The organism is Solibacillus cecembensis (assembly GCF_050272495.1).
Taxonomy (GTDB): Bacteria; Bacillota; Bacilli; order Bacillales_A; family Planococcaceae; genus Solibacillus; species Solibacillus cecembensis.
The window spans coordinates 1-56,674 of sequence record NZ_JBNNMF010000020.1 but is presented as its reverse complement, the minus strand read 5'-3'; the positions used below and the strand labels follow the sequence as shown (position 1 = coordinate 56,674).

The window sequence follows — 56,674 nt, the reverse complement described above, 5'->3', positions numbered from 1 at the left end:
GCCTTTCTCGTTTGGAGAATGAAACCAGCGAAAGGAACGAAAGCCATTTCTACGAGCGAACTCAAAACGATGTTAAATGACAAAGATAAATTTTTCCTTGATGTGCGTACACCAGCTGAATTTAAAGCGCGTAACATTAAGCAATTTAAAAATATGCCAATAGGTTCAGATTTTTCAAAGGTGCCAAAAGATAAGGAAATCGTTGTAATCTGTCAAAGCGGCATGCGCTCAAGTCAAGCATGTAAACAGTTAAAAAAATTAGGCTATGAAAAAGTAACAAATGTCCGTGGTGGCATGAGCTCTTTTTAAGGAGGAAACTAGGATGAAATCAATTACAACAACAGAACTACAGCAACGTTTAGAAGCTGGTGAACAAATTAATTTAATCGACGTTCGTGAAGTGGGAGAAGTTCAAGAAGGGCATATCCCTGGTATCGTAAATATTCCACTTGGTTTGTTAGAATTCCGCATGCACGAGCTGGATAAAAGTAAAGCGTATGTAATGGTTTGTCGTTCTGGTGGGCGTAGCGGTCAAGCAACAGCATTTTTAGATGCGCAAGGCTATGATGTAACAAATATGACAGGTGGCATGCTTGATTGGGCTGGAGAAGTGAAGTAATTATCTAGCTAAATATCTCCAGATGTATCGTAAATCTGGAGAAAATTTTAAATAATTTTATACCCCGTGTGGTACTTAGGAGGAACTAGAATGCCAATTAAAGCAGATGTGCAATTAGATGCAAAGGGCTTAGCATGTCCAATGCCAATCGTTCGAACGAAAAAGGCGATGAATGAATTAACAGAAGGTCAGGTTTTAGAAGTATTGGCAACAGATAAAGGCTCAAAAGCAGATTTAGCAGCATGGTCGAAAACGGTTGGTCACCAATATATCGGGACAACTGCAGATGGTAATGTGCTAACTCACTACATTCGTAAAGGCAATCCTGAAACGACTGAAGTAGCAGAAAAAACATTCGCACAAACGATTTCAAATGAAGATATCGTTGGGAAAAGCGGCATCGTCCTAGATGTTCGTGAAGCAGCTGAATATGCATTTGGTCATGTACCAGGTGCTATTTCAATGCCAATGGGTGAACTAGAAGCACGCATGAAGGAACTCGATATAGATCAAGAAATTTATGTCATTTGCCGTACAGGTACACGTTCGGACATGGCCGCACAAACATTATCAAATGCAGGCTATACAAAGGTATATAACGTATTACCAGGCATGACTGGCTGGACAGGTGAATTAGAAACATCGATTTAAAAAAACATTGTTATTGGAGGCATTGATTATGTCAAACAAAGTAGCAATTATCGCATCAAACGGTGGATTATTCGATGCATATAAAGTATTCAATATTGCAACAGCAGCGGCTGCAACAGATAAGGAAGTACAAATTTTCTTTACATTTGAAGGGTTAAATTTAATTCATAAACAAGCAATGCATGCACTTGAAATGCCAGCTGGTAAAGAACATTTTGCACAAGGTTTTGCGGATGCGAATGTACCAACAATCCCACAGTTGGTTGAAATGGCACAAGAGTTAGGTGTGAAATTTATCGCATGCCAAATGACAATGGATGTGATGGGCTTAACGACAGCTGATTTCGTTGAGGATATTGAAGTGGGCGGCGCAGTTACATTCCTTGAATTTGCTAAAGATGCAACACCAACATTAACATTTTAAAAACATGCAGTGAGATGCTCATTTCTCACTGCAAAAAAATCTAAAAAATAATACCTATGGGGGTAATTGATTATGACAGTAAATAAATGGACAGCTGCTGATGTAGCGCGTAAAGTAATCGACAATAAAGAGTTATTCATTTTAGACGTGCGTAATGCAGATGCATTTGAAGACTGGAAAATCGATGGACATCAATTTGACTATTTAAATGTACCTTACTTCGATTTATTGGACGGTGTAGAAGAAATTTTGCCTAAAATTCCTACAAACAAAGATGTTTTAGTTGTCTGTGCGAAGGAAGGTTCTTCTATTATGATTGCTGAAATGCTATCCGATGCTGGACGTGAAGTGGCGTATTTAGCAGGTGGTATGAAATCTTGGTCGATGTACCTAGAGCCGATTAAAGTAGGGGATCTCCACAACGGAGGGGAACTATACCAATTCGTACGCTTAGGGAAAGGCTGTCTTTCTTACATGGTTATTTCTAAAGGGGAAGCGGCAATAATCGACGCAGTACGTTTCACAGAATTATTTACGAAATTTGCGGAAGAGAAAAATGTGAAAATTACTCATGTATTTGATACACATTTACACGCTGATCATATTTCTGGTGGTCGTCACATTGCAGCGGCAACGGGTGCAACGTATTATTTACCTGAAAAAGACGCAGAAGAAGTGGTATTTGACTATACAAAATTAGAAGACGGTTTAATTGTACAGATCGGTGCTTCAAAAATTGATGTAGGTGCACTTTATTCACCAGGTCATACAATTGGTTCGACATCATTTGTTGTCGATCACAAGTATTTATTAACAGGTGATATTTTATTTATCGATTCAATCGGTCGTCCAGACTTAGCGGGCTTGGCAGAGGACTGGGTTGGTGATTTACGTGAAACATTATACACACGTTACCGTACATTGGCAGAAGATTTAATTGTATTGCCTGCGCACTTTATGATTATTGAAGAGTTAAATGAAGACGGAACCGTATCGAAACGTTTAGGCGATTTATTTGCAGAAAATCATGGTTTAAATGTGGAGGACGAGGCGAATTTCCGTTCAATGGTTACGGATAATTTACCGCCACAACCAAATGCGTATCAAGAAATTCGTCATGTCAATATGGGTAAAATTACTCCATCTGATGAAGAGCAAACAGAGATGGAAATTGGACCTAATCGTTGCGCAGTGCGTTAACGACTTGATCCAATCATAAATTGAAATGTTACACCTATGCATGTCTTACGCTCAAGAGACACGCGACCGTCATACACGGAATTTTAGAAAAACGCTTACAAAAACAAACAAAACGAAAAGAGGAATTTACTATGAATATTACACAAACTTTAGACGCAAAAGGATTTGCTTGTCCAATGCCAATCGTACGTACAAAAAAGGCAATCGATACATTGAACTCAGGTGAAATTTTAGAGGTTTTAGTAACGGATAAAGGGGCAATTAATGACTTTGCTGCTTGGTCAAAAGCAGGTAACCACACGATTTTAGAACAAAAAGAAGAAGATGGAGTCATTTACTTCTACATTCAAAAAGCATAGAAAAGAATAGCGGGTAGCTCAATCTACTCGCTATTTTTAATAGAAAGAAGGAAAGTGTATGGATTTCTCCATTACGTATTTATTAGTTATTTTCGCCATCGGTTTTGTTGGTTCATTTGTATCAGGGATGTTAGGTGTTGGGGGTTCCATTATTAAATACCCGATGCTGTTATACATTCCACCGTTATTCGGGCTTGCGACATTTACTGCCCATGAAGTATCAGGAATTAGCGCGGTGCAAGTGCTTTTCGCATCGATGGCAGGCGTATGGGCTTACCGTAAAGGCGGCTTATTAAATAAACAGTTAATCATTTATATGGGTGGTGCCATTTTAGTTGGTAGTTTCATTGGTAGTTATGGTTCAGGGTTTTTATCGGAAGAAGCAGTAAATATCGTCTATGGTACGCTTGCTTTAATCGCGGCTGTCATGATGTTTATACCAAAAAAACAATTGGATGATCAACCGTTACATGAAGTGAGGTTTAATAAACCACTCGCAGCAATTTTAGCGCTCATTGTAGGTATGGGTTCCGGAATTGTCGGAGCAGCGGGCGGATTTTTACTTGTACCCATTATGCTCACTGTATTAAAAATTCCAACGCGTATGACAATTGCCACAAGTTTAGCTGTCACATTTATTTCATCCATTGGTAGTAGTGTAGGGAAGTTGATGACAGGGCAAGTCGAGTATTGGCCAGCATTTATTATGATTATTGCCAGTGTTTTAGCCGCTCCACTCGGTGCAAAAATGGGGAAAACGATGAATACAAAAGTGCTGCAAATCTTTTTAGCGCTCCTAATAGCCGCAACAGCGATTAAAATTTGGGTAGATATTCTTCTATAAAAAATGAGTTGTCCTAGCTCATTTTACTTAGGTATCAAGTCACTTTCCTAGTAATTCCATATTTGATATGATAGCCCTAGAATAGATAGGGGGCAACGAGTTTGAAACAATATATGGAACGCGCGGTGCAATTAGCCATCGCAAATGTGCAAGAAGGCGGTCAACCGTTTGGCGCAGTGCTTGTAAAGGATGATCAAATTATTGCGGAAGGTGTAAATGAGCTTCATGTTGTCCATGATGTAAGTGGACATGCTGAATTATTAGCGATACGCCGCGCCCAACAGCAATTACAAACAAACGATTTATCTGGATTTACGATGTATGCGAGTGGTGAACCGTGTGCGATGTGCTTAAGCGCGATGTATTTTGCAAATATAAAGGATATTTATTATGCCGAATCTGTAGAGCAAGCCGAAAAAGTCGGACTCGATAAATCCAAATTTATTTACAATGAATTAAAAAAGGACCGAGCTGAACGCACCGTTTCAATTCAACAAATGCCATTAAATAACGAACAACAAAGCCCAATGAAAGTATGGGAAATTAAATAATCCTAAGAAAAAGTACTATTAATTCAAGTAATTAATAGTATTTTTGTTTTTCGTAAACTTTTTCCTACCACTCAACCGTCTTATAAGTGTCGACAAATAAAAGAGAGGAATTTTGACATGGATGTGAAATTAGAACAATTGTTCATCGATTTCGTGCGGGACAACAAAAAACAACTTTACTTATTCGCTTATAGCTATGTGAAAAATGAACAGGATGCACTTGATATTATCCAAGATAGTATTCAAAAAGCGTGGCAATCCCTTCATAAAATAGAAAAAATAGCGCAATTGAAAAGTTGGTTTTATCAAATTGTTGCACGGACGTCGATTGATTTTTTACGTAAAATGAAACGCATACAAGTGATGGATGAAGAAGAAATTAGCTATGTATCGCCACAACAACAGGATACATATGAAGATGTGGATTTAGAAAATGCAATGGATCAGCTGCCATACCCTTTAAAAGAAGTGATTATTTTAAGATTTTTTGAGGATCAGAAATTAGAGGATGTTGCCATTATTTTAAATATCCCATTAAGTACGGCAAAATCCAGACTTTATAAGGCATTAAAATTATTAAAAATAGAGTTAAGTGAGGAAGGGTGCAAGTAAAATGGACGACAAATTAAAAAACATGAAAAAGAAATACGAGGATGTGCCAATTCCAAAAGAGTTGGATGAGGTCATTGAAAATAGTTTAAAACGCAAACCGAAAAAACGTAATAAAGTGAGCTGGTGGCTTGGTTCTGCGGCTGCAGCGAGCGTGATTTTTGTAGGCGGTATTAATGCAAGTCCAGCAATGGCAAAAAGTTTAGCTCAAATTCCAGTGCTTGCTGCTGTAGTTGAAGTGTTAACATTTACAGAATACGAAGTGAAAGACGGCAATTATGAAGCCAATATTAAAGTGCCGCAAATTACGGGTGATTCTGACGAAATCCATGCTTTAAATGCGCAATTTGAGGCGGAAGGAAAAGCATTATACGAGGATTTTACAAAGGAAACAAGCTACATGGACGGGGGACATTTAGGGGTTGATAGTGGCTACATCGTCGAAACAGATACTGATCAATTGCTGTCAATGGGGCGCTATGTTGTCAATACGGTCGCTTCGTCATCAACGGTTATGCAGTACACGACGATTGATAAAGAGAAGCAAATCGCCTTGACATTGCCAGGCTTATTTAAAGATGCAAGCTATGTGCCGGTCATTAGCGAATATGTTAAGCAACAAATGCGCGATGAAATGGTTGCATCAAATGGGGAATCTACGTATTGGGTAGGTGGAACGGATATGGTTGAAGAGGACTTGTTCGACCTATTTGAAACCATTTCAAGCGAGCAAAATTTCTACATTACGGAGCAGGGGAAATTAGTTATTGCCTTTGATAAATATGAAGTAGCACCTGGTTATATGGGGCTTGTGAAATTTGAAATACCGACAGAATTGATTCAAGATCAGCTTGTGAGTAACGTTTATATACGTTAAAGAAAAGGGAAAAGGGATGTGGAGTTGTAAAAACCACATCCCTTTTGTTATTTTTGTATAATTTGAATCAGGTTGCCACATGTATCATCAAGGACAGCTATTGTGAAATCGCCCATTTTTGTCGGCTCCATCGTAAACTTGACGCCGCTTTCACATAGGCGTTTATACTCATTGTGAATATCTTCAACGCCAAACATTGTTGCGGGGATTCCTTGTGCCATTAAACTCGTTTGATAGTTTTTAGCAGTCGGATTTTCATTAGGTTCAAGAACTAGCTCTGTGCCGCCTTGATTATCAGGAGAAACGAGCGCAATCCATCGATATTTGCCACTTGGCACGTCATGCTTTTTTACAAATCCGAGCGTTTCTGTATAAAATTTTAGTGCCTTTTCTTGATCGTCCACGAATAAACTCGTAACAATTATTTTCATACTTACGTACCTCTCTCATTTTTGTCATGAAATAATTTTGTCCAACTTAAAGGCAAAGCAAACTTATTGCGTTAACTTCAGCCCAACAACGGCAATCAATATAAACGAAATAAATAAAATTCGCTTCCAGTTTTTCGATTCTTTATAAAAGAGCATGCCAACTAATGTGCCACCAACTGTCCCAATACCAGTCCATACAGCGTAAGACAGCCCCATTGGTAATGTTTTCATAGCCAGCGCAAGCAATGTAAAGCTACATGCAAAGGAGCCAAATAATAAAGCAAAAGCACCGATAGAACGCTTTTGAACGACTTTATTCATGCCAATGACACCGCTCACTTCAAACAATCCTGCAAAAATTAAATATACCCAAGCCATTATGCATCCCTCGTTTCTTTCGGTTCATCAGATACAAGCTTAAGTCCGATTACCCCAACAAGTAGCAGGGAGATAAATCCGATTTTTGCTAGACTGAATGGTTCGTTGAAAAGGACTGTTTCTACAATGACCGTTCCAGCGGTTCCAATTCCGGTAAAGACGGCATAAACCGTCGCAACAGGAAGTTTGTCATTCGCAATAATTAAAATGTAAAACGATAGGACAATGAGTACGACAACTCCGCCCCACATCCAAAGGGTTGATGCGTATTTCAACCCCATAGCCCAAATAATTTCAATAAGACCAGCTAATAATACAAGTAGCCAATATTTCGTCATGATGTTTCACCTCGATATGTTAGTCCTCGATAAAATACAGTCCAACTCGCCTGCAATCTCTTTTCAAAGCGCGCATGCCCCCCGTAAAGCATTTCAACAAATAAGCTATCGAGCAAGGCTAAATAACTAATGGCAGCCTCTTGTGGCGAAACGGCAATCGATTGCAGCTTAAAATAATGGGTAAACTGTTGTTCAAGGCTATCTAAATAATAATAAACATGTTCCATTAGTTGTTTTTCTAAATGCGGTGGAGGAAAAAAAGCAGAACGTAAAAAGAATTTCGTCAAAACTTGCTCAGCAAAGCGTTTTTCACAAGCATGTAAAAGTTGAAATAATATTTTTTCCATCTTTCCTTTTTTATTGTCTTCAAAAAACTGTTCAATAAAGGCAAGTTCAAATTCCATTGCTTCTTTTGAAAGGGTCGTATATAGCACATCTTTACTTTTAAAATACGTATAAATCGATTGCTTTTTAATGCCGACTTCTTCTGCAATTTGCGCTAAAGAACCACCATTATAACCGTTTTCAGCAAAGTTTTTGAAAGCCGCTACTTTAATTTTTTGAATGGTCATTTAATCACCTTCCTAACGTTCGTCAGTTAAAAATAACATACTGCCATTGTTATTGCAAGGTCAATGCTTTACATTTGAATGAGAGATTATTATTTCGAATCAAATAAAAACGAGGTGTAACAATGGAGAGATGTGCATGGTTAAAACTAGATGATCCAATTTATGTTGCGTATCATGATGAAGAGTGGGGTGTGCCTGTTTATGAGGACCGCCATCTTTTTGAAATGATTTGCTTAGAAGGTGCACAAGCTGGATTAAGCTGGTTGACGATTTTAAAAAAGAGAGAAGGATATCGCCAAGCATTTAATCAATTTGATGCAGAAAAAATCATTCATTATGATGCGGAGAAATTAGCCGAATTAAAAGAAAATCCAGCCATCATACGCAATCGCTTGAAAATTCAAAGCGTCGTAACGAATGCCAATGCCTTTTTAGCGATGCAACAAAAGCACGGCTCTTTTTCTAACTATATATGGTCCTTTGTAGACGGAAAACCAATAATCAATCAGTGGCAAACGATTGCGGAAGTGCCGATCACGACCGAAATTAGTGACCGCATGAGCAAGCAATTAAAAAAAGACGGCTTCAAATTTGTTGGCAGTACAATTTGCTATTCCTTTATGCAAGCAGTTGGCATGGTGAACGATCATACGATGGATTGCCTTTGTCGGAAATAGGGTATATCCGTAAAAAGACAGGGATTAGTACAACTACTTACTATTCTCGGAAATTATGATTCAGTATGGTGTAGATGTAATATATCCCCCAAACATCCTACACTACATTGAAAATAGCAAGAAATATGGGCAGTCAAATTGAGTGCTAATACCTAATTTTGAATATTTTGTCTGTGTCACTTGACTCAATTTTCATTTTTTTCATAATTTTCACCTTCACCAAAATGGGATACGGCTTATAATCGAATTAATGAAGTAGTAGAGGGAGTATGGCATATGACTGAAGAAAACACTATTGAAACACTCGTAAAAGAAAATCCACCACCATTGCAACAATTGATTGAACGTCTAAAGCCATTACATGTAATTTTATCGCAAAACTCTTACGTGAAAGATACAACACATCGACTAAAACGAATTATTGATGATTCAGAAAGTCAGCCAATGTTGCTTATTTTAGGGAAAGAACGCGTAGGCAAAACAACATTAATTAACAGTTTATTAGGACGTGCATTATTTACAGGGGGTACAGATCAGCCTACGAGCATCAATACATTTATTCGTTTTGGTGAGCAGGAATGCATTAAAGCCCACTTCTTAGATGGTGTCATTGCTACATTTGATATTTCAAAATTACATTTAATTACGGTTTCCGATACGTTTAGTGCCCAAATCATTCGAGAACATTTAGATTATATTGAAGTGTATATTAAACATGATTTATTAAAGTCAGTAACGATTGTCGATTCTGTTGCACTTGAAGTCGGACCAAATAACACAGCCTATTTTTCACAAACATTGTTACAACGTGTGGATGAAGTATTTTGGGTACTTCGAAGTGGTTCGCCTGCAACGGATGATGAAATCAATTTATTGAAGAAGATGGAAACATTTGCAATTACACCTCATTTTATTGTGAATGCAATTGACCAAGAAGACGGGGATATCACCTCATTTATCGAGTCGGAAAAATCCCGCTACGGACATGCGATTGGTGACATTGTTCCAGTGTCGGCACTGCAAGCATTAGAAGCACGCAAGACGCATGATATGCAGCTATTGATCGATTCGCGTATTACGGAACTGACGCAATTAATTCATCGTATCGTAAGTAATAAACAAAAGAAAACGCGCCATGTGACGGAGCAGCTTATTCATTGGTTGGAGCGACTTCGAAAAGAGGTTGAAATGATTCCGACGCGCGAGCCATATATTTCAGCATTTGAAAGTGTGGAGCGCCATAATTCCGAGGCTGAGTTTGAATTTACTCGCCAACAGCGTGACCGGGCCTTAATTTCTTCTTATGAAGAAGAGTATCAAAATGTGAGTGTCATATTTAATAATGTACAAACGCTGTATCAGCTTCTGCAAACATTAGCGAGTGAGTTGTATTTACGAGATGCAGAAATTGAAAAATATGAAGAAAATGCGGCGCTCTATCAACAATTCGTGCGAGATTATCGAAAATTGCACGGGGAATATTCGATGGAATACACGCGTTTTGAAAAGCAATATAAAAAATTGTCTGGAAAATCCTTGGAATTCCCTATCGTCGACCCTGAAAATGAAGAATTTCTAAAAGGGCGCATCGCAACACTAAATAAAATGCAGCAACAATGCATTGAAAAATTAGAAGCGATTCAAAGGTATGAAGGTTACGTTTGTGAAAATTTATATGCGGTCCAAAATCGATTAAATGATCTTGCTGCGAAGCGATTAAAATCGATTGTTTCACAGTTGAGTGATTTAAATATTCAACGAAAAAATGAACGGATTTTCCTAAAGTCTTACGTGGATAAGCTATCTGAATTTAATTGCATTGTGGAATCACAGGGCTTTTTACGTGATGCGGTGTTGCCTTATATGGCGGGGGAGCAATTGCCTCTTTCTGAGCAGGAAAAACAGCATGTTTACAATACGATTGATTGTATTTGCGCGGTCGACTTAACGCACCAAGCATTGTATAAGCGCTCCACAATTCCAGAGCCAGATGATTTAATGGCACAGTTTGAATTTGAATCGAAATACAAATTAAACGGCCTAAGCTTAACGGAATCGGATGTCAAGTCCGACCTACCAGAAGCGCCGAAAGAAATCAATTACGCCTTGGCGTAATTGCGTCCAGATTTTTTTCGAGCTTGCTCGAAAAATTCCTCTAAAAATCTGTGACATCCGCCGGGAGCATAACTTTATTCAGCAGGGTTTAAAACCCAACTGATTAAAGGTGATATTTGGTATAACCGCCTGAATAGTGGAAATAGAGGACTTCTGCTGAAGCAAGTTAAAGATGTAAAACGAAAGCCGCTAGTATAGGATAATTTCCATACTTGGCGGCTTTTTTTGTTCTTTTATTTAGCGGAACCACTAATAAAGGCTTCCCCTTCATAATACATATTTTTTACTAATACATTAGGTCCTAAGCACTTTACAGCTGGACAGTGGCAGTTTAAGCTTTTCGCAAGGTCAGTAGCAAGCCATTTATCAAACACGGCGGGCAAAGAATCGGTTTGAATATTGCCTAGTGCGGGTGTATCGCCAAAATCAGTGACGATAACATCGCCTGTAAAAATATTAATATTTAAACGTGAGCGCCCATCAGGATCATTGCGTAATGTAACGTTTTTCGCCTCACGTAGACGGGTTAACAGCTTTTGGTCTTCTTGGTTTGAACTACATGGATAAAAAGGGAGTGTCCCAAATAACATCCACGTATTTTCATCGCGATTATCCAATATTTGATGGATGGCTTCACGTGTTTCTTCTAGAGATAATGAACTAAGTGCGGAAGCGAAGTCTGAAGGATACATAGGGTGAATTTCGTGCCTAGCACACTTCATATCTTCCACGATTTGACGGTGGATATGGTCTAAATAAGGTAAAGTTTTTTTATTAAGCATTGTTTCAGCAGATACCATCACGCCATTTTCAGCGAGCATTTTTGAATTGTCAATCATGCGTTGGAACAGTGCCGCTCTTTGCTCAACAGTTGGTTTCCGGTCCATCATCGCAAAGCCTGTTTCCACAAATTCCTCAATCGTTCCCCAGTTATGAGAAATATGTAGCACATCTAAATACGGTGCAATTTCTAAATACCGCGCGCCCTCCATCGTTAAATTGGAGTTCATCTGTGTTCGGACGCCTCGTTCATGGGCATATTTTAACAATGGTAACACATAATTTTGAATCGACTTTTTACTCATCATTGGTTCGCCACCCGTAATACTGAGCGTTTGTAAATGGGGAATTTCGTCTAAGCGCTGTAAAATGAGTTCGATTGGTAAAGCGTCTGGGTCTTTCGTTTGAAGGGTATAACCGACCGCACAATGTGCACAGCGCATATTACAAAGGTTCGTCGTTGTAAATTCGATATTCGACAAGGTCATTTGCCCATGCTTTTCGATATCTAAATAAGCCTCCCATGGATCATAGCTTGGGCTAATTTCTATTAACGTGTTCATGATATGTAAAACTTCCTTTCTAGCATTCTATTTTCTCATATAATGAGCACTTTGCAAATGAAAGGCTATTAATATTCGTTACTTTTTAGTACAAATTGATAGAATAATGAAGTGATGAATAAACTAATGAAAAATGAATCGATTATGCGAACGACAACGATTCCGTAACTTAAAATTGAAATATAGTCGATTATATACCAGGAAACGACGATGGCTAGCGTTAAAAGTATAAGAGAGAACCAAAAAATGAGCTTTTGTTTCATTTGAATGTCCGTCTTTTTTTGTTTTTGAGCGTACGTCCTGAAATACATATATCCAATGATTAACATGAGCCCGACTAATGTACTCCCATGTTGTAAAAATTTATACAACGGAATGTCAAAATGGAAGATTGTAAAAGTGTGCGCTAAAGTGGTTGGGAATTTCTGAACCATATAGCCATTTTGATGTGTAAAAGAATCCCATGTGATATGTGTCAACATCCCAAGCAATGCCGAGTAAACAAAGATGATGACTCTCATTGCATAATTCGCATGTAAACGGCTCTTAGTAGAATCTTGTAGGAACGCAGGCATTTGGTTAAATAGTGTTTGATAAATAAAGAAATGAAAAATCAAGTAAAAAAATGCAACGAGCGGTAGATTGTAAGTCAAAAATCCCGAAAAGGTATGCCCAATGTCACCGATTGGTTGCCCTCTTAAAAAATATTCAAAGTCAGGAGCCATACTACCTAAAACGAGTGCAGGGAAATGGATGTATTTGCTTTTTCTAGAGAAGGGTAATACGGCTGCGGGATGTGCAAATGTTAATGGCATGATGATAAACTCCTTTATATATCGTTCGCTTTGTTTAGCCTAAGCGAATTCATAGTGCTTGTTGGAACGAGTTCTTTCGTACAAAAAAATTAGTTCACTTACACGAAAAGTTTGCACCAATATAGCATTATAACATTATTGTAAAATAGATTGCATGTTTTCTTTAATTAGTAACAATGAGATAGAAAAATGCAGCGTACACTTGGGTGATGGAAAGAGGAAAGGGGGTATCGTACTAGTTAGTACATATTTAATCAGGGAATGAGTAATTTCCAAAACAAATAAAAACGCTCAAGAAATCCGAGCGTTTTTAAGGTAATAAGCGAGTGAGCTCAAGTATTCAATCACTCACCTCATCAAATGTATGGGAAATCAGGCTATTGTTTTCGCTATAAAATTTTTCGCCAAATGAATTTTCAACGGATGTCCGAACGAGTTCAATTTTGGAATGATTGATCGCTTGCACATTATAGTTAAAACGCTCATTTTGAATGATACAATCCGTCGCATGAAGGGACGAGCGATTTTGTACATAAAAATCGGATTCATGCCCTTCTGTAATTTGAGTCGCAGAAAGCTCGACGGTGGAATCTGCGTCCATCCAAATTTGCGAGAGTTTATGGTTGGAAATAAACGAATCTTGAATGAACGCTTCCGCATTATTTTCGATAATGAGCCCATTACGCTCGCCTTGCAACAACTCGCTATTTTTAAAAATGAGCGAGCTATCATTAATGACAATCTGTGGCATTTGATGTGAGGAAATTTGGCTTTCAAAAATTTCGAGTGACGCATCCTTCATCACTTTAATGGCATTTCCTGTACCCCCGCTAATAGTGGAACGATGAATCGTTGCTTTAGTTCGGCTAGCGAGTTCAATTTGTGTTCCTAAAGCGTTTTGGAATGTGGAATCTTGTACAGCCAACTGACAGTCTTCCAACATAAAAATACTTTTTCCCCCCGTAAATTCACTGTTCGAAATGGCCACGTTTGCTTGTTCTTTGCCAGCAATATGTGGCATGTAATTGTCTTGAAATTGACAGTTGTCAATCGTCATAGTAGCTTGATTGGCAGCGAGAATCCCGTTTCCTTTATTATGCATTAATTCACATTCCATCATCACTAACTCCGCCCCAATGACCGTAGCACCTGAATTATCGTTTTTAGTTAAGATGCTTGTAACAACGGATACTGAAGCTTCTTTTTCAACGAAGATTCCAACTTGCTTGCCGTCTTTAATCGTTGAGTCTTTTAACGAACAAATCGATTTTTCCGTGACAAATAACTGCGATAAAACATTCGCTTCAAAGGTTGTTTGACTAAAATTGAGGATCGATTTTTCCCGAACTTGTACGCCAACCCCTTGGCAGTTCACAATTTGGCAATTCGTCATGTGAAGCAAGGATTCCATCGTCAGCTGAATATTCGCGATTTTGTGGGAGGAAAAAAGCGTATTCGAAATGGTTCCTTCAGCGAACTCCCTTAGCATTAATCCAGATTCTTGTCCGTGTTGAATGAAGCAATGGTCGAGTTGGAATTTACTCTTTTGAATCCACAACTGCGGTAAATGATGGTGTTGCAATGTCGTTTCGGTAAGCGTGACCGATGTATGCTCCGTTGCATAAATCCCATTGCCATCCCCATTTTCAATTGTACTTCCACAATCGGTTAAAGTAGACTCGTTTTGAATAATGATTTGAGTGCCAGAATGGTGATGAATTTTGACATTTTCTGTTGAAATATGTGCATGCGATTTTGCCCAAATCGCATGACGTGCATTTGAAAATTCACTATGTTTAATTTCAACGGTCGAATTTTCTACTAATAGGTGCGCTTTTTCATTATTATCAAATGCACAGTGTGCAAATGAAGCATGACTTTGGTTGACAAAGGCAATTGCGACGTCTTTAGCATTGGAGAAGGTGCAGTCTTCAAACGTTGCCTTTCCACTGTTGAATGAGAGGATGGCATTGGATAATAAGCCGTTGAAGGTACAGTTTTTGACGGTAAGTTCGCCTTCTACTAAGATTTGCATTGATGGATAAATCGCCATATTTTCAAGTGTGGCATGGCCTGATTTCGCAATGATAATGACCCCTTCAACTAATACTGGATTCGTCATATGACCGCTTATCGTAACATGCTCATGGATTGTGATGGATTCCTTATATTTTCCACCAGCAAGATAAATTTGATCGCCTCGCTGTGCTTTTTCCAATGCACGTTTCACCGTTTTTATTTTGGAAAAAATAGAAGTAGATACTTTAATGATTGTCATAAAAAACCTCCTACTCGTCATGCTCTACCATTTATATTCACTCAATTTGCTGAAATTAATCATGGCGATGAAAATTTATATGACATCCGCCGGGGCTTAACTTTATTTAGCGGGGTATGAACGCTGAATAAAGTTAAGTCGCAATGATTACGAATCAACTACAGTGTTACTTTTATATGTGTGAGCGGGTCCATTTATTAAAAAATAGGGAGAGAAATGAGGAGATTCCATAATGAATGGACATAAATAATCATATACATGTTTAAAAAGTGCTAGAGAAGTGAAAATTTATTAAAACAGTCCAGTTATTCACATTGACATGCAGTTTTGAAGGAAAGGGGCGTTTCGTATGTTAAATAAACAATTACTTGTGATCCAACAACATTTAAATGAGAAATTTTTTGATCGTGAAGTTGAAATAGAGGCGTTATTGACTGCTCTTCTTTCAAAACAACATATTTTGTTTATTGGTCCTGCGGGGACAGGGAAAAGTGCGTTGTCCGCGATGCTCGGTGAAATGGTGGAAGGGAGCCATTATTTCCAACATTTATTGACGCCATTTAGTACACCAGAAGAACTTTTCGGAGTGTTGTCATTGAAAGATTTAGAGCAAGGCATTTACAAGCGGAATGTAAGTGAGATGTTACCAGAAGCCCATTTTGCTTTTATTGATGAAATATTTAAAGCAAATTCGGCCATTTTAAATTCTTTATTAACTTTAATAAATGAGCGTGTTTACTATAATAACGGCATTCCGATTACCTCTCCATTAATGACATTAGTCGGCTCCTCGAATGAATATATCGAGGATGGGGAAGGGTTAGAGGCGCTTTTTGACCGGTTTTTATTGCGCTATGAGGTGAATTATATTCGTGAAGACACGGCTTTTGTTGCGATGTTAAAAGATGAGCAGCCCATTCGAATTCCGAAAATGACACTACAGGAGCTATCAAATCATCAAGCGCATGTTTCGCGTATTTACATTCCAGATACGATTTACAAAACGATTGCGAAAATACGTAAAGGTCTTTATGACGAAGGGATACGCCCGTCAGATCGCCGTTTTAAACAATCATTAGCCATCTTAAAAGCAAAGGCTTACATGGCAAGTCGAATGGAAGTACATCAGGAAGATCTACTCGTTTTGGCACATGTATTATGGGAGACGATTGATCAAAAAGTAAGGACCGAAGAAATTATTCATGACTTGGCATTTGATACAGTCGAAACGTTTATTCACCGTGCACAATATGAATTTGAAGGGATTTTAATGAACGCGCAAAGTACGATGCTGAGCAAGCCACCATTCGCGCGTACAGCATTAAGTGAACTGCTTATGCAAGGGAAAACTCTATTTTTAGAAGTTCAAAATATGAATCGCCAAGTACCAAATCGCCCGGAATTGCAAACATTAAAAAATGATATGCATAAACGACTACTCCAAATGACAACAGAAGTTATTGGTTTTTAAGTAGATAAGGGGGGAGCGCGGTGCTGTATAGTCAGTCGATTTTTGATATTTCAACGGAACAGCAAATGCGATTTAATGATTTGCTAAAAAAGGCGACAATGCTACGGGAATGCTGCTTGGAAGGGGAAAAAATCATTCGTGGCTTTACAAATTTAGTAGGGGATTGTTGGATTGCCTTTTTTGCGCTAAAACCTCAAGTAAAAGCTGTTGCTACGGGAAGTAATGCCTTACAGCATGAGTTCATCCTCAATTTATTGGAAAATGAAGAGTACAAGCGTTGGCACACTTTAACAAAAGGCGATGAATTACTTAGTGTGTTAACAGCTGTTGGCGTGGCAGAGCAAATGAAAGCGACCTTCCAACATTCACAAGTCATGCAACAGCAAAGGGCAGCTGAGCATAGAAAAGAATTGCTCCAAAATCAACTCCATCAGATACGGAACAACCAATCGACTACGACGTTTTCAGACCAAGCGAAATACGAGCAGCAAACCCTTCAAAATAAAATCGAGCAAGAAAACAAAACAATTAGGCAGGCCCACCAGGAGCTACGACAGCAAATCAATCAGCTCGATGACGCCTCCATCAGCACGCTCATTACAAGTAATAAAAGCAAAATTCGGCATACGAAAAATGCCATTGTCGCTGTTGGAACGATGGACGGCAAAAAAAACGAACAATTGCCTTTAACGGAGCAATTTGAATTAGTTGAGAGAATACGTGAGCACAAAAGCTTACTCAACATCGCGGAAATGGTCGGACGTTTTAAAAAAATCGCACAAAAAAAGCAAAAGTTGAAGGATAAACAAACGATGGCACGGCAAAATATTTCAATTGGTCAGGAAGTTTCGAGATTGTTACCATCAGAGCTTGCAAACTTTGTTTTACCACCAAGTAAGCTCGATTTTCTACGCCGCTACGGGGAAAAACAAACGTTTATCTTTGATACGAAAGGGAAAGATAGAAAAGGAAAAGGGCCCATCATTATTTGCATGGATGAAAGCAGCTCCATGACCTCCATAAAAGAGCAAAGTAAGGCCTTTTGTATCGCATTACTCATGATTGCACGGCAACAAAAAAGAGATTTCGCCATTATTCCATTTGCAAGTGTCGTTGGGGAAGTGCATCTATTTAAAAAAGGGCAAGCTACAACGAAACAAATAATGGATTATAGTGCGCAATTTTTAGGTGGTGGCACAAACTATGAACGGCCTTTACGAGAATCATTGAACATTTTATTGACAAGTGCATTTAATAAGGCAGATATTTTATTCGTCACAGATGGCTCAAGTTTTTTACCAAGGCGCTTTATTGATGAATTTAATGATATAAAAAAGAAAAAACAATTTGAATGCTCGGCTATTGTGTTAACGAATTTATTCAATGCTGTAGATGTAACGGTAGTCGGAAGCTTTTCAGATCGGATAATCGAGGTGAATGAGCTATTTGAAGCGGGTGATGCGTTTGTTTTTTAACTTTACGCTTTCAATCTAGTCAAATAATCAAATGTCTCTTACAATAAGCATGAGCAATTGTTTGAGGAGGAATTTTTTTGTTTACAGATTATTCGACATTATTAGAGGCTTTACCTGAACAGCGGGCACAGTTCGTAAAAGAACAGGAGGCGATTTTTGATACGATTTTGATAAATGTAGGTCATATGGAATCAGCTATTCGGGACCAGCAAAATTACCAACTGTTTATTCAATTATTATCTGAAAATACAATTCCAGCACCAATCTTACATCATTATGTCGATTATTTGAGTGCAGACAAAGGGTTACTGTTTGAAATGACTACCGCTGATCCATCGGCAGTCATCCAGCGCTCCTATTCCGCATTATTTTTAACTGCGATTGTTCATGCGGATCGTCAGCTTGGCATTTTAACGGCAGAAGAAGTGGAACAATTAACAACGGCTGCGATTACGCTGTTTTCGAAAGAACAGGATTTTCGAAGTTATATAGATGAAACGACGGGTTGGGCGCATAGTATCGCGCACACGGCTGATCTTATTTGTGCGATTATCCAACATCCACATTTTTCTATTCGTTTTACATCACATATTTTACAAGCCATTCGTACAAACTTGTGGAAGGGCTATGTATTTCAAGATGATGAAGAGGAGCGATTTACGAAAATTGTTATGGCACTTATGGCAAAAGGGATTGAAGATGCACTCTTTAATGAATGGACCACGCAGCTATTTGACCGTTTAGAAATGGTTGCCTATGAGCGCGGTTATGATGCGACTTGGTTCAAAGCGAGGACAAACCTGTTAAATATGATGAAAACACTATACTTCTATTTGAAGTTTTCGAAGCAATCGGACAAGCTACGAGAAACGGTATCAAACTTTATACAACAATGGCTAAGACTCTCATAAAAATCAATGAAAATAATAAAGAATCGTAAAATGAAATCAGTCAATTGATAATAAATGATGTTATTGTAGAATAATATCGTTTTTACGATAGGTCATAATTAAAACTTATCGCAAAAGATAATAATAATGCAATTTACTTATGTCGAAGAATGCGCTATCATAGGCTTTGGAGAAAAGAACTTATTAACCTTTTCGATTATGAAACTTTAGGGGGAACATCAACATGGCACAAAACTTACACAACAGCCGCGCTTCATTTGAAGTAAACGGTAAGACTTATAACTACTTCCGTTTAGCTGCACTTCAAGAAGCAGGTATCGCAAACGTATCACGCCTTCCTTACTCAATTAAAGTATTATTAGAATCAGTATTACGTCAATATGACAACTATGTAATTAAAGAAGAGCACGTAAACGAATTAGCAAAATTCGGTGCAGGCGCTAACGCAGAAGCTGAAGTACCATTCAAACCTTCACGCGTAGTTTTACAAGATTTCACGGGTGTACCAGTAGTAGTTGACTTAGCTTCATTACGTTCAGCAATGAAAGAAATGGGTGGAGACCCAGCTAAAATCAACCCAGCTATCCCAGTTGACCTTGTAATTGACCACTCAGTACAAGTTGACAAATATGGTAACGCAGCTGCATTAAATGCAAACATGGACCTTGAGTTTGAGCGTAATGCTGAGCGTTATAACTTCTTAAAATGGGCTCAAACTTCTTATGATAACTTCCGCGCTGTACCACCAGCAACTGGTATCGTACACCAAGTTAACTTAGAGTACTTAGCACCAATCGTACACGTTCAAGAAAATACAGACGGTACATTCGAAACATTCCCAGACTCAGTAGTAGGTACTGACTCACATACAACAATGATCAACGGTATCGGCGTTCTTGGATGGGGTGTTGGTGGTATTGAAGCTGAAGCAGGTATGCTTGGCCAACCATCTTACTTCCCAATTCCAGACGTTATCGGTGTTAAATTAGTAGGCGAATTACCAAACGGTACGACAGCTACTGACTTAGCTTTAAAAGTAACACAAGTACTACGTGCTAAAGGTGTAGTAGGTAAATTCGTTGAGTTCTTCGGACCAGGCGTACCTGCATTACCATTAGCTGACCGTGCTACAATCTCAAACATGGCTCCAGAATACGGTGCTACATGTGGTTTCTTCGCAGTTGATGAAGAATCATTAAAATACATGCACTTAACAGGCCGTGATGAAGAGCATATTGCTGTTGTTGAAGCTTACTTAAAAGCCAATGACATGTTCTTTGATGCTGCATTAGAGCCAGTTTACACTGACGTATTAGAAATCAACCTTGCTGATATCGAAGCAAACCTTTCTGGTCCTAAACGTCCACAAGATTTAATTCCTCTTTCTGATATGAAAACTCGTTTCCATGAAGCAGTAGTTGCGCCTCAAGGTACACAAGGTTTCGGTTTAGGTGAAGATGAATTCGCTAAAACATCTGCTGCTAAATTTGCAGAAGGTGACTTAGAAATCCCAACAGGTGCAATCGCAATCGCTGCTATTACATCTTGTACAAATACATCAAACCCATACGTTTTAATCGCTGCTGGTTTAGTTGCAAAAAAAGCGGTTGAAAAAGGTATTACACCTCCGAAATGGGTTAAAACTTCTTTAGCACCAGGTTCAAAAGTTGTAACTGGTTACTTAGAAGATGCAGATTTACAACAATACTTTGATGCAATCGGATTCAACACAGTTGGTTACGGTTGTACAACATGTATCGGTAACTCAGGTCCATTACTTCCTGAAATCGAAGAAGCGATTAAAGACAAAGACTTATTCGTAACGTCTGTACTTTCTGGTAACCGTAACTTCGAAGGTCGTATTAGCCCATTAGTGAAAGCCAACTACTTAGCATCTCCACCGCTTGTTGTTGCTTACGCTTTAGCGGGTACTGTAGATATCGACTTACAAAATGATGCAATTTCAGTAGACAAAGATGGTAACGATGTATTCTTCGCTGACATCTGGCCTTCAACTGAAGAAGTTAATGCAGTATTAAACAAAGTAGTTACTCGTGAACTATTCCAAAAAGAATATAAAACAGTATTTACTGCTAACGAAAAATGGAATGCAATCGAGACTTCAACTGAATCTCTTTACACATTCGATGACAAATCAACTTATATCCAAAACCCACCATTCTTCACGGGTCTTTCTAAAGAGCCTGAAGCAATCAAAACTTTAGCTGGCATGCGTGTAATGGCTAAATTCGGTGATTCTATTACAACTGACCATATTTCTCCTGCAGGTGCAATCGGTAAAGATACACCAGCTGGTAAATATTTAATCGAAAATGGCGTTGCAATTCGCGACTTCAACTCATACGGTTCACGTCGTGGTAACCACGAAGTAATGATGCGCGGTACATTCGCGAACATTCGTATCCGTAACCAAGTTGCACCAGGTACAGAGGGTGGATTCACTACTTACTGGCCAACAGGTGAAGTTGAGTACATTTATGACGCTTGCATGAAGTACCAAGAAGCAGGCACTGGCTTAGTAGTATTAGCTGGTAACGATTACGGTATGGGTTCATCTCGTGACTGGGCTGCTAAAGGTACATTCTTACTAGGCGTTAAAACTGTAATCGCACAATCTTATGAGCGTATTCACCGTTCAAACCTTGTAATGATGGGTGTTTTACCACTTCAATACATGGCTGGCGACAATGCTGATTCATTAGGCTTAAAAGGTGACGAAACATTCGCTGTTAACTTAACAGACGATGTGAAACCACGTGATATCCTAACTGTAACGGCTACTTCACCAGAAGGTAAAGTTACTGAATTCAAAGCGTTAGCTCGTTTTGACTCTGAAGTAGAAGTAGATTACTACCGTCACGGCGGTATCCTACAAATGGTATTACGTGCTAAAGCTGCACAAAAATAAGCCATTTTATTAATGAAAGAAAAGGTAAAGTCTTAATTGACTTTACCTTTTTTCATGGAATGGAACAGCTAAAAATAGAATAATGTAAAATATTTATTAAATTCTCACAATACATATGGAATAGTTGGTTCAATTTATATAAAATGGTAGAGTAGTATTATAATAGATTGAAAAGGGGTATTTACATGACGAAGAAACGTAAGCAATATACTGCCGCAGCACTTGCGACAATGACAGCAGTAGTGGTAGGGGCTACAGGCGTAGTAGCTGAACAATCGATGTACTCAGATGTCAGCGATTCGCACAAATACTCTGAAGCAATTCAAGTACTAACAGCAGCAGGAATTGTAACAGGCTATGGTGATGGAACTTTCAAACCAGATGCTACGGTTACACGCGGACAAGCTGCAAAAATGATTGCAGGCGCACTAAAATTAGATACAACGAAAGTAATAGATCCTAAATTTAGCGATATCGCACAATCGAATCACTATTACGGTGCAATTTCTGCATTAGTGGCGACAGGCTTTATCACAGGCTATGAGGATAACACATTCCGCAGCTCGGAAGAAATTACACACGGTCAATTTGCTGCGATTTTAACAAATGTTTCAGCTATTTATCCAATTGATACGCAAATGGTTCTAAAAGCGGCAAATGTATCATTCAATCTAACAAGTGAATTAACACGTGGTGAATTAGCGAGCGTTTTAGCAACGGTTTTAGCAGGGGCTACAACACCTGAATTGCCAGAAACACCTGAAGCATCAGAGAATTTCAAGCTTTCTGTTATGCATGTGAACGATACACATGCTCGTGTTGAAAACTTCCCTAAATTAATGACGGCTGTTAATGATTTCCGTGCGACATCATCGGAATCACTTTTACTCCATTCAGGCGATTCGTTTACAGGAACACTGTATTTCTCTGAATTTAAAGGACAAGCAGATATTCAATTTTTCAATGAACTTGGCTTTGATGCAATGACACTCGGAAACCATGATTTCGATTTAGGGTCTTCACCTGAAGGACATCAGGCATTGGTTGATTTTGTGCAAGCAGCAAACTTCCCAGTCGTAACAGCAAATACTGATTTTTCAAAAGATGCAATTTTTGATGGATTATTCACGGATTTAATTTCTAGTGAACCTGAAAATGGTCAAATTTATGCAGGTATGGTAAAAGAAATCAACGGTGAAAAAGTTGGGATTTTCGGTTTAACGACTGAAGAAACAAAAGTGACTTCATCACCTAATAAAGTGACGTTTGAAAATTATATTAAAAAGGCAGAAAAAGCGGTAAAAGCATTTGAAGGTATGGGCATTAATAAAATTATTGCGCTAACACATATCGGATTTGACGACTCAGCTGATTATGATAATGATCAAATTTTAGCGAAAGCAGTACCGGGTATTGATGTTATCGTAGGTGCACACTCACATACAAAAATAGAAGAACCATATATCGTTGACACTAACACGGTCGGTGAAAAGAAAGATGCGACAATTATTGTTCAAGCAGGAGAGCAGGCGAACTACTTAGGCACTTTAGATGTTGAATTTGACGAGCAAGGGGTTGTTGTCGCTCACGAAGGTCAATTAATTGATGTTGCAAAATTAGCAGCAAATCCAAAAGGTACTAAAATGCTCGCACAATATAAAGAAAAAGTCGATGTATTTGCAAGCAATGAAATCGGTGTCACATTAACTGAGCCGCTTACAAACCCTCGTAAAAATACGACTGCCGATACAGTTAGTGTTCGTAGTGACGAGACGGCTTTAGGTAATATTATTACAGATGGTATGTTAGCAAAAGCCAAATCATTTACGGGTAAAAATGTTGTGATGGCATTACAAAACGGTGGAGGGATTCGTTCTGATATTCCAGCAGGTAACGTGACATTAGGACAAGCGATTACAGTATTACCATTCACAAATACGCTTGCAGTAATGGATATTTCGGGCGCTGATTTACTTGAAGCATTCGAATTTTCTGTTCGTCAAGCACCAGAAGAAAATGGCGGTTTCTTGCACATTGCGGGTGCACAGCTCGTTTATGATTCATCAAAAGAAGCGGGTTCACGTATCGTGTCGTTAAAATACTATGACGAAAAAACAAAAGCATATGTTGATATTAAAGCAGATCAAACATATACAGTCGCTACAAATGCATTCACAGCAGGTGGTGGCGATGGTTATAAAATGCTAAGAAAAGTATATGATGCAGGAAAAGTTCAAGATTTAGGCTTATCAGACTGGGAAAACTTTGTAGAGCATTTATCTTCATTAAAAGAAGTGAAAACGACAACAGAAGGTCGTATTACGGACGTAGCTGCACCAGTTAAAGAAGCAAAAGAAGAAACAAAATAATTTGGAAATCACCGAATGAGGGCGACCTTTTCGGTGGTTTTTTCTTTTTTTGGAAAATTTCTAAAGTAGATTTAGAATAAAGATTAATCATTTATAATAAAATACTAAATTTGTAAAAGATTTAATCTAATTACATTGACAAGATGAATTATGGCAATTCAACAAAAAGGCCATTTTACTGAACAAGAATTAGAAAATTCAAGGGAAAATGAGTTAGCATGGGTGAATATTTATATAGCGTGTTTTGATAATTATGGAAATTATGGTTATAATGTTTTAAACTAGGTGTGGAAGTAGCTTGTCTTAGGAGAGGGGAAAAAAGATGATTGAATTACGAAAAATAGACGGAGATAACATAGATGAAGTAATAGCGCTTGATGTTGAAGAAAACCAGAAAGATTTTATACTAACTACTAACCTCAGAAGCATTGCAGACGCTTATGTGTTGAACGAAAACGGCGAACCAACTATCCCCTTCGCCATTTATGCTGATGGAGTTGTGGTAGGGTTTTTGATGTATTCTTATGATATTTTGGATCATGAATCATTTGAAAATGAAGATTTTTACAAGAAGATGGGCTATTTTGTTCATCATATTATGATTGACAAGCGTTATCAGGGGAAACGGTATGGCAAGCTTGCCTTTGAAAAAATGTTGATGGATATTGAAGCTATGCCTTTTGGCGAAGCAGAATATGTAGCACTCTTTTATCACACAAGTAATCTCACAGCTAAAACATTATACGCATCATTTGGTTTTTCAGAAACAGGCATCGTTCAGGACAATTCGATGCTGGCGATTAGAAATCTAGCTGGGAAAACAACAGAAGCGGTAGTAGAATAGGAACTTTCAGAAAGAAATGTAAGCTATCATGGCTTGACTCATAATAAACACAAATACAATACGCAACCAACTTTATAAATAGAAAAAGGGCGATTCCAAATGAATGGACTCGCCCTTTGTTTGCTTAAAATTCGATATATGCGACCATGCCTTCTTCATCGTGAATGTCCAGCGTAATGCGTGCTGACATCGAGTCACGACCAAGCTGCTCATCAATATAAAGACGGATAGCTGTAATAAAATTAACTGAGTTGTACACATCTAATTGGCCATTGTAAAATGCTTCAGCAGAGTAGCCTGCCAAATCGTCATACATTAACTCAACTTCGATATCTTGTGGTGCCACGTTTTTAAACTTTGCGTGAAAGTGGCAAACTGAATTAATTAAATCTTGTTCTAATAGAGTTAGTTTTTCCAAGATTGTGCAACCTCTTTTTCTTTTTTACGCTTAATTAATTGATAAATTTTCACTAGGAAGAATACAACTGCTCCGATAGCAAGCATATTGATCATGAACCCTAAAATCGAGCCAAGCATACCCATACCGCCAAATAGACTACCGAATAATAAACCAGCTAAACCACCAAGCATTAAGCCTTTCATTAAGCCGCCTGAAGATTTTTTCGCTGTATCTTGTTTCGTTGTTGTACCATTATTTTGTTTTGCTGTTGTTGGACTTGTTGCGTCATCCTTTTTTTGGATGTTAGAATTGTTATTTGAGTTATTAAAACCCTTTTTCCCTGATTTGTACGATTTAGCTTCTACTGTTTGTGCGTCGTTAGCAAATAATAATGTTGATCCGACACTTGAAAAGACAAGTGCAAATGCTAACATAACTGCTGATAATTTCTTCATGTTGTTCCCCCAATTTGTCGATTCTTATACTTTTTTAGTATACCAAAAAGCGACAAGGATAGAAAATAATAAGCCTGAATAGGATTCATTTAGGGAAAAAAATTCATAAAAACCCCAAAAATTGATTGTGTATATTCGTCTGAAAATGTATGATAAATAATGAATTTAAACGCTATTCTGAAATTAAAACGAAAGTTTATTAGAATAGTGTGCTTAAAATAGGAGGGACAAAAATGGCTAAAATTCGTATTGGTATTGTAGGCTATGGTAATTTAGGGCGAGGTGTGGAAGCGGCTATTCGTCAAAATGAAGACATGGAATTGGTTGCTGTATTTTCACGACGCGACCCATCAACAGTGAAAATTAAAACAGAAAATGTCCCTGTTTACTTAGTAGAAGACGCAAAAAATTATAAAGATCAAATTGATGTCATGATTTTATGTGGTGGTTCAGCAACAGACTTACCAGAACAAGTGCCACATTTTGCACAATGGTTCAATACAATCGATAGTTTTGACACACATGCTAAAATTCCAGAATTCTTTGATAGTGTAGATACGGTTGCTGAGCAAAATGGCACAGTATCCATTATTTCAGTTGGCTGGGATCCAGGTTTATTTTCATTAAATCGTTTACTAGGTGAAGTGGTTTTACCAGTAGGCACGACATATACTTTCTGGGGAGATGGCTTGAGTCAAGGTCATTCCGATGCAGTCCGTCGAATCGAAGGAGTAAAAGGCGGGGTACAATATACATTGCCGATTAAAGAAGCAGTTGATCGCGTGCGTAGCGGGGAAAACCCAGAATTATCGACACGTGAAAAGCATGCTCGGGAGTGTTTTGTTGTTGTAGAAGAAGGCGCAGATAAAGCAAAAATTGAAAAAGAAATTATTGAAATGCCAAACTATTTTTCAGACTATGATACAACAGTCAACTTTATTTCTGAGGAAGAGTTGCAACAAAATCATGCGGGAATGCCACACGGCGGTTTTGTCATTCGTTCAGGAGAATCTGGCGAAGGGGATAAACAAATTATGGAGTTCTCATTAAAATTACAATCGAATCCAATGTTTACTTCAAGCGTACTTGTTGCTTATGCGCGCGCTGCACATAAATTACGTGCCAAAGGGGATAAGGGAGCGAAGACGGTGTTTGATATTCCGTACGGGCTACTTTCACCAAAAACACCAGCTGAATTACGTAAAGAATTACTATAATCATTTTAAATAGAACGACATCGTGTCATGCGATGTCGTTTTTTAATCGTTTATCTTATATTAAAGTCTTTTCAACTTTCGAATTCAAAAGTATGATAGAGAAGTGTATATAAGAATTAAGAAAGGATGATCCATATGCAAGATAAGCGTTTTAAAGTAGCCCACAAGGAAGCGCTGATCGGTGTTGGCCTTGTTGTCATAAATTTTGCGGTTTGGTTTGGGTTTGCCTATGGACTCGGCTCTGGGGACCCACTTGAATATCGCTATGTGTTCGGTTTCCCTGCATGGTTTTTTTATAGCTGTATGGCAGGCACCGTTTTCATGATTGTATGTATTTGGCTAGCGATGAAACTGTTCTTCCAAGACATTTCACTTGAAGAGGAGGATGAACAGAAATGATCCATTGGCAAGTGATTATTCCACTCTTACTTTTTTTGGTAGTCATATTCGGTATTGGCATATGGGCGAATAAGCAAGTGCGTACGTCAAACTCCTTTATGCAAGAGTACTTTTTAGGTGGCCGCGAAATGGGTGGCTTCATACTTGCCATGACGATGATGGCGACGTATGGGAGTGCTTCAAGTTTTATCGGGGGACCAGGAGTTGCCTATAATACAGGGCTTGGCTGGGTGCTACTCGCAATGGCACAGCTTCCAGCGGGGTATTTTGCCTTAATGGTGCTTGGGAAAAAATTCGCGATTGTGTCACGTCGTATTGAAGCGATTACCTTAATTGATTTTTTAAAGAAGCGCTATGACAGCAATATTATTATCCTCTTATCCGCATTTAGTATTATTGTGTTTTTATTTGCCTCGATGACCGCGCAATGGATTGGGGGTGCACGATTAATTGAAGCATTAACGGGACTAAATTATACGAGCGCGTTATTAATTTTCGCTGCTTCCGTACTTGTGTATGTTATTATCGGAGGCTTCCGTGCTGTTGCGTTAACGGATGCAGTCCAAGGTACCATTATGATCATCGGTACAGTCATTTTACTCATCGGTACAGTTATTGCCGGTGGTGGTGTTGAAAATATTATGCAAAACCTTGTGGCAGAAAATCCAAATTTAGTTTCTCCATTTGGCGCAGACGGAAATTTAACTCCTTTATATGTTTCGACATTTTGGATTTTAATTGGACTTGGTGTCATAGGTTTACCGCAAATTGCTGTTCGTGCCATGAGTTATAAAGATGCGAAAAGCCTACACCGTGCGATTTTAATTGGCACAATCGGCATAGGTACAATTATGTTTGGTATGCATTTAATTGGTGTATTTGCTCGTTCGGTAGTACCAGGTATTGTTATTGGTGATAAAGTAATGCCAATCGTGACGCTTGAAGTGTTGCCACCATTATTAGCAGGCATCGTTTTAGCAGCTCCGATGGCAGCCATTATGTCGACGGTCAACGCATTACTTATTTTAGTGAGTTCGACGGTTGTGAAGGATATTTATTTAAACTTTATGAATCCAAAGGCGACAGAACAGCAGATTAAGAAAAGAAGCTACTGGGTAACGTCGATTATTGGACTGGCTGTAGTCATTTTTGCACTGAATCCACCTGAATTGTTAATTTGGTTGAATTTATTTGCATTTGGTGGATTAGAATCGGCATTTTTATGGAGTGTTGTGTTCGGTCTTTATTGGAAAAAGGCGAATAAATATGGGGCCATTAGTTCAATGCTCGTCGGCTTAACGCTGTACATAGCCATTGATCGATTAGCACCGCATATATTCGGCATGCACACCGTGACACTTCCGATTGTTGTGTCATTCTTTACATTTATAATCGTAAGCTTAACGACTCATAAAGTAAAAAAACTAGAAGAATTCCACTTTTAGAAATAGGTATGGTATTGTAAGAAAAATGAATAAATTATACAGCGGGGGATAAGTATGACAAATCAATATGAAGCAAGTATACATTATAATGGAATCATTTTATTAACAGCTTATTTGCAGCGCCAATATGTTTATGAAACGGTGCAATTACGCTTACATAATGCGAGTGATGACAAGTTTAAAAAAGTAAAGGACTCATTAGACCATACACATGCGATGCTCAAGTTATTTGAAGAAACGAAGAGCTTATTAGATGGTCAAAAAAATAAATTAAAATCATTTTCAGAGCAAGTGACACTCCTGATGCAAAGTTATATTAAAGAGGAGCCTTCTTTCACAGAGCGTTTAGCTGTTGTTGGCTCGACATTATATGCGGAACAAATGATGAATAATGGCATTATCCGACTAGGACAAGTGTTTCAGCAAGAAGTGGGAAAAGATTTTGCAGCGCGAACGAAATTTTATGAGGACCGTACAAAGGTAGTTGATATAATGGTGCAGTTGCTGGCGGACGGAAAAGAAGTAGAAGAAGCGATGATGCAGCAAATTGATAAATGGTACGAAGGAATTGCAGGGCAAAAAAACAATATTTTAGGTGATTTGAAAAAAATCAATGAAATGTTGGACTATACGCATAACAGATAAAGTAAAATGTCCGCTAAATGGGAAAAATTCCGCTTGGCGTGCGCATGGGGATAAAATTCATTACAAAAAAGGACCCCCCGATGAACGGGGCGGTCCTTTCGATTATACACGCTCGAAAAATACTTTGTCGATGTTGTATTTTGATTTGAATTGGTTGATCGCATAAGTTTCGTAAATTTCACGTTCCATTGGATCTTCAATTTCGTACACTTCGATTTTATGCACTTCTGTACGGTGATTTTTCATCGGTGATACAGTATCTTCGAAGTGTTTTTTAATGCGTTGGCGAATTTTACGTGCTTTACCGACAAATAAAAGTTCGTTTTGTTCATTGTAGAAGAAGAAAATTCCACCATTATCACGCGTAATTTTGTGGAAATCAATAAAACCGAAGTAAGGTGTAATTTCAACTTCGCCTGGTTTTGCAACTTGTTCACGTTGACGGATCACAAGAGTTGGTTTTGGCATTTCAATAGTAATCAAACAGTTCACGTCCCTAATATATTATAAAATTATATTTTACATGAAATCGCATTAAATATCCATCATTTCAGTATAAAAGAACAGAAATTCAATGAAATGATGCGATTTGACATAGAAAATTCGGTATTTGGGATAGGAAGTTCTACATATTATACGACACAATATTTTAAAATTTTTTTTTATCTATTCGCCCCAAAACAAATAATCCTCACATCTCCTTCACGATAAATTTTTAAAATTATCTTTTTTAAGAGCTAGAAATGCAAGTCTTTTCGATATAAAAGAAGGGAGCGAAACATTTGAAAAAAATTGTATTCTTTTTAGGTTATTATTAGTAGCTGCATGCTCACATAATGAAATTATATATGACGGTGCACCTTTAAAAATTGCTGTAGTTGGTAGTAGTCCTAAATTAAATAATGAAAAAATTCATTTCGAATCGATTTCATTAGATGAATTTAGCGAAGATACATTGCGAATTTCAACAAATTTTGATGCTGTTATGATAACACCCGTGATGTTTGAAGAAGCTTCAGACGATAAATATGTAGACCTATATAATCATTCTGAAATGCCCATTATTTTTTTCGATTCACCAAAACGGCATTATCCATTTACTAGAGGAGGGATTCCCTATGAAACGGCCCATTGGGAATCATTAAATAACGGTTCTCATACGACAATTTATTTATATAACATAGATGCATTTAGAGAAGATGCTTGGTATTTCTATTTAAAAGATGAAAAAGAGTTAGATTTACTTTACAAAGAGATTTTTCAAAAGGTTGAAATGTTATAATATTGGTAAAAAGTTGGTCTTGCTGAAGACATAATTTTTACATTCAAGACCTAATTCAAAAATTCAATAAACTGGAAATAAGAGATGTTAAACTAAAACCCCTTCTACTACGGGGGCTTACAGTGCGACAAGCATTTCACAAATAATCGGACTTATTCACAAACTAACTTAAAGTATGGGGGAGTGTCTCAATGGAAACTTGGGATTTATATGACAAACACCGTATTAAAATCGAGAAACAAATCACTCGTGGAGAAACTTTGCCACCCGATGAGTTCCATTTAGTTGTGCACGTTTGTATATTTAATTCAAAAGGTGAAATGCTCATTCAGCAACGCCAGCCTTTTAAACAAGGGTGGTCAAACCTTTGGGATATTACGTGTGGTGGGAGTGCGACTGCAGGTGATACTAGCCAACAAGCTGCTTCGAGAGAGCTATTTGAGGAATTAGGTATTGATTATAGCTTTGAAAATATGCGACCACAATTCACCATTAATTTTGAACGAGGCTTTGATGATTATTATTTGATTGAGATGGATATTGATTTGAATGAACTGACATTACAACATGAGGAAGTCCAAGCAGTGAAATGGGCTTCGAAAGAGGGAATTTTTAAATTAATGGAACAAAAAGCTTTTATTCCGTATTATGAGAGCATAATTGCCTTTCTATTTGAAAGTCGCCAGCGTTACGGCTCTATTCGTCTTTAACTGAAGTGTTACTACCTTTTACAAATACGATCCATTCGTTCACGTGTTTATCATTCTTTTTTTCCTCTCATTTGGTGCAAAAGGAGCAAATGAGAGGGACAAAATTGAATATATTTATAAATGAAATAGAGAAAAAATAGCTTTTAAAATTAACTATTACGCTAAGTACTTATGAAGGAGTGGAGCTTCGATGGATTATCTCGTAATATTTTTTTGTTTGGCAATTACACTACATAATATTGAGGAAGCAATTTGGCTCCCTCAATGGTCACAGCAACCTTCAAAGTATCAAAAGGCCGTTACTCCAAGTGAATTTCATTTTGCAGTCATCATTATAACAATGTTGGCTTATTTATCGGCGTTTAGTTATTTATATTTTCTAGAATCAGAGATAGCGAAGTGGATTTTTATTGGTTTTTTAGGTTCCATGATTTTTAATGCCATTTTTCCACATCTTCTTGTTACGATTTTAACGAAAACGTATGCTCCCGGACTCCTTACAGGCTTATTGCTTAACATTCCAATAAACTCATTAATTATTATTGAATTGTTTGATAATCATTTGATTATTTGGAAAGAGCTAATAATTTCTACTGTAGTCATAGGAATTATATTATTATCCCTTATACCATTACTATTTAAAATGAGTAGAAAAATACTACCTCATACATAAGTTGATACAGAATTGTAATTTCATTATTAAACTAACGAATGAGCTCCTACAATAAATAGAGGCGTTTCTTTGTGATTGTCCATTACCAGCCATCCCCACCACACTCCAACAACAAATTTCATTGATTTTCGCATACATTTTCGATTTTAGTAAAATCTACTTCCATTTTAATCAAATATTGCTTATTGTTAAACTATTCGTATAAATCAACAGAGAGAAGGAATATTTATGCAGAAGTACAGAGGCGAAATCTTGATGCTCATAACGGCCGTCATGTGGGGGAGCGGTTTCGTTGGGATGGCTATTGGGCTAGAGTACTGGACCGTCTTTCAATTAATGGCGGGTCGCTTTTTATTAGCATCCATTATTTTAAGTGTTATTTTTTATAAAAAGTTAAAATTAATTACGAAAAGCGTTCTTTGGAAAGGTGCTGTACTTGGTGCCATTTTATTTGCCGCATTTGCATTGCAAACAATGGGGCTGGAGTATACAACACCATCAAAAAATGCTTTTTTAACCGCATTAAATGTAATTATTGTGCCAATTATTGCGTATGTCATTTATAAACGTCGCATTGATCGCTTCGAATTTATTGCTGCTGGAATGGCGATTGTCGGCATTGGCTTTTTATCATTACAAGACTCGCTTACAATTAACTTTGGCGATTTCCTGTCTATTTTATGCGCATTTGGCTTTGCATTTGATATTTTCTATACAAATGTTTTTGTCAAAACCGAAGATGCACTTGCCTTAACAATCGTTCAATTTTATACGGCAACAATATTAAGTATTGCTTCAGTACTTGCACTTGGAGAAGTACCGACTACATATTCTGCGGAAGGGATTTATGTCATTCTTTACTTAGCGGTTTTCTGTACAGCTGTTGCGTATGTGTGCCAAAATCTTGGAATGCAATATGCCAATCCAACAAAGTCTGCGATTATCCTATCAACCGAAGCTTTGTTTGGCACGATGTTCTCGGTATGGTTACTTAGCGAAATATTAACGGGCCGCATGCTAATGGGCTGTGTGTTAATTTTTATCGCGATCTTATTCGCTGAGGTCAAGCCCACTTTTAGAAGAAAAAAATCGTTTGTTTAACATTGCGAAACCTAGTCCTTTAGTGTGAACTATCGGAAAACTGGATAAATTATACTTGACCTATTGAGCGGATATCGTTACGATAGGCATTGAAAAGTTCATAGACCCAAAAATGTGGGGGTGCTAGTGTTGCTAGCTGAGAAAGCGATCCGTTAAGTTGCTTACCCTTTGAACCTGAACTGGTTAATACCGGCGGAGGAAACATTGATACATAGATTGTTGTGTAATTTATTTTAGTAACGATCTGTTTCTTGTCCGACGCCTGGTACACAACGTACCGGGCGTTTTTTGCATTTTTCTATTCGTCCTTTTCAAAAAAGTAGTAAAACTTGTACATATTCATGCAACTAAAGGGAGGATTTTTACATGTGGAAATGGTTAAGTATTATTGGGATGACATTGCTATTAGTAGGCTGTCAGCAAGATGCTAAAACAGGAGATTCAGATTTGACGAAAGTTCAAGTGGTGCTCGATTGGACACCAAATACGAATCATACAGGCTTATATGTTGCTCAGGAAAAAGGATATTTTGAAGAAGCAGGCTTAGACGTTGAAATTATTCAACCGGGCGATGCGGGGGCAGATCAACTTGTTGCTACAGGGAAAGCACAGTTTGGTATTAGTGCACAGGAATCCGTTACACAAGCACGCTTACAAGGCGTCCCACTTGTTTCGATTGCAGCAATCATTCAGCACAACACATCGGGCTTTGCATCATTAAAGGAAACAGGCATACAAACACCGAAAGATTTTGAAGGGAAAACGTATGGTGGCTGGGGTTCACCAGTTGAACAAGCTATTATCAAAACAGTAATGGGCATGGCAGATGGAGATGTTGAAAAAGTAGACATTATTAATGCTGGAAATGCAGATTTTTTTAATATGATGAAACAAAACATTGATTTTGCATGGATGTACTACGGCTGGACAGGCATTGAAGCAGAGTTACGAGGGCAAGCTATTGATATGCTTTACTTAACGGATTATGCGAAAGAATTGGATTATTATACACCGGTAATTATTGCGAATGAAAAATACATTGCCGAGGAAGATGAAACGGTTCGCGCATTTATGCAAGCGGTAAGTAAAGGGTATGAACTGGCGATTAATGAGCCAGAAGAAGCGGCTAGCATGCTATTAAAAGCTGTACCAGAATTAGATGAAGAACTAGTTGTGAACAGTGCGATTTGGTTGGCAGAGCAATACCAAGCAGATGCAAAACAGTGGGGCATTCAATCTTTAGATGTTTGGAAAAATTATGCGAATTGGATGTTCGAAAATAAGTTAATCGAAAAAGAACTTGATGCTGAAAAGGCATTTACAAATCAATTTTTACCGGAGGAATAACAAATGGCCAACAGTTTAGTAAGTATTCAAATTATCCCGAAAACAGAGCGATATGAAGATGTGATTCCTTATGTTGATGCAGCGATTGCGATGATCGATGCGTCAGGAGTTGTTTACCGAGTAGGACCTTTAGAAACAACGATGGAAGGCGAGCTAACACAGCTTTTACAACTGGTTGAAAAAATGAATGAAAAAATGGTGGAAATGGGTGCCATTAGCGTCATTTCACAAGTGAAGATTTTTTATAATCCACAAGGTGCAGCGATTGAAACATTAACAGGGAAATATGATTAGATGAACATTTTGAAAAAGTATCGCATAACAATTGGCTTTTTAATTGCTTTACTCATCATCGTAGAAATTGCTGTGCGCGTACTGGATTTACCGATATGGCTTTTCCCATCACCATCTGTCGTCATATCGGAGCTTTTTCAAACGTTTGATGAACTATTACCACATATCTTAGCAACGGTTAAGCTAACGTTCATCGGGTTAATCGCCGGAAGTTTACTCGGTTTTATCGTAGGGATTTTATTGCATTTACTGCCGATTGTCCATAAAATTGGCTATCCATTAATCCTAATATCGCAAAATATCCCGACGATTGTGCTAGCACCACTGTTGATCATTTGGTTTGGCTTTGGGCTTATGCCAAAAGTCGTCATTATTGGGTTAGTGTGTTTCTTCCCAATTGCGATTGCACTGTTGGATGGGTTACGTCAAACGACACCCGAGCTGCGACAATATTTTCAAATGGCTGGTGCGACAAAATGGCAGCAATTTTGGAAGCTTGAGTTACCGTTTGCTATGCCCGCATTATTTTCAGGGTTAAAAATTGCGGCAACGTATAGTGTAATGGGTGCGGTTATTACGGAATGGTTAGGTGCGAAACAGGGCTTGGGCGTGTATATGACATTTGCGCAATCAGCCTTTCGCACGGATCGCGTGTTTGTTGCGATTACGCTCATTGTCGTACTAAGCTTATGCGTTTTTGGCATCATTCGTTTAATAGAAGAGCGCTTTGTACATAGCTATAAAAAGGAGGAACCACAGCATGCTAACAATTCAAGCACTCCATAAGCAATTTCAACAGCAAGATGTTTTGCAAGGGATTGATTTACATGTACAGGACGGCGAAATCGTAGCATTGCTTGGTCCTTCTGGTAGCGGTAAAAGTACATTGTTGCAATGTGTTGGCGGGATATTGCCACCAACTTCTGGTCAAATTTTCATTGATGATACGTTGATTAATGGGGAAAGCGGACATATCAGCTACATGCCGCAGCATCACTGCCTATTGCCTTGGCGCACGGTGTTACAAAATGTATTGCTTGCCCAAGAATTATCAGGAACAATTAATAAAGAAGAAGCAACGGAATGGATTGAGCGGATAGGGTTAGGGGATTACCTCCATGCCTATCCACACGAAATCTCAGGGGGCATGAAGCAGCGGATTTCCTTTTTACGGGCTTTATTAAGTCCACAAAGTTTGCTATGTCTGGATGAACCATTCTCAGCACTCGATGAAATTACGCGCCATAAAATGCACATTTGGCTATTAGACATGTGGAAAAAGCGCCAAAAGTCGATTTTGTTTATTACCCATCAAATTGATGAAGCGCTGTTTTTGGCAAACCGGATTTATGTGCTTTCAGATCGTCCGGCTATTATTAAAGCAGAGATCCAAGTGCCATTTCCAAAAGAACGCACAAAAGAACTGCTTGAAACAGAAGAATTTTTCCAAGCACGTACACAGTTGTTGAACTTATTGATGGAGTGAAGACACTTAATAAGCACAATTCATTTGAACAATGGATTGTGCTTTTCTTCGTCTTATAACAATCGAGACATATAATATTCATCGACATATTGACCATCGATGAACAAGGAATCCTTTTTAACGCCTTCAATTTTAAAGCCCATTTTTTTATACAAATGAACCGCAATTTCGTTCGTTGCGATAACCGTTAACTCTAGGCGACGAAGCTCCACTTGTTTTGCCCATGAAATAACAGAAGTGAAAAGAGCTTTTCCGACTCCTTTTCCTCGACTATCACTATGTACGCCAATAACAATATAGGCTCGATGTGTAACGCGTTGAGACTTTTCATTTTGGACAATCATATAACCTAATGTGCGGTTATCTTCAGTTGCAATAAATATCCCTGATTTTGAATGACTATTGATTGTTTCTATATACTTCCCTAAACTTTCAGGCGCCATCTTTCTTTCCCCAGGTGCAAATAACATAAAACCAGATTGTTCTGCATTGCTCATCACACTAATGATGTCTTCAGCATCACGGTTCGTTGCTTTTCGGATTTCTATCATAGATTAAAACTCCATTTCATTTTTCCTCATTATACCAAATAATCAGTGATGTACTCTTCTGATTTTTTTAATGTTTATTGTAAAATAAAGGTGAATCATCGCTTCTAAAATGATAGAATAATTACTATATTTCGAAATGAAAGAGGTAAAACGAATGGAAACTAGTGCAGATGTTTTAATCGTTATCGATTTACAAAATGGAGTATGTAGTAGCGGTAGGGAATATCTCTTTGATTTATCGAACTTACTCACGAAAGTAAACAATCGAATTGCCTTATATCGAACAATACATAAACCTATCATTTTTGTTCAACATTGTGATGAAGAGCTAGTACCTGAAGAAGAACTTTGGGCAATTCATTCCGATTTAGATTTTCAAGCACATGATTTTTTTGTAAGGAAAACTCATGCAAATTCTTTTTACAAAACGAACTTAAAAGATATTTTAGATGAATTAGCTATACAGAGAATTGAATTTTGTGGCGCTCAAACAGAGTACTGTATGGATGCTACGATTAAATTTGCTCATGGACTGGGTTATGAAAACTCCATGGTGCAAAAAGCAACCTCAACTTTGAATAATCCATTTATGTCCGCAAAAGAGACAATTGATTTTTATGAAAGTATATGGAACAAACGATTTTTAAAATTTATTAAAGGTGAATAACAAAGTTTAAATTTAATTTTTTTACCCTGAAATGAAAATATAATCAAAAGCTGTGCTGAGAGCGAAAAACTTTCAGCACAGCTTTTTCATTTTCAAAAAGATAGCTCTAGTAAACTTAATAAAAATTGAGGTAGTCTCTATAAAAATAGGCATATTCAATTGACGATTGAAAGTTATTATAATATACTAGCTTACATAAAGTAACTTAAAGGTGGGAATGGACAACATGAAAAATATACTTTCGATTTTACTAGATAAAACGAACCTCGTCGCGCGTAACGACTTTCAAAATATAGCAGTAGTTGGTCCAGTGAACTTACCGGTGAAACAATGTGACCTTGAAGCAACATTTAACTGGTATAGTTGGCAAACGGTTGACAAAACGCATTCAAAAGAGGAAGTCATTACATCTTTAAATGAAATGAATCTTGCATTTGGCCAACAGTCTTCCGTTTTAATATACGGGGACTTTGCTAATTCCGACAATGCCCTTATCCGTATGCATAGCATTTGTCATACAGGCGATATTTTTGGCTCGCAGCGTTGTGACTGTGGCTATCAGCTGCATGAATCGATGAAAATGATTGTCGAGCATGGTTGTGGTGCCATTTTCTATTTAGCCGATCATGAAGGACGTGGCATTGGGCTATTTTCTAAAACATTCGCGTACTTATTACAAGAAGATGGCTTAGATACAGTTGAAGCGAACCATGCACTCGGCTTTGAAGATGATACACGCTCGTATGAAGATGCGATAAAAGTACTTGGTTCACTTCGTACAAAACCTGTGACACTCATTACAAACAATCCGAAAAAACTAGCAGCCTTACAAGAACACGGATTACTGACAGACGGGCATGTGCCTTTATGGGGCGGTGAAACGGATACGAACCGCCATTATTTACAAACAAAAGTAGAAAAATCAGGTCATATTCAACAAAAAATCACGAGATAAGGGGGAAGTTCATCATGCAAAACGATCAAACTTATATGCAGCTGGCATTAGATTTAGCAACAAGTGCACGGGGCAATACGAATCCGAATCCACTTGTCGGAGCAGTCATTGTAAAAGACGGTGTTATTGTCGGCACGGGATTACATAGGAAGTCGGGCGAACCACATGCGGAAGTTCATGCTTTCCGTATGGCTGGTGAACATGCAAAAGGGGCGACTCTTTATGTTACGTTGGAACCTTGCTCGCATTTTGGCAAAACACCACCTTGTGCAAATTTAGTGAAGGAATCCGGTGTCACACGTGTTCTCATAGCAATGAAAGACCCGAATCCATCTGTTGCAGGACGCGGTATTCAATTGCTTCGTGATGCCGGCATTGAAGTGGAAGTCGGTTTGTTAGAAGAGCAAGCACGACGTTTAAATGAACGCTTTATCCATAATATGCTTACGAACCGTCCATTTGTAATATCGAAATTTGCGATGACGCTTGACGGCAAAATTGCCACAGCAAACGGTCATTCTAAATGGATTACTGGAGAAGCGGCGCGTAAACATGTACATGAACTGCGACATGAAATGGATGCGATTTTAGTCGGAGTTGGGACAGTGTTAGCCGATAATCCACAGCTAACAACGCGTCTTGATGATCGAAACAGTAAAAGTCCGGTGCGTATTATTTTAGATTCAGCTTTGCAAACACCGCTTACAAGCCATGTAGCAAATACGACTGATGCAAAAACAATTATCGTTACATCACTGGAAGCGCCAAAAGAAAAGGCACAAAGCTTAGTCGCACAAGGTGTGGAAGTTTTACGCGTAGGGAAAAATGAGGGCGGCTTAAATATAGAAGAAATGCTGACACAGCTTTATGAGCGCGGAATTACAGACATATTAGTGGAAGGTGGCGGAGCAATAAATGCCTCATTCCTTCGTGCAGGCTTTATTGATAAATTCATCGTCTATATTGCACCAAAAGTATTAGGTGGCGAACATTCCATTAATCCGTTCCGCGGGGAAGATGTGTCCTCAATGGATGCCGCAATGCAGCTCAATTTTTCAGATGTGCAAAAAATAGGGGACGATCTATGTCTCATAGCCTATCCTCAAAAGAGGGATGAACGTGAATAAAGAAGTCGATATTTGTATCGTCGGAGCAGGTCCAGGTGGCGCGCTCCTTAGCTTGTTGCTCGTAAAAAAAGGCTTTTCTGTACAATTAGTGGAACGTACGAACTCTTTAGCAAAGGCATTCCGAGGCGAGCATTTAAATGAAACGGGCGAAGCTATCTTGAAAAAACACGGCCTCTTTGAACGAGTGGAAAAGCTTGGTCTGTTGCGCATGGAAACGCTCGAATATTGCCATAACGGTCAAACAGTTAAAATGATTCAAGCTGACCCAGCTGTTGGTCATCTAGGGATTCATGTGCCACAAGCCCATTTGCTACAAGTTATTATAGAGGAAGCGGAACAATACCCGAATTTTCACTTACTCCTCAATACGACGGTCAAAAGTTTAGTACAAGACGAAAATGGTCACTACACGCAAGTTACAGCATTTCATGACGGGGAAGAGCTCACGATTGACGCAGCACTTATTGTTGGCGCAGATGGACGTCACTCAACAATCCGCAAAAAAGCAGGGCTTGATACGCAAATATATAGTCATGGCTATGATTTACTATGGGCACGTATCCCCACACCTGCTAATTGGGCGCCAGCAATAAAAATGGCCCTTGTTGATGACATGCAAATTTCATTGTTCACGCAAGCTAAAGGCTATGTCCAAATAGGATGGAATATTGAAAAAGGTAGTTATCCACAGTTAAGAAAGCAGCCATTTGATCCATTTATTGACAAGCTCGTCCAAGCGTTCCCGCCACTAACAGAAAGTGTAAGCACCCATATACAATCTTGGCAGGATTTTGTATTGCTCGATGTATTTAGCTCGACTAGTGAAAACTGGGGAACAGATGGTGTCATATTAATCGGTGATGCAGTGCATACAATGACACCAACTGGGGCATTTGGTCTGAATGCTGCGATGGAGGATGCAGACGTGTTCGCGAGTTTACTTGATCCGAACACCATTTTGCAGCCCAACTTTAAAGAATGTGCAACAATGAGAAAACATCAAACGGCGAAATTACGCGAAGTGCAAGTTGAAAAGGAACAGAGCTTCGCGCAAAATTTCATCGTAATGGATTAGGTGGAAAATATGAGATTTGGTTTTGATATAGATGATACATTAATTCATTTGCGCGGCTATGCATTTGAATTATACAACAAGGAATTTGGTCAGAATTTTGGAATGGATGTCTTTCAAGGCATTCCTACAGTAGAAATTCATGCCCCCTTTGGATTAACAAATGAAGAAGGGCGCGCGATGTGGCAGCGTTCAATGGAAACGATTTATTTCACAAGCTGCCCGGTGTATGAAGGTGCACTTGAAACTTTGCAAGCACTCGTTGCAGAAGGTCATGAAGTGTACTACATTACGTCACGTCCGAAGCAATTTTGCGGACGGACAAAAGATTGGATGATTGCGCAAGGCTTTCCAGTTGCTGAAGGGCATTTCTTCTGTGGCATGGAGGATGACGAAAAAATCGCTACCATTGAGGCACTTGAACTTGATTACTACGTGGACGATAAACCGGCTGTACTGGACACACTTTCCGCCATTTCAACAAAGATTATCGTAAAGAATCAGCCATACAATCAGCATGTCACATATCCACGATTAATGGACTGGAAAGACTTTGAAAAAATTTGGTGATGGCTGTGCATTGTGTTGGTAGACAATAAAGTTGTTTAACATATAATAAAACACTAAAAATTTAGAGCTTATGAAACTATCGGAATGGTAAGTTGAATAAAGTTATAAATACTCCCATATTGGTATAACTAAATGGTATAATAAGTAAGTGATTTTGCGAAAGTCTACACATACGAGTGAGAAATCCAACGCTATTCTAGAAGATACTTTACTTTAGTTAAAACCAAAGGGAGATTGAAAATGGATAAAAATGAATTAATTTCACGATTCCATAAAGAACTTCGACATGAAGCTCAAACACAAGGTTACATTAGAGAAGAAACAGAGTATGTTGTGCGTCACATTTCAAAGTATGATGAAAATGGGTTTATTATTTCTTCAAATGTAAACGAAGGTAATGCAAGAGCAATTATTAGACATGAGTTAAACTATTTTAGTAACCGTAAGCAGGATTTTGAGTGGAAGGTTTATAGCTACGATAAGCCTGATAATTTGAAAGATATTCTTGATCAAGAAGGATTTAAAATTGGTAGTCCTGAAGCTCTCATGGTCATGGAATTAGATGATCAACACCCTTTACTTACTAATAGCCAGCTCCTCGGCTTAAAGGAAATAACAGATGAACAGGGCATTCAAGATATTGTTGTTCTAGAAGATACCATCTGGAACGAATCTCATGCGGAGCTAGGAGTGAAACTTTGGAGAGACAAACAGAATAATCCTGACTCATTATTCCTTTATGGAATTTATGAAGATGGGCAGCTAGTATGTGCTGCTTGGATGTACTTAGAACCAAACTCGTCTTTTGCTAGTCTTTGGGGAGGTTCTACGCTTCCATTATTTCGAGGAAAGGGTTATTACACAAAACTATTAACTGCTCGTGCACAAATGGCATATGAAAAGGGGCATCCTTTCCTTACTGTTGACGCCAGTCCGATGAGTAGACCAATCCTAGAAAAGTGTGGTTTTTGTTGTCTTGCATACTCATATGAATGCCAGTCACCCACTGAATAATGGAAGAATTAACATTTTAAAATATATAGGAATGTTAGCCTAATAGGAATTAAACAACTTTTTTAGTCCTTACACATAGCTTTAGAAGTGATTACATTTGGAACAGTAATGAATCACACCATATAGAGCCCATTCGCACACTGAATTATAGTGTGTGAATGGGCTCTATTTATTCATTTTCGTACTTCATAATGGAGTTCCACAAATTGATTGAATTGCTGAACCCCTTTTAGAGAAAGCTCCAAATTGAAATCATGTTCTTTAAATAATGGGATGCCGTTACCAATTATAACAGGCGCAGTGGTGATGATGAATTCATCAACTAGTTTTTCCTTGATAAAGGAATGCAATAAATCACCACCACCGACAAGCCAAATGTTTTTGCCGTCTTGTTTTTTTAATTCATTCGTAAAATTCACGATGTCATCCTGAACAAACGTGACTTCTTCATTTTCACCGTGAGCCGATCTTGAAAATACATAGCATTTTTTATCTAAATATGGGAAGACACCCTCCATATTTCCCTTAATCCAATCATATGTTCTTTTTCCCATCACAACGGTATCCACGGTATCATAAAACGCAGAATACCCATTGTCACCTTCACCTTCTACTTTAAACAACCATTCTAGCGTATCATTTTTTGTTGCAATATAACCATCTAAGCTCGTAGCAATAAACAGCATTAATTTTCTTTGATTTTTCATAATTTCTCCTCCTATAAAACAGAATATATGTTCTAATTATTGTAGTTTAAAATTCCGAAAATGACAACCGATACATCATTTTGTACGTGAAATCATATCTATTTTACTGTAAAATAAAGGGAGGTCTAGATGGAGGTGCTTATGAAAAAAAGAATTCGTCTTTTTCTTATCTGTTCGGTAGTATCGCTTGTTTTCTTCTTCATCTATAACAAATCTACAGTAACGAATCAAGAAGCATTACCTGAATTAAATGACTACACAATTCAACGTGCTTCTGTGCTGAATCCAAGGACAACAATTGTTCAGCTAAATAATGAAGAAATAAAACATTTACTAGAAATACTTGAAAATGAGACATATAAAAAGAAATGGATTCCAAATATACAAAAATTTAATCGTGACATAGCCATCGCATTTGATTTTTCAAATACCGATATAAAAATATCAATCTCACTTGATTTTGCACGAAATATTATTGGTATTCAACAAGATAGAGGTAAAATGAAGCAATTCATATTAAAAAAGGACTCCGAACTTTTCTCATATATGACGAATTATTTATAATGCAAAAAAGCATTCGAATGTCGATTCGGATGCCTTTTTGTTTGAAAAATGGCAATCAAAAATTTACATCTATTTTATTTGTCAGCTCATACTATAAATAATTTTAACTTAAGCTTCAAAAAAATTTGAACTCATGAAAACTAAATTTGAACTCACACTAAGAAAGAAGGAAAGGAGGTTTACTTATTGTTCGTTCGTCGCATGGCCATTTTTTCGATTTTGATGCTATGGAGTACTGTTTTTGCGAATGAGGCATTTGCACAAGAGTCATCACCTTCAAAAGAAGATATTTATGAACAACGCATGGCCTTTTATAAGCAATTTGAGCAAGCAACCGTTCCTTGGTACCAACTTGCTGCGGTGGACCATTATGAACGAAACATTCAGTCGGTCCGTTCAGATATTCCGAAGCGAGAAGGGATTACTGCTATCCAATTTTCAAAAGAATATTGGGCGGGTGACATCAATCCATATCCGGATGATACTTCACCAGGGACTATCGGTTATTTCGGTGGTTTCGGCTTGGATGGTAACGGCGATGGTATGGCAAATCCGAATCATGATGAAGATGTGATCAAATCCCTGACAAGCTATTTAAGCGGTTTCGGCACTACCGAAAAAGATTTCGAATTGGCTTTAATGACTTATTACAAAAAGGAAGAAGCCGTCAAACAAATCATGACCAATATGCAACTTTTTGCACACTTTAAAACAATTGCTCTTGCAAAACATCATTTTCCACTACCCGTAAAGTATGATTACAGCTACCGCGGGACATGGGGAGCGAAACGTGGCTGGGGAGGGCGCAGGATGCATGAAGGGACAGACCTGTTTGCAGGGTATGGTACACAAGTTTATGCCACTACTTATGGCATCATTGAGATCATTGGTTGGAATGATTTTGGTGGCTGGCGTATTGGCATTCGCGATCACAACAATACGTATCACTATTTTGCCCATTTAAAAAGTTTTGAAAAAGGTATAGCGCTAGGAGACATTGTCGAACCAGGGACGCTCATTGGCTATGTTGGAAGTAGCGGTTACGGGAAAGAGGGAACATCTGGTAAGTTCGCTCCACATTTGCATTACGGTATGTATAAATTTAACGGTCGAACAGAGTGGGCATTTGACCCTTATCCATCACTCCTGTTATGGGAGCGGCAAACGAAAGGCGGTGTGTAATTGAAACGCAAAGTGACGAAAATTGTTATTGTATTGGCTATTTTAGTCGTCCTTGTTTCCATATTTTACGTTGTGGTCACGATGGCAGCAGATCGGGGAAGACCGTATTACGAAAACGCTGGAAAAATTGTATGGGATATTAAAACAGAAGAAAAGATTATTGCGCTGACATTTGATGATGGACCACACAAAAAATATACGAATGAAGTGCTGGATTTATTGAACAAATATGACGCAAAGGGTACGTTTTTTGTAGTCGGGGAACAAGTTGAAAAAAATCCGGAAGTAATTTTACGCATGTATGAAGAAGGGCACGAATTAGCCAATCATACTTATTCTCATCCATTCAAATCCACTGTACCGCAACTCATGGAGGAAATTGAACAAACAAATGACGCCATTTTTAGTATAACCGGATACGCCCCTAAGTTATTTCGACCAGTGGAAGGGCTATATACAGATGCGTTAATTGAAGAGGTTGTAAAGGATGGTTATAAAGTGGTGATGTGGTCTTGGCATCTAGATACGGAAGATTGGAAAGATCCCGGTGTGAAAAGAATCGTTGATACCGTTCTGAAAGGTTCAAGGAAAGGAAATGTCGTGCTTTTCCATGACGGTGGAGGGAATAGGAAGCAGACGGTAGAAGCACTATCACAAATTTTACCAGCACTGCAAAAAGAAGGCTATAAATTTGTGACCATTTCAGACTTGCTTCAGGTACAACAAAAAAGTAAGGTGCAACAAGAGAATGCGAGTAAATCATAGCGAGTAAAGGAGAAGCCCTTGTATACGCAAGATTAGCGTGTACAAGGGCTTTATTTAATGTTTAGTTAAGTCAAGTCAAGTTCGATGATATATTAGTGAAGCAACAATCGAAAATAAAAAGAAGTTTAACTCCTAAACCGATTTGTCTTTTATAGTATAATCACTTACTATTTAGTGGCAACGTGAATACATCCATTATGGATATAGGAAGGACTAATACAGTTACATGAACAAACTAAAAAATATATTCGGCATTCTCTTCGCACTACTCGTTTTCATAGAGATTATCGGCGTTGTCATTGCCGCGGAAGTTTTTGCGTTAATTTTATTAGGATTTACATATGATCGCTGGCAATCATTTGCGCTTTTTATTATTGTGTTTGGCATTGTGGAGTTTATTTTATCGAGTGCCATGCAAGGATTTGTTCAAGCAAAAATACAGTCAAATCACGCTTTTCACAAGTTTTGGGGGCATTTGCTCATTTCGATAACTTTGATGCTCATTGCAGTGAATGTGATGGAATCAATCGCTATTCCGGTAATGGGGGCGGTTATTTATGCGATTATCACAGCTCTTTTGTATTTTGTCATTGATGCTTTTGAGAAAAAAGGACGTCGTACATAATCGTGTTTTTTTATTATTTTGGACGTTTAGCAGCGAAAACCTTTGTCGAATCTGATACTATAGGTGAGTAAAGAAATTACATAGAGGAGTTGGAACGGAATGTTTAGTCGAAAAAGAGGTATGCTTGTACTTAGTTTAATGGCAGTGTTATTCATTTTATCTGCTTGTGGCGATAAAAAAGAAAAAGAGGAAGTAGAAGACACGGCAAAAGAGCCAACTGAGCAAAAGGATTACGCAGCCGATGTAACGGAAAATCCGATTGTGACAATTACGATGGCGAATGATGAGAAAATCGTTGTGGAATTAGAGCCTAAGATTGCACCGAATACAGTAGCAAATTTCATTTCTTTAGTGGAAGACGGTTTTTATGATGGACTTATTTTCCATCGCGTGATTCCTGGCTTTATGGTTCAAGGTGGAGACCCACTAGGCAATGGTACTGGCGGTCCAGATTATAGCATTGCCGGTGAATTTACAAACAATGATTTTGAAAATAATTTAAGTCACGAGCGCGGTGTTCTTTCAATGGCACGTTCGGGGGATCCAGATTCTGCTGGCTCACAATTTTTCATCATGACGGAAAAATCACCTCATTTAGATGGGGAATACGCTGCTTTTGGTAAAGTAATCGAAGGCCTTGAAACGGTGGATAGCATTGTAAACGCCGAGCGAGATGCAGCGGATAAACCATTACAAGATCAGCAAATGAAAAAGGTGGAAGTCGATACAAAAGGCTTTGACTATCCTGCACCTGTTGTAAAATAAAGATAACCCATTTCAGATAAGTGAATAGTAAATGTCGAATCCCCCGTATAGGTTATCTATCCAATTAACATTTACGGGGGTTATTTTTGTCATAAATTTCCGCAAATATGTCGGATTTTATACTGTTATTGAAAATATTATTAATTAAATGTTAAGAGATTGTAAATGCGGTTTACATTTGTACCGAAGCAATTGATAATAAGGCACATAACGTTGAAAGGTAGTTGAATATGGATATTAATTTTCAAGAGATGATATTTCAATTTTTAGGCGGTTTAGGACTCTTCTTGTTCGCCATTAAGTATATGGGAGATGGCTTACAAAAGGCGGCCGGTGATCGACTTAGAGATATATTAGATAAGTTCACAACAAATCCATTTATGGGTGTACTTGTCGGGTTGATGGTAACGGTTTTAATTCAATCAAGCTCAGGGACGACGGTTATTACAGTTGGTCTTGTAAGTGCTGGCTTTATGACATTAAGACAAGCCATCGGTGTCATTATGGGTGCCAATATCGGAACGACGGTAACCGCATTTATTATCGGGATTGATGTTGGGGAATATGCTTACCCAATTATGGCGTTAGGTGCTATCTTCTTATTCTTCTTTAAGAAAAGTACAATCCAAAATATTGGACAAATATTATTCGGTTTCGCGGGACTATTCATCGGTTTAGAAATGATGAGTAGCGGCATGAAGCCATTACGTGACTGGCAACCATTTTTAGAATTAACTGTACAAATGAGTGATATTCCAGTATTAGGTCTTGTTGTCGGGACAATCTTTACACTAATTGTACAATCATCATCTGCGACAGTCGGAATTTTACAAGGGCTTTATGCAGAAGGGTTAATTCCTTTACAAGGGGCGCTACCTGTTTTATTCGGTGATAATATCGGAACAACGATTACTGCGATTTTAGCTTCATTAGGTGCTTCGGTTGCCGCTCGCCGTGCCGCAGCAACGCATGTGTTATTTAACATAATTGGTTCGATAATTTTCATGCTTTTATTAGTGCCGTTCACTGCCTATGTGGAATGGATTACTGGCGTTTTAAATTTAGAAAACAAAATGCAAATTGCGTTTGCGCACGGTACATTTAATGTGGCGAACACATTAATCCAATTACCATTTATCGGTGCACTTGCATGGATTGTGACGAAACTCATCCCAGGTGAGGATAATGTCATCGCACATAAGCCAAAATATTTAGATGAAAGTTTAATTGCGCAATCACCATCTGTCGCTTTAGGTCAAGCGAAAATGGAAGTATTGCATATGGGTGCATATAGTGTACAAGGCATGGAAGAAGCTTTAAATTATTTACAAACAGGTGATACAAAAGCGATTGGCAATGTTGAGCAGTTAGAAGAAGCGATCAACAATTTAGATCGTAAATCAACGGACTATTTAGTTAAGCTTTCGAAACAAGCTTTATCAAAAACCGAATCGACGTTACATCATAATTTATTTGATAACATTCGTGATATCGAGCGAATCGGTGACCATGTAGAAAATATTGTAGAGTTTTTACAATACCGCGATGCAAATAAAGCAAAACTAAGTGATGAAGCGCAGGCAGAGTTAGTCGAAATGTATGAATTTACAATGGAAACGGTGCGCCTTGCTTTACAAGCACTTGAAAAAAATGATCCATCAATTGCAAAAGAAGTGTATGCAAGAGAAAATGAAATTGATGTGATGGAACGTAAATTGCGAAAAATGCATATTTATCGTCTGAACGAAGGTATTTGCAATGGTTCAGCAGGCATTGTTTTTGCGGACATCATCAGCAATCTTGAACGAATTGGCGATCACGCGAAAAACATTGTGGATACAGTGAAATAATAAAAGGCGAAAACCCACATAGACAGGGTTTTCGCCTTTATTCGTTATATATGAAAGGAAATTGTGCAGATTAAAAAGGATGATATAGAGAGGAGTGACATACAACATGGATTGGATTGAGAAGAGTAGTGCGAGTGTTTGGGGCAGTTTTTTAATTATGGTAGGGTTAGCGTTTGTCCCAGCCATGCCCATTCCGTTAATTGTCGGCTACATTGCAACCAATCAACCGTTTTGGCTCGCACTATTAATAAGCCTTGGTGGAACAACAGTTGGCTGTATCGGCATGTTCTATTTAAGTCGTACTATTTTGGCGCGCTGGGCAAGAAAAAAGGTCGCGGCATATGCGCGGTTGGACGGCTTTTTTACGATGTTGGATCGTAATGCTTTTTTAGCCATTTTAATCGGTCGCTTAATTCCAATCATGCCTTCAGCAGGTTTGAATGCCATTGCTGGCGTCACTTCTATGCCTGTTTTGGCATTTACTTTTGCGACAGTCATTGGCAAACTCCCCACAATGGTCGCTTTTACAATGGCAGGGCAGAAATTTGAAGATAATCAATGGAGTACGATGCTTTTAGTTAGTACTTACTTGCTGATGTTAGTATTAATTGGGCGGAAGTTGAAACGGAGATTTTCTACGTAAATAAACAAACCTAGTGTAACACTTGGCACTCAAGACGAATTTCTTTGTAACGTTTGGAGAGTTCAACACGTCTATCACTCTAAAAGGAGTGAAATTTATGAAAAAACAGTTGTTTCTATTCTTAACTTTAATCATTTTTACCTTAGTTGGTTGTTCAAACGATGAGCTATCAGATGAAAAGCCACCAACCGTAACTGTCAAACTCGCTAATGAAACTCACGAAACAAAGCTAGGAACGTATTGTTGGAAAAATGGATGTGTAGATACTGCTGGACCTGTGGAACTTTTAGAAGGAACAGAGCCGATTAAGGTAAAGCCAGATTCCAAAATCACTTTTTCAATGGATTTTCAACCTAAACCTACTGAATTTCATCTGCTACAAATTAGTGAAGAAAATGAGAATGAAATCACAATTGAAAATAATAGCTTTTTAGCACCTACTAATAAAGGTGTGTATTATTATTCTTTTGGCGTTTGGTGGATGGATGCTGAGAGTGAAAATGTATCGAATGGAGACGCATTTTATTCATTTAGTTTAGAAGTAGAGTAATCGTTATGAAAATAGCGGGTGATTGATACAGGCGTTGTTTAGTAACGATTTTTAATTCAACAAGTTGTTTTTTACTCAAAAATGAAACAAGAGGGATATTTATACATGATCTTTATTTGATAAAAAAGGCCGAAACACACTAGTAATAAATCTTATAAAATTAACCAAAAAGCCATGAATGTTGTTTAATAATCAACTTTCCATGGCTTTTTGTTTGAAAACCATTCAGAAAATTTTTATGCACGATCGATTAAAGTAATTTATAGCAACAGGAAATATGTATTGTGATGTTTACTCTAATTACTTATTTTTGGTATATTATGAATACTAAAAACGATCTTTTAGCAGGGGGATTAAAATGAAAATTATTCAACAATTTGAATTTGGTTCAGCTGATGTTTTACAAGTACAGCAAATTCACGTACCAAGCTTAACAGATGGAGATGTGTTAATTGAAGGTGCTTATACGAGTATTAATTTTGCAGACATTAAAAATCGAACAGGTGCTAAGGCAAAAGGTGCATTTCCAATAACGCTAGGTCTTGATTTAGCCGGTACAGTAATTGAAAGTTGCTCAAGTCAATTTGAAGTTGGCGATAGAGTGATTGCATTCCCTAAAAACGGTAGTTATTCGGAAATGGCTGTCGCACATGAAAGCTTGGTCTATAAAATTCCTGCTACTCTTTCATTTGAACAAGCTGCTACTATGCCTACTGTTAGCTTTTTAGCTGAAATCTTAGTAAACGCAATTGGAAATGTCAGTAATGAGGATACGGTAATTATTCATAGTGCGTCAGGTGGTGTAGGTTCGATGCTTGTCCAACTTTGCAAACAGCTACAATGTCAAAAAATAATCGCTACAGTAGGTTCACGTAACAAAATAAATTATGTGAAAACATTAGGAGCAGATGTTGTATGTACATATGAGGATTTTGTAGAAGTAACACTAGAGGCTACAAACTCATTTGGCGCAACAGTTATTTTTGACTCGGTTGCTGGCAATATTACTGCGGATAGTTTACGGTGTTTAGCACCTTTTGGCACGCTCGTCCAGTTTGGCAATAGCAGTGGGGAAAAAGGAAACTTTACTACGAATGATGTGCATAGTAGTTGTCGGTCGATTAAAGGGTTTAGCTTAGGAACGACACGCAAACTGAAGCCTGAATTTATCCGTCCATTTGCCGAAAATATGATTGATCAATTTTCCAATCAAACACTACAACTTCATATAGATCGAATATTTAATTTAGAAAACATAATAGAAGCGCATAAGTATTTCGAAAAACGTCAACATCATGGGAAAATTTTATTGAAATTAAATTGATTACTGCTGATTTCTAAATAGGTGATTCGGATATGTGATAATACGTATATCTACCACGTAGCATGGAACATAATAAAAATCGTACGGTAGTTAAGCACGGGAATGACTAGTTGAAAGGGGGGCCGCAATATGAAGACAAAAATGATTGAATTACGAAAGATAACCGGGGAAAACATTGAAGAAGTAATAGCACTTGATGTAGGGGGAAATCAGAAAGACTTCATAGAAACTACTAACCTCCGAAGCTTTGCAGACGCTCATATGTTGAACGTAGACGGGATACCAGCGACTCCCATTGCTATTTATGCCGATGAAGTTGTGGTTGGATTTTTGATGTATATTTACGATACGCTGGACCATGAATCATTTGAAAATGAAGTTTTTTATGGAGAAAAGTGCTATTTTGTTTGGCACATTATGATTGGGGAAAGTTATCAGGGTAAAGGATATGGCAAACTTGCTTTTGAAAAAATGTTGATGGATATTGAAACTCGGCCACATGGGGAAGCAAAATATGTAGCCCTCTTTTATCATACAAGTAATGTCGTAGCTAAAGCCTTATACGCTTCATTTGGTTTTGTAGAGACAGGAATCATTCAGGATCATTCGATGTTCGCGATTAAAAATCTAGACTTCAATGTCTAAGCAATTATCCGCTGGTAAGCATTACATCTATCATTGCGGAATATGAAAATCAAAACTATTTTAATTTGAGCAGAAAGCGATAAAATTAATCCTTTTTTTACTCGAAATATATAAATTTTACACAAGGGGAATACGTTGATGGAAATGAAATATCCGATTGGTACTTTTCAATTTGATGATGAAATTACGAGTAGTGTTATAAGTGTTTGGATCAATGAGATTGAGGTTTTACCGAGTTTATTACGAGATGCTGTGGAAAATTTAGACAATGAACAGCTTGATACGGCTTATCGTTCTGGAGGATGGACTGTACGACAAGTAATACACCATCTTGCAGATAGTCATATGAATGCCTACGTTCGTTTTAAATTGGCTCTAACTGAAAAAAAACCAGTAATCAAACCATATGACGAAACGAAATGGGCGGAACTATCTGATTATAAATTACCAATTGATGATTCACTTTTACTTCTCGAAACATTACACAAACGCTGGACCTACCTTTTACGCAGTCTAACTCCTGCTGATATGAAAAAGATATTTATTCATCCAGATTCAGGTGAAGTTTCAGTAGGTAAGAATATAGGAATCTATGCTTGGCATGGTAAGCATCATCTTGCTCATATTACTTCTTTGTGTGATCGTCAAGGGTGGTAAAGGGCTTTGAGATTTACACAGTTTTTCTAGTGTAGCAATGATTTATGAAACATACAAAAATTAACCTAATAACATTCCTGAATGAAACTTTTGGGATATATCATTAAGTCACGAATGTTGTTAAATCAACGTTCCGTGGCTTTTTGTATGAACATTATCTATGCGTATTTGTATGCATGAATTGTATGCCTCTTACAACACTTTGAGTAGCTTTTTAATTTTAGCTAACCAAGATAAATAGTCGAGTAAGGTATTGTGATATTATGGTAAAATTAGGTTGCAGATAGGTAATGTGTTGAAGTGTGTTAGTATTTTTTTCTTAACTTTAATGATTAGTGTAATTCTCTTTTTCTACTTGCTAATGTATTTGATGGCGGCCGTCATTATGCAGAAACAGCGACTTATACATTCGGTACAATAATTATTATACTTCTATCATTTTTGATTTCACTTATGTTCTACTTGATAAGATTAATAAAAAGGAAATATTAACTCTACTTTTACTAGAGATTGCTTTAGAAGTGCAATGTCTACAAACTTTGAATTTTGATGTTGATATTTGTATAAGTTAATACAAGCTTAGAGGAGATGCTATGAAAAAAATTGTATTCGTAATCCTATTTGTCCTGTTACTCCTAGGCTGCTCACAAAAGGAGCAAATATTAGACGATAAACTTCAATTTGAGATTCAAACGGTCAGCGAGGAAGAACTTAGGCATTTAATCAATCAATCTAGACTTTTTACAAAACAAGAAATTGAAGGCAATTATGCGGTTGTTGTGTTTGATTATAAAGTGAGAAATGGGAAAAAGTTTCATCATCTAACCGTAGAGCACGATTTTGATTGGAGTGCATTTATGGATCAAATAAAATTAGACGCCGGACCTAAATATACGAACGGGAATGGTAGATCAAGCGATTTTAATAATGGAAGCTTTAAGGAAGATTCGATGCGCTCTATTTTTTATGCGAAAAATTTTTCAGATGAGCAGTTACAAAAGATTTTTGAAGCATATAAGCTAGATATTTCATGGCAAAATACTGATGGCGAAATTGTTGAAAAGACGATTCCTATTGGGGATTCTCTTCAGATTAAACGTTGATTTTTTTAGTACAGCACTTAAACTAAATAAAGGTGGGTTAATAATGAAGCTGTCAAATGAAAGGTTAGTATTAAGGGAGTTTATTGAAAATGATTGGATAGATCTACATAAATACGCATCACAAGAATTGGTTTGCCAATATCAGCCTTGGGGACCCAATACAGAGGAAGAATCACAAAACTTTGTAACTCAAGTGCTAAAAGATTCAAAGCAAGAACCAAGAGAAAGGTTTGTGTTTGCAATAATCTACATGGAAAAAATGATTGGTGCTGGGGAGTTTAATATAAGAGATTACGCTAATCTTGCTGGTGAAATCGCGTATATTGTTAATCCAGATTATTGGGGAAAAGGAATAGCAACAGAAGTCGCTACATTATTAATTGATTTTGGATTCAAGAATCTTAACCTTCATCGTATTTATGCAACTTGCGATCCAAGAAATATAGCATCATCAAAAGTTTTAGAAAAAGTGGGAATGATAAATGAAGGTAAAATTCGCGAAGACTTGTTAATTAAAAATGGCTGGCGAGACTCGTTATTATATGGGGTTTTAGATTATGAATGGGGAAAGTAGTGTAACAAACTTATATATTTGATATTGAACATTTATACATCATAAATAAGAATTCGAATCACGCCGTTTATAGTACAGTTTTATTTACTAACGAGGGCATTAGTACAATATGTATTTCAATAATTTGGTTAATTGTCGTAAAATTATATTAGGGATGGGAGGGATGATAATGGACCAATTAAAAGGGAAAATTGCGATTATCACTGGTGTAAGCCGTCTAAGAGGGATTGGAGCTGCTATTTGTATGGAGTTAGCTGAATCGGGTTATCATATATTTTTTACTTATTGGACGGAATATGATAAAAAAATGCCTTGGAGCATTGAATTAGATGAACCCCTGAAATTAAAAGAAGAATTAACAAAAAAAGGGATTAAGGTATCATGTATGGAGTTGGATTTAACTCAACATGATGCGCCTGAACAACTTATCAATAAAGTTTCTGAACAACTTGGTAATCCTGATATTTTAATTAATAATGCAGCATACTCAACTAACAACGATTTTTCTAATTTAACTGCCGAAGAATTAGATAAACATTACATGGTAAATGTGCGTGCAACTACATTATTAAGTAGTAGATTTGCTCAAAAGTTTGATAAGAAATCAGGTGGAAGAATAGTCAATATTACTTCAGGTCAGTTTCAAGGACCAATGCCTGGCGAATTAGCATATGCAACAACAAAAGGAGCAGTTGATGCTTTAACTATTACGTTGTCGGCTGAACTAGCCCCTTTAGGTATAACGGTAAATGCATTAAATCCAGGTCCAACTGATACAGGTTGGATGACAGAAGAAATAAAAAATAAATTAGAACCGATGTTTCCTTTCGGTAGAATAGGAAAACCGAAAGATGTTGCAAAAACTATTAAATTTCTAGTGAGCGATGAAGCAGATTGGATTACAGGTCAGATTATTCATTCAGAAGGTGGATTTAAAAGGTGAATTAAATTAAAAAACTTTGGTTCTAGAGCCTTTTTATTGTATTAAATTCTAAGGATAGATATCAATTTATGAAATATAATACTTAAACTATTAGATGCTTTAGTGCAACATAGATTTATAAAGTATACAAAATAAAGGTGAATAACGTCACCAAATACAAGCTTGGAAATATTTTAAACAGTAACAAACACTGGTTTAACAGTATTTATCGCTGTTTTTTATAGAAAAAGACACCCGAAGACGCTGCAAAAAATAATTTTAAAGAAGGACTTCAATCCACTTGTTCTGAATGGTGATAACATATAAATAGAATCTCAATGAAATGTTACCAAACGACGGTTTGGGAAGGTTATACTTCAACTAACAGTGCAGGATAGTTGAATAAAATTAGTAAAACAATACTTTAGGAGAAGTAAAACAAGAATATAATCAAGATTGGATTATAGGGGAGTTGGAATTGTGTGAACCTTTTTAAGTTTTTTGTTTATCAAGTCGTTTTTTCTATGATTGCTTTAGCAAATAATTCTTTTTTTAGGGACTTTATTTATGAACAATTCCATATCAATAATAAATTTACTGTTTCACTGATTAAGACACCTATTGATTTGATAATAATTTATTTTACCTTTAGGTTATATTTCTTGTTAAAAATTAAGTTGAGATATAAGATTTTAATTCACATAGGTGCTTTTATTGTTGGGTTTGTAATTTTAGGATTAATAACTAATCAAATAGTTATGTAAAAATCTAAGGTTCAACGAATGATTTCTTATTAAACTAAAGGGTGCTTTAGTTCAACAAACATTTCAAAATGTGCCCAAACACCGCTTTGGGAATATTCGTAAAGGAACTATACCAACATTTATTGAAATAGTTCCTTTAGCTTTTATATTTAAGGGGTGGTTAACTTTGTTAAAGATTTTGCAAATTTTATTTTCAATTATTGCTGTAGCTTTTGCCGGTTGTTTTCTATTCACAAAAAAATTTTATTTCATTGCATATATGTTTATATTTTCAGGGTTAACAATGCTTGTGTTCGGGCTAATAGAATTCAAAAAAAATAAAAAAATAGTGGGTTGGTTTCTGGTAGTTGTATTTATATTATCAATATTCGTAGCTATCCAATATTTTATAAACATAAAAACGTTCCCGAATGTAAGTTAGGGAATCAACACCCCCCATTCAATTGAATGAGGGTACTGAAAAAGTCCATATAGTTTAACTTTGCGAGGTATTCGACGATTGAATCGTCGAATACCTCGCTCTTTTCATATATAATAAAAGAAC

Annotated in this window: 64 protein-coding genes and 1 riboswitch (1 of these 65 cut by a window edge); of the genes, 52 read left to right on the top strand and 12 right to left on the bottom strand. The window is 37.5% G+C overall.

Annotation, left to right across the window (positions count from 1 at the left end; translation table 11 throughout):
* The 10 genes from ACQKIH_RS16800 to rsiV all read left to right on the top strand — a co-directional run.
* Positions 1-309, top strand: the 3' portion of a protein-coding gene (locus ACQKIH_RS16800) for a rhodanese-like domain-containing protein (protein ID WP_427767966.1). 33 nt of this gene lie to the left of the window's left edge; 309 of the gene's 342 nt are visible here — the last part of the coding sequence; its start codon lies off the left edge, out of view; it ends in the stop codon at positions 307-309.
* A gap of 13 nt (positions 310-322) precedes the next feature.
* Complete coding sequence (locus ACQKIH_RS16795; protein ID WP_427767965.1) at positions 323-619, top strand: rhodanese-like domain-containing protein; 297 nt, start codon at positions 323-325, stop codon at positions 617-619.
* A 90-nt stretch (positions 620-709) separates the two neighbouring features.
* The gene (locus ACQKIH_RS16790; RefSeq protein ID WP_427767964.1) at positions 710-1,270 is read left to right on the top strand and encodes a sulfurtransferase TusA family protein; all 561 of its coding nucleotides are present in this window, start codon (positions 710-712) and stop codon (positions 1,268-1,270) included.
* A gap of 28 nt (positions 1,271-1,298) precedes the next feature.
* Positions 1,299-1,694 carry a DsrE/DsrF/DrsH-like family protein gene (locus ACQKIH_RS16785; RefSeq protein ID WP_427767963.1) on the top strand — a complete coding sequence of 132 codons (396 nt, stop codon included), beginning with the start codon at positions 1,299-1,301 and terminating at the stop codon, positions 1,692-1,694.
* Positions 1,695-1,766: 72 nt separating this feature from the next.
* Positions 1,767-2,894, top strand: a complete 1,128-nt coding sequence (locus ACQKIH_RS16780; RefSeq protein WP_427767962.1) for an MBL fold metallo-hydrolase — start codon at positions 1,767-1,769, stop codon at positions 2,892-2,894.
* Positions 2,895-3,025: 131 nt separating this feature from the next.
* The gene (locus tag ACQKIH_RS16775; protein ID WP_057983239.1) at positions 3,026-3,253 is read left to right on the top strand and encodes a sulfurtransferase TusA family protein; all 228 of its coding nucleotides are present in this window, start codon (positions 3,026-3,028) and stop codon (positions 3,251-3,253) included.
* Positions 3,254-3,311: 58 nt separating this feature from the next.
* Positions 3,312-4,097: a sulfite exporter TauE/SafE family protein gene (locus ACQKIH_RS16770; protein ID WP_427767961.1), complete on the top strand. Its 786-nt coding sequence runs from the start codon at positions 3,312-3,314 to the stop codon at positions 4,095-4,097.
* Positions 4,098-4,198: 101 nt separating this feature from the next.
* On the top strand, positions 4,199-4,648 hold the full coding sequence (locus tag ACQKIH_RS16765) for a nucleoside deaminase (RefSeq protein WP_152982921.1): 450 nt from the start codon (positions 4,199-4,201) through the stop codon (positions 4,646-4,648).
* Between the two features lie 117 nt (positions 4,649-4,765).
* On the top strand, positions 4,766-5,260 hold the full coding sequence (gene sigV, locus ACQKIH_RS16760) for an RNA polymerase sigma factor SigV (RefSeq protein ID WP_057983243.1): 495 nt from the start codon (positions 4,766-4,768) through the stop codon (positions 5,258-5,260).
* A gap of 1 nt (position 5,261) precedes the next feature.
* On the top strand, positions 5,262-6,134 hold the full coding sequence (gene rsiV / locus ACQKIH_RS16755; RefSeq protein WP_427767960.1) for an anti-sigma-V factor RsiV: 873 nt from the start codon (positions 5,262-5,264) through the stop codon (positions 6,132-6,134).
* A 47-nt stretch (positions 6,135-6,181) separates the two neighbouring features.
* On the opposite strand, the gene ACQKIH_RS16750 is transcribed toward rsiV, so the two are convergent.
* The 4 genes from ACQKIH_RS16750 to ACQKIH_RS16735 all read right to left on the bottom strand — a co-directional run bounded on the left by ACQKIH_RS16750 (position 6,182) and on the right by ACQKIH_RS16735 (position 7,853).
* Positions 6,182-6,565 (bottom strand): VOC family protein, encoded by a 384-nt coding sequence (locus tag ACQKIH_RS16750; RefSeq protein WP_427767959.1) that lies wholly within the window; start codon positions 6,563-6,565, stop codon positions 6,182-6,184.
* Between the two features lie 63 nt (positions 6,566-6,628).
* Entirely contained in the window at positions 6,629-6,943 is a 315-nt protein-coding gene (locus ACQKIH_RS16745) for a DMT family transporter (RefSeq protein WP_057983250.1), read from the bottom strand.
* Positions 6,943-7,281 carry a DMT family transporter gene (locus ACQKIH_RS16740; protein ID WP_057983252.1) on the bottom strand — a complete coding sequence of 113 codons (339 nt, stop codon included), beginning with the start codon at positions 7,279-7,281 and terminating at the stop codon, positions 6,943-6,945. The genes ACQKIH_RS16745 and ACQKIH_RS16740 overlap by 1 nt, the downstream gene beginning before the upstream one ends.
* Positions 7,278-7,853: a TetR/AcrR family transcriptional regulator gene (locus ACQKIH_RS16735; protein ID WP_427767958.1), complete on the bottom strand. Its 576-nt coding sequence runs from the start codon at positions 7,851-7,853 to the stop codon at positions 7,278-7,280. The genes ACQKIH_RS16740 and ACQKIH_RS16735 overlap by 4 nt, the downstream gene beginning before the upstream one ends.
* A 122-nt stretch (positions 7,854-7,975) precedes the next feature.
* On the opposite strand from ACQKIH_RS16735, the gene ACQKIH_RS16730 reads away from it, so the two are divergent.
* Both ACQKIH_RS16730 and ACQKIH_RS16725 read left to right on the top strand, forming a co-directional pair.
* Entirely contained in the window at positions 7,976-8,530 is a 555-nt protein-coding gene (locus ACQKIH_RS16730; RefSeq protein ID WP_427767957.1) for a DNA-3-methyladenine glycosylase I, read from the top strand.
* 276 nt (positions 8,531-8,806) lie between these two features.
* Positions 8,807-10,645 carry a P-loop NTPase family protein gene (locus ACQKIH_RS16725; RefSeq protein WP_427767956.1) on the top strand — a complete coding sequence of 613 codons (1,839 nt, stop codon included), beginning with the start codon at positions 8,807-8,809 and terminating at the stop codon, positions 10,643-10,645.
* A gap of 233 nt (positions 10,646-10,878) precedes the next feature.
* On the opposite strand, the gene yfkAB is transcribed toward ACQKIH_RS16725, so the two are convergent.
* From yfkAB to ACQKIH_RS16710, 3 genes are all read right to left on the bottom strand, one after another.
* Positions 10,879-11,988, bottom strand: coding sequence for a radical SAM/CxCxxxxC motif protein YfkAB (yfkAB, locus tag ACQKIH_RS16720; RefSeq protein WP_427767955.1), 1,110 nt, complete (start codon positions 11,986-11,988; stop codon positions 10,879-10,881).
* Between the two features lie 68 nt (positions 11,989-12,056).
* Positions 12,057-12,803, bottom strand: a complete 747-nt coding sequence (locus tag ACQKIH_RS16715) for a DUF4184 family protein (RefSeq protein ID WP_427767954.1) — start codon at positions 12,801-12,803, stop codon at positions 12,057-12,059.
* 340 nt (positions 12,804-13,143) lie between these two features.
* Entirely contained in the window at positions 13,144-15,081 is a 1,938-nt protein-coding gene (locus tag ACQKIH_RS16710) for a right-handed parallel beta-helix repeat-containing protein (RefSeq protein WP_427767953.1), read from the bottom strand.
* A gap of 349 nt (positions 15,082-15,430) precedes the next feature.
* Between ACQKIH_RS16710 and ACQKIH_RS16705 the strand changes: the two genes are divergently transcribed.
* The 7 genes from ACQKIH_RS16705 (at position 15,431) to ACQKIH_RS16675 (ending at position 25,080) form a co-directional block, all read left to right on the top strand.
* Positions 15,431-16,552, top strand: a complete 1,122-nt coding sequence (locus tag ACQKIH_RS16705) for an AAA family ATPase (protein ID WP_427767952.1) — start codon at positions 15,431-15,433, stop codon at positions 16,550-16,552.
* A 20-nt stretch (positions 16,553-16,572) separates the two neighbouring features.
* Entirely contained in the window at positions 16,573-18,027 is a 1,455-nt protein-coding gene (locus ACQKIH_RS16700) for a vWA domain-containing protein (RefSeq protein WP_427767951.1), read from the top strand.
* A gap of 77 nt (positions 18,028-18,104) precedes the next feature.
* Positions 18,105-18,938, top strand: coding sequence for a DUF2785 domain-containing protein (locus ACQKIH_RS16695; RefSeq protein ID WP_427767950.1), 834 nt, complete (start codon positions 18,105-18,107; stop codon positions 18,936-18,938).
* A gap of 223 nt (positions 18,939-19,161) precedes the next feature.
* Positions 19,162-21,867 carry an aconitate hydratase AcnA gene (gene acnA, locus ACQKIH_RS16690; protein ID WP_057983271.1) on the top strand — a complete coding sequence of 902 codons (2,706 nt, stop codon included), beginning with the start codon at positions 19,162-19,164 and terminating at the stop codon, positions 21,865-21,867.
* 185 nt (positions 21,868-22,052) lie between these two features.
* Positions 22,053-24,236, top strand: coding sequence for a 5'-nucleotidase C-terminal domain-containing protein (locus tag ACQKIH_RS16685; RefSeq protein ID WP_427767949.1), 2,184 nt, complete (start codon positions 22,053-22,055; stop codon positions 24,234-24,236).
* A gap of 150 nt (positions 24,237-24,386) precedes the next feature.
* On the top strand, positions 24,387-24,521 hold the full coding sequence (locus tag ACQKIH_RS16680; RefSeq protein WP_427767948.1) for a hypothetical protein: 135 nt from the start codon (positions 24,387-24,389) through the stop codon (positions 24,519-24,521).
* Positions 24,522-24,558: 37 nt separating this feature from the next.
* Positions 24,559-25,080, top strand: coding sequence for a GNAT family N-acetyltransferase (locus ACQKIH_RS16675; RefSeq protein WP_427767947.1), 522 nt, complete (start codon positions 24,559-24,561; stop codon positions 25,078-25,080).
* A gap of 124 nt (positions 25,081-25,204) precedes the next feature.
* Here ACQKIH_RS16675 and ACQKIH_RS16670 read toward each other — a convergent pair whose 3' ends face one another.
* Positions 25,205-25,498, bottom strand: a complete 294-nt coding sequence (locus ACQKIH_RS16670; protein WP_057983279.1) for a YxcD family protein — start codon at positions 25,496-25,498, stop codon at positions 25,205-25,207.
* The gene (locus ACQKIH_RS16665; RefSeq protein ID WP_057983281.1) at positions 25,486-25,935 is read right to left on the bottom strand and encodes a hypothetical protein; all 450 of its coding nucleotides are present in this window, start codon (positions 25,933-25,935) and stop codon (positions 25,486-25,488) included. Before ACQKIH_RS16665 ends, ACQKIH_RS16670 begins: the two co-directional genes overlap by 13 nt.
* A gap of 233 nt (positions 25,936-26,168) precedes the next feature.
* Between ACQKIH_RS16665 and ACQKIH_RS16660 the strand changes: the two genes are divergently transcribed.
* The 4 genes from ACQKIH_RS16660 (at position 26,169) to ACQKIH_RS16645 (ending at position 29,641) form a co-directional block, all read left to right on the top strand.
* Positions 26,169-27,152, top strand: a complete 984-nt coding sequence (locus ACQKIH_RS16660) for a diaminopimelate dehydrogenase (RefSeq protein WP_057983283.1) — start codon at positions 26,169-26,171, stop codon at positions 27,150-27,152.
* A 135-nt stretch (positions 27,153-27,287) separates the two neighbouring features.
* Complete coding sequence (locus tag ACQKIH_RS16655) at positions 27,288-27,551, top strand: YhdT family protein (protein WP_057983285.1); 264 nt, start codon at positions 27,288-27,290, stop codon at positions 27,549-27,551.
* Complete coding sequence (gene panF / locus ACQKIH_RS16650) at positions 27,551-28,996, top strand: sodium/pantothenate symporter (RefSeq protein ID WP_427767988.1); 1,446 nt, start codon at positions 27,551-27,553, stop codon at positions 28,994-28,996. The genes ACQKIH_RS16655 and panF overlap by 1 nt, the downstream gene beginning before the upstream one ends.
* A gap of 54 nt (positions 28,997-29,050) precedes the next feature.
* A complete protein-coding gene (locus tag ACQKIH_RS16645) occupies positions 29,051-29,641 on the top strand; it encodes a hypothetical protein (RefSeq protein ID WP_057983289.1) in 591 nt (196 codons plus the stop codon).
* 102 nt (positions 29,642-29,743) lie between these two features.
* Here ACQKIH_RS16645 and ACQKIH_RS16640 read toward each other — a convergent pair whose 3' ends face one another.
* Positions 29,744-30,124: a nucleotide excision repair endonuclease gene (locus ACQKIH_RS16640; RefSeq protein WP_057983291.1), complete on the bottom strand. Its 381-nt coding sequence runs from the start codon at positions 30,122-30,124 to the stop codon at positions 29,744-29,746.
* A 472-nt stretch (positions 30,125-30,596) separates the two neighbouring features.
* Here ACQKIH_RS16640 and ACQKIH_RS16635 point away from each other — a divergent pair, with 472 nt between their 5' ends.
* The 8 genes from ACQKIH_RS16635 to ACQKIH_RS16600 all read left to right on the top strand — a co-directional run bounded on the left by ACQKIH_RS16635 (position 30,597) and on the right by ACQKIH_RS16600 (position 36,534).
* The gene (locus ACQKIH_RS16635; RefSeq protein ID WP_427767946.1) at positions 30,597-30,923 is read left to right on the top strand and encodes a hypothetical protein; all 327 of its coding nucleotides are present in this window, start codon (positions 30,597-30,599) and stop codon (positions 30,921-30,923) included.
* A gap of 191 nt (positions 30,924-31,114) precedes the next feature.
* On the top strand, positions 31,115-31,633 hold the full coding sequence (locus ACQKIH_RS16630) for an NUDIX hydrolase (protein ID WP_427767945.1): 519 nt from the start codon (positions 31,115-31,117) through the stop codon (positions 31,631-31,633).
* A 190-nt stretch (positions 31,634-31,823) separates the two neighbouring features.
* Positions 31,824-32,306 carry an HXXEE domain-containing protein gene (locus ACQKIH_RS16625; protein ID WP_427767944.1) on the top strand — a complete coding sequence of 161 codons (483 nt, stop codon included), beginning with the start codon at positions 31,824-31,826 and terminating at the stop codon, positions 32,304-32,306.
* Between the two features lie 228 nt (positions 32,307-32,534).
* Positions 32,535-33,407, top strand: coding sequence for a DMT family transporter (locus tag ACQKIH_RS16620; RefSeq protein ID WP_057983299.1), 873 nt, complete (start codon positions 32,535-32,537; stop codon positions 33,405-33,407).
* A 106-nt stretch (positions 33,408-33,513) separates the two neighbouring features.
* A riboswitch (TPP riboswitch) is annotated at positions 33,514-33,625 on the top strand.
* A 148-nt stretch (positions 33,626-33,773) separates the two neighbouring features.
* Positions 33,774-34,754 carry an ABC transporter substrate-binding protein gene (locus ACQKIH_RS16615; protein WP_427767943.1) on the top strand — a complete coding sequence of 327 codons (981 nt, stop codon included), beginning with the start codon at positions 33,774-33,776 and terminating at the stop codon, positions 34,752-34,754.
* Between the two features lie 3 nt (positions 34,755-34,757).
* A complete protein-coding gene (locus ACQKIH_RS16610; RefSeq protein ID WP_427767942.1) occupies positions 34,758-35,048 on the top strand; it encodes a thiamine-binding protein in 291 nt (96 codons plus the stop codon).
* Entirely contained in the window at positions 35,049-35,834 is a 786-nt protein-coding gene (locus ACQKIH_RS16605) for an ABC transporter permease (RefSeq protein ID WP_057983302.1), read from the top strand.
* Positions 35,809-36,534 carry an ABC transporter ATP-binding protein gene (locus ACQKIH_RS16600; RefSeq protein WP_427767941.1) on the top strand — a complete coding sequence of 242 codons (726 nt, stop codon included), beginning with the start codon at positions 35,809-35,811 and terminating at the stop codon, positions 36,532-36,534. The genes ACQKIH_RS16605 and ACQKIH_RS16600 overlap by 26 nt, the downstream gene beginning before the upstream one ends.
* Before the next feature lie 53 nt (positions 36,535-36,587).
* Here ACQKIH_RS16600 and ACQKIH_RS16595 read toward each other — a convergent pair whose 3' ends face one another.
* Positions 36,588-37,085, bottom strand: coding sequence for a GNAT family N-acetyltransferase (locus ACQKIH_RS16595; protein WP_427767940.1), 498 nt, complete (start codon positions 37,083-37,085; stop codon positions 36,588-36,590).
* 154 nt (positions 37,086-37,239) lie between these two features.
* Here ACQKIH_RS16595 and ACQKIH_RS16590 point away from each other — a divergent pair, with 154 nt between their 5' ends.
* The 6 genes from ACQKIH_RS16590 (at position 37,240) to ACQKIH_RS16565 (ending at position 42,490) form a co-directional block, all read left to right on the top strand.
* Complete coding sequence (locus ACQKIH_RS16590) at positions 37,240-37,752, top strand: cysteine hydrolase family protein (RefSeq protein ID WP_427767939.1); 513 nt, start codon at positions 37,240-37,242, stop codon at positions 37,750-37,752.
* Between the two features lie 226 nt (positions 37,753-37,978).
* Positions 37,979-38,707, top strand: coding sequence for a GTP cyclohydrolase II (locus ACQKIH_RS16585; RefSeq protein ID WP_427767938.1), 729 nt, complete (start codon positions 37,979-37,981; stop codon positions 38,705-38,707).
* A gap of 14 nt (positions 38,708-38,721) precedes the next feature.
* Positions 38,722-39,834 (top strand): bifunctional diaminohydroxyphosphoribosylaminopyrimidine deaminase/5-amino-6-(5-phosphoribosylamino)uracil reductase RibD, encoded by a 1,113-nt coding sequence (gene ribD, locus ACQKIH_RS16580; protein WP_427767937.1) that lies wholly within the window; start codon positions 38,722-38,724, stop codon positions 39,832-39,834.
* On the top strand, positions 39,827-40,909 hold the full coding sequence (locus ACQKIH_RS16575) for an FAD-dependent monooxygenase (RefSeq protein ID WP_427767936.1): 1,083 nt from the start codon (positions 39,827-39,829) through the stop codon (positions 40,907-40,909). Before ribD ends, ACQKIH_RS16575 begins: the two co-directional genes overlap by 8 nt.
* A gap of 9 nt (positions 40,910-40,918) precedes the next feature.
* Positions 40,919-41,476, top strand: coding sequence for a 5' nucleotidase, NT5C type (locus tag ACQKIH_RS16570; RefSeq protein ID WP_427767935.1), 558 nt, complete (start codon positions 40,919-40,921; stop codon positions 41,474-41,476).
* A 240-nt stretch (positions 41,477-41,716) separates the two neighbouring features.
* On the top strand, positions 41,717-42,490 hold the full coding sequence (locus ACQKIH_RS16565; RefSeq protein WP_427767934.1) for a GNAT family N-acetyltransferase: 774 nt from the start codon (positions 41,717-41,719) through the stop codon (positions 42,488-42,490).
* A gap of 173 nt (positions 42,491-42,663) precedes the next feature.
* Here ACQKIH_RS16565 and ACQKIH_RS16560 read toward each other — a convergent pair whose 3' ends face one another.
* Entirely contained in the window at positions 42,664-43,197 is a 534-nt protein-coding gene (locus ACQKIH_RS16560) for a dihydrofolate reductase family protein (RefSeq protein ID WP_427767933.1), read from the bottom strand.
* Between the two features lie 141 nt (positions 43,198-43,338).
* Between ACQKIH_RS16560 and ACQKIH_RS16555 the strand changes: the two genes are divergently transcribed.
* The 15 genes from ACQKIH_RS16555 to ACQKIH_RS16485 all read left to right on the top strand — a co-directional run bounded on the left by ACQKIH_RS16555 (position 43,339) and on the right by ACQKIH_RS16485 (position 56,551).
* Positions 43,339-43,761: a hypothetical protein gene (locus tag ACQKIH_RS16555; RefSeq protein ID WP_427767932.1), complete on the top strand. Its 423-nt coding sequence runs from the start codon at positions 43,339-43,341 to the stop codon at positions 43,759-43,761.
* A gap of 222 nt (positions 43,762-43,983) precedes the next feature.
* Complete coding sequence (locus ACQKIH_RS16550; protein WP_427767987.1) at positions 43,984-44,943, top strand: M23 family metallopeptidase; 960 nt, start codon at positions 43,984-43,986, stop codon at positions 44,941-44,943.
* Positions 44,944-45,708, top strand: a complete 765-nt coding sequence (locus tag ACQKIH_RS16545; protein WP_427767931.1) for a polysaccharide deacetylase family protein — start codon at positions 44,944-44,946, stop codon at positions 45,706-45,708.
* A gap of 226 nt (positions 45,709-45,934) precedes the next feature.
* A complete protein-coding gene (locus ACQKIH_RS16540; RefSeq protein WP_427767930.1) occupies positions 45,935-46,333 on the top strand; it encodes a hypothetical protein in 399 nt (132 codons plus the stop codon).
* 99 nt (positions 46,334-46,432) lie between these two features.
* Positions 46,433-47,098 (top strand): peptidylprolyl isomerase, encoded by a 666-nt coding sequence (locus ACQKIH_RS16535; protein WP_427767929.1) that lies wholly within the window; start codon positions 46,433-46,435, stop codon positions 47,096-47,098.
* A 230-nt stretch (positions 47,099-47,328) separates the two neighbouring features.
* Complete coding sequence (locus ACQKIH_RS16530; RefSeq protein WP_057983324.1) at positions 47,329-48,948, top strand: Na/Pi cotransporter family protein; 1,620 nt, start codon at positions 47,329-47,331, stop codon at positions 48,946-48,948.
* A gap of 106 nt (positions 48,949-49,054) precedes the next feature.
* Positions 49,055-49,591, top strand: coding sequence for a TVP38/TMEM64 family protein (locus tag ACQKIH_RS16525; protein WP_427767928.1), 537 nt, complete (start codon positions 49,055-49,057; stop codon positions 49,589-49,591).
* Between the two features lie 97 nt (positions 49,592-49,688).
* Positions 49,689-50,141 (top strand): hypothetical protein, encoded by a 453-nt coding sequence (locus tag ACQKIH_RS16520; RefSeq protein ID WP_427767927.1) that lies wholly within the window; start codon positions 49,689-49,691, stop codon positions 50,139-50,141.
* 358 nt (positions 50,142-50,499) lie between these two features.
* Positions 50,500-51,465: a quinone oxidoreductase family protein gene (locus tag ACQKIH_RS16515; RefSeq protein ID WP_427767926.1), complete on the top strand. Its 966-nt coding sequence runs from the start codon at positions 50,500-50,502 to the stop codon at positions 51,463-51,465.
* A 129-nt stretch (positions 51,466-51,594) separates the two neighbouring features.
* Positions 51,595-52,110 carry a GNAT family N-acetyltransferase gene (locus ACQKIH_RS16510; protein WP_427767925.1) on the top strand — a complete coding sequence of 172 codons (516 nt, stop codon included), beginning with the start codon at positions 51,595-51,597 and terminating at the stop codon, positions 52,108-52,110.
* Positions 52,111-52,248: 138 nt separating this feature from the next.
* A complete protein-coding gene (locus ACQKIH_RS16505; protein WP_427767924.1) occupies positions 52,249-52,767 on the top strand; it encodes a YfiT family bacillithiol transferase in 519 nt (172 codons plus the stop codon).
* Positions 52,768-53,360: 593 nt separating this feature from the next.
* A complete protein-coding gene (locus tag ACQKIH_RS16500) occupies positions 53,361-53,870 on the top strand; it encodes a hypothetical protein (RefSeq protein WP_427767923.1) in 510 nt (169 codons plus the stop codon).
* A gap of 43 nt (positions 53,871-53,913) precedes the next feature.
* Positions 53,914-54,444, top strand: a complete 531-nt coding sequence (locus ACQKIH_RS16495; RefSeq protein WP_427767922.1) for a GNAT family N-acetyltransferase — start codon at positions 53,914-53,916, stop codon at positions 54,442-54,444.
* 169 nt (positions 54,445-54,613) lie between these two features.
* The gene (locus ACQKIH_RS16490) at positions 54,614-55,387 is read left to right on the top strand and encodes an SDR family oxidoreductase (RefSeq protein WP_427767921.1); all 774 of its coding nucleotides are present in this window, start codon (positions 54,614-54,616) and stop codon (positions 55,385-55,387) included.
* A 1,002-nt stretch (positions 55,388-56,389) separates the two neighbouring features.
* Positions 56,390-56,551, top strand: a complete 162-nt coding sequence (locus ACQKIH_RS16485) for a DUF3953 domain-containing protein (protein ID WP_427767986.1) — start codon at positions 56,390-56,392, stop codon at positions 56,549-56,551.
* Positions 56,552-56,674: the final 123 nt, after the last annotated feature.

What these genes read in the sequence shown, in the direction of transcription:
- ACQKIH_RS16795 (WP_427767965.1), top strand. Translation starts at nt 323, where the DNA reads ATGAAATCAATTACAACAACAGAACTACAGCAACGTTTAGAAGCTGGT.
- ACQKIH_RS16790 (WP_427767964.1), top strand. Translation starts at nt 710, where the DNA reads ATGCCAATTAAAGCAGATGTGCAATTAGATGCAAAGGGCTTAGCATGT.
- ACQKIH_RS16785 (WP_427767963.1), top strand. Translation starts at nt 1,299, where the DNA reads ATGTCAAACAAAGTAGCAATTATCGCATCAAACGGTGGATTATTCGAT.
- ACQKIH_RS16780 (WP_427767962.1), top strand. Translation starts at nt 1,767, where the DNA reads ATGACAGTAAATAAATGGACAGCTGCTGATGTAGCGCGTAAAGTAATC.
- ACQKIH_RS16775 (WP_057983239.1), top strand. Translation starts at nt 3,026, where the DNA reads ATGAATATTACACAAACTTTAGACGCAAAAGGATTTGCTTGTCCAATG.
- ACQKIH_RS16770 (WP_427767961.1), top strand. Translation starts at nt 3,312, where the DNA reads ATGGATTTCTCCATTACGTATTTATTAGTTATTTTCGCCATCGGTTTT.
- sigV (WP_057983243.1), top strand. Translation starts at nt 4,766, where the DNA reads ATGGATGTGAAATTAGAACAATTGTTCATCGATTTCGTGCGGGACAAC.
- rsiV (WP_427767960.1), top strand. Translation starts at nt 5,262, where the DNA reads ATGGACGACAAATTAAAAAACATGAAAAAGAAATACGAGGATGTGCCA.
- ACQKIH_RS16750 (WP_427767959.1), bottom strand. Translation starts at nt 6,565, where the DNA reads ATGAAAATAATTGTTACGAGTTTATTCGTGGACGATCAAGAAAAGGCA.
- ACQKIH_RS16745 (WP_057983250.1), bottom strand. Translation starts at nt 6,943, where the DNA reads ATGGCTTGGGTATATTTAATTTTTGCAGGATTGTTTGAAGTGAGCGGT.
- ACQKIH_RS16740 (WP_057983252.1), bottom strand. Translation starts at nt 7,281, where the DNA reads ATGACGAAATATTGGCTACTTGTATTATTAGCTGGTCTTATTGAAATT.
- ACQKIH_RS16735 (WP_427767958.1), bottom strand. Translation starts at nt 7,853, where the DNA reads ATGACCATTCAAAAAATTAAAGTAGCGGCTTTCAAAAACTTTGCTGAA.
- ACQKIH_RS16730 (WP_427767957.1), top strand. Translation starts at nt 7,976, where the DNA reads ATGGAGAGATGTGCATGGTTAAAACTAGATGATCCAATTTATGTTGCG.
- ACQKIH_RS16725 (WP_427767956.1), top strand. Translation starts at nt 8,807, where the DNA reads ATGACTGAAGAAAACACTATTGAAACACTCGTAAAAGAAAATCCACCA.
- yfkAB (WP_427767955.1), bottom strand. Translation starts at nt 11,988, where the DNA reads ATGAACACGTTAATAGAAATTAGCCCAAGCTATGATCCATGGGAGGCT.
- ACQKIH_RS16715 (WP_427767954.1), bottom strand. Translation starts at nt 12,803, where the DNA reads ATGCCATTAACATTTGCACATCCCGCAGCCGTATTACCCTTCTCTAGA.
- ACQKIH_RS16710 (WP_427767953.1), bottom strand. Translation starts at nt 15,081, where the DNA reads ATGACAATCATTAAAGTATCTACTTCTATTTTTTCCAAAATAAAAACG.
- ACQKIH_RS16705 (WP_427767952.1), top strand. Translation starts at nt 15,431, where the DNA reads ATGTTAAATAAACAATTACTTGTGATCCAACAACATTTAAATGAGAAA.
- acnA (WP_057983271.1), top strand. Translation starts at nt 19,162, where the DNA reads ATGGCACAAAACTTACACAACAGCCGCGCTTCATTTGAAGTAAACGGT.
- ACQKIH_RS16685 (WP_427767949.1), top strand. Translation starts at nt 22,053, where the DNA reads ATGACGAAGAAACGTAAGCAATATACTGCCGCAGCACTTGCGACAATG.
- ACQKIH_RS16680 (WP_427767948.1), top strand. Translation starts at nt 24,387, where the DNA reads ATGGCAATTCAACAAAAAGGCCATTTTACTGAACAAGAATTAGAAAAT.
- ACQKIH_RS16675 (WP_427767947.1), top strand. Translation starts at nt 24,559, where the DNA reads ATGATTGAATTACGAAAAATAGACGGAGATAACATAGATGAAGTAATA.
- ACQKIH_RS16665 (WP_057983281.1), bottom strand. Translation starts at nt 25,935, where the DNA reads ATGAAGAAATTATCAGCAGTTATGTTAGCATTTGCACTTGTCTTTTCA.
- ACQKIH_RS16660 (WP_057983283.1), top strand. Translation starts at nt 26,169, where the DNA reads ATGGCTAAAATTCGTATTGGTATTGTAGGCTATGGTAATTTAGGGCGA.
- ACQKIH_RS16655 (WP_057983285.1), top strand. Translation starts at nt 27,288, where the DNA reads ATGCAAGATAAGCGTTTTAAAGTAGCCCACAAGGAAGCGCTGATCGGT.
- ACQKIH_RS16645 (WP_057983289.1), top strand. Translation starts at nt 29,051, where the DNA reads ATGACAAATCAATATGAAGCAAGTATACATTATAATGGAATCATTTTA.
- ACQKIH_RS16630 (WP_427767945.1), top strand. Translation starts at nt 31,115, where the DNA reads ATGGAAACTTGGGATTTATATGACAAACACCGTATTAAAATCGAGAAA.
- ACQKIH_RS16625 (WP_427767944.1), top strand. Translation starts at nt 31,824, where the DNA reads ATGGATTATCTCGTAATATTTTTTTGTTTGGCAATTACACTACATAAT.
- ACQKIH_RS16620 (WP_057983299.1), top strand. Translation starts at nt 32,535, where the DNA reads ATGCAGAAGTACAGAGGCGAAATCTTGATGCTCATAACGGCCGTCATG.
- ACQKIH_RS16615 (WP_427767943.1), top strand. Translation starts at nt 33,774, where the DNA reads ATGTGGAAATGGTTAAGTATTATTGGGATGACATTGCTATTAGTAGGC.
- ACQKIH_RS16610 (WP_427767942.1), top strand. Translation starts at nt 34,758, where the DNA reads ATGGCCAACAGTTTAGTAAGTATTCAAATTATCCCGAAAACAGAGCGA.
- ACQKIH_RS16605 (WP_057983302.1), top strand. Translation starts at nt 35,049, where the DNA reads ATGAACATTTTGAAAAAGTATCGCATAACAATTGGCTTTTTAATTGCT.
- ACQKIH_RS16600 (WP_427767941.1), top strand. Translation starts at nt 35,809, where the DNA reads ATGCTAACAATTCAAGCACTCCATAAGCAATTTCAACAGCAAGATGTT.
- ACQKIH_RS16595 (WP_427767940.1), bottom strand. Translation starts at nt 37,085, where the DNA reads ATGATAGAAATCCGAAAAGCAACGAACCGTGATGCTGAAGACATCATT.
- ACQKIH_RS16590 (WP_427767939.1), top strand. Translation starts at nt 37,240, where the DNA reads ATGGAAACTAGTGCAGATGTTTTAATCGTTATCGATTTACAAAATGGA.
- ACQKIH_RS16585 (WP_427767938.1), top strand. Translation starts at nt 37,979, where the DNA reads ATGAAAAATATACTTTCGATTTTACTAGATAAAACGAACCTCGTCGCG.
- ribD (WP_427767937.1), top strand. Translation starts at nt 38,722, where the DNA reads ATGCAAAACGATCAAACTTATATGCAGCTGGCATTAGATTTAGCAACA.
- ACQKIH_RS16570 (WP_427767935.1), top strand. Translation starts at nt 40,919, where the DNA reads ATGAGATTTGGTTTTGATATAGATGATACATTAATTCATTTGCGCGGC.
- ACQKIH_RS16565 (WP_427767934.1), top strand. Translation starts at nt 41,717, where the DNA reads ATGGATAAAAATGAATTAATTTCACGATTCCATAAAGAACTTCGACAT.
- ACQKIH_RS16560 (WP_427767933.1), bottom strand. Translation starts at nt 43,197, where the DNA reads ATGAAAAATCAAAGAAAATTAATGCTGTTTATTGCTACGAGCTTAGAT.
- ACQKIH_RS16555 (WP_427767932.1), top strand. Translation starts at nt 43,339, where the DNA reads ATGAAAAAAAGAATTCGTCTTTTTCTTATCTGTTCGGTAGTATCGCTT.
- ACQKIH_RS16550 (WP_427767987.1), top strand. Translation starts at nt 43,984, where the DNA reads ATGCTATGGAGTACTGTTTTTGCGAATGAGGCATTTGCACAAGAGTCA.
- ACQKIH_RS16540 (WP_427767930.1), top strand. Translation starts at nt 45,935, where the DNA reads ATGAACAAACTAAAAAATATATTCGGCATTCTCTTCGCACTACTCGTT.
- ACQKIH_RS16535 (WP_427767929.1), top strand. Translation starts at nt 46,433, where the DNA reads ATGTTTAGTCGAAAAAGAGGTATGCTTGTACTTAGTTTAATGGCAGTG.
- ACQKIH_RS16530 (WP_057983324.1), top strand. Translation starts at nt 47,329, where the DNA reads ATGGATATTAATTTTCAAGAGATGATATTTCAATTTTTAGGCGGTTTA.
- ACQKIH_RS16525 (WP_427767928.1), top strand. Translation starts at nt 49,055, where the DNA reads ATGGATTGGATTGAGAAGAGTAGTGCGAGTGTTTGGGGCAGTTTTTTA.
- ACQKIH_RS16520 (WP_427767927.1), top strand. Translation starts at nt 49,689, where the DNA reads ATGAAAAAACAGTTGTTTCTATTCTTAACTTTAATCATTTTTACCTTA.
- ACQKIH_RS16515 (WP_427767926.1), top strand. Translation starts at nt 50,500, where the DNA reads ATGAAAATTATTCAACAATTTGAATTTGGTTCAGCTGATGTTTTACAA.
- ACQKIH_RS16510 (WP_427767925.1), top strand. Translation starts at nt 51,595, where the DNA reads ATGAAGACAAAAATGATTGAATTACGAAAGATAACCGGGGAAAACATT.
- ACQKIH_RS16505 (WP_427767924.1), top strand. Translation starts at nt 52,249, where the DNA reads ATGGAAATGAAATATCCGATTGGTACTTTTCAATTTGATGATGAAATT.
- ACQKIH_RS16500 (WP_427767923.1), top strand. Translation starts at nt 53,361, where the DNA reads ATGAAAAAAATTGTATTCGTAATCCTATTTGTCCTGTTACTCCTAGGC.
- ACQKIH_RS16495 (WP_427767922.1), top strand. Translation starts at nt 53,914, where the DNA reads ATGAAGCTGTCAAATGAAAGGTTAGTATTAAGGGAGTTTATTGAAAAT.
- ACQKIH_RS16490 (WP_427767921.1), top strand. Translation starts at nt 54,614, where the DNA reads ATGGACCAATTAAAAGGGAAAATTGCGATTATCACTGGTGTAAGCCGT.
- ACQKIH_RS16485 (WP_427767986.1), top strand. Translation starts at nt 56,390, where the DNA reads ATGTTTATATTTTCAGGGTTAACAATGCTTGTGTTCGGGCTAATAGAA.